The 46409-nt window shown below is 59.6% G+C and carries 44 protein-coding genes; 29 read left to right on the forward strand and 15 right to left on the reverse strand.

Annotation, left to right across the window (positions count from 1 at the left end):
* A partial coding sequence (locus ACIQ39_RS03125; protein ID WP_396433155.1) for a DEAD/DEAH box helicase occupies positions 1-938 on the reverse strand: 938 nt, incomplete at its 3' end.
* 501 nt (positions 939-1439) lie between these two features.
* Between ACIQ39_RS03125 and ACIQ39_RS03130 the strand changes: the two genes are divergently transcribed.
* From ACIQ39_RS03130 to ettA, 21 genes are all read left to right on the forward strand, one after another.
* A complete protein-coding gene (locus tag ACIQ39_RS03130; protein ID WP_396433156.1) occupies positions 1440-2351 on the forward strand; it encodes a Bug family tripartite tricarboxylate transporter substrate binding protein in 912 nt (303 codons plus the stop codon).
* Between the two features lie 194 nt (positions 2352-2545).
* The gene (locus tag ACIQ39_RS03135; RefSeq protein WP_396433157.1) at positions 2546-2857 is read left to right on the forward strand and encodes a type I restriction endonuclease; all 312 of its coding nucleotides are present in this window, start codon (positions 2546-2548) and stop codon (positions 2855-2857) included.
* Between the two features lies 1 nt (position 2858).
* Complete coding sequence (hsdR, locus tag ACIQ39_RS03140) at positions 2859-5318, forward strand: EcoAI/FtnUII family type I restriction enzme subunit R (RefSeq protein WP_396433158.1); 2460 nt, start codon at positions 2859-2861, stop codon at positions 5316-5318.
* 8 nt (positions 5319-5326) lie between these two features.
* Complete coding sequence (locus ACIQ39_RS03145) at positions 5327-7249, forward strand: N-6 DNA methylase (RefSeq protein WP_396433159.1); 1923 nt, start codon at positions 5327-5329, stop codon at positions 7247-7249.
* Between the two features lie 26 nt (positions 7250-7275).
* Positions 7276-8313: a YhcG family protein gene (locus ACIQ39_RS03150; RefSeq protein WP_396433198.1), complete on the forward strand. Its 1038-nt coding sequence runs from the start codon at positions 7276-7278 to the stop codon at positions 8311-8313.
* Complete coding sequence (locus ACIQ39_RS03155) at positions 8313-10322, forward strand: restriction endonuclease subunit S (protein WP_396433160.1); 2010 nt, start codon at positions 8313-8315, stop codon at positions 10320-10322. The genes ACIQ39_RS03150 and ACIQ39_RS03155 overlap by 1 nt, the downstream gene beginning before the upstream one ends.
* Position 10323: 1 nt before the next feature.
* The gene (locus ACIQ39_RS03160; protein ID WP_396433161.1) at positions 10324-12051 is read left to right on the forward strand and encodes an AAA family ATPase; all 1728 of its coding nucleotides are present in this window, start codon (positions 10324-10326) and stop codon (positions 12049-12051) included.
* Complete coding sequence (locus ACIQ39_RS03165; RefSeq protein WP_396433162.1) at positions 12048-12905, forward strand: hypothetical protein; 858 nt, start codon at positions 12048-12050, stop codon at positions 12903-12905. The genes ACIQ39_RS03160 and ACIQ39_RS03165 overlap by 4 nt, the downstream gene beginning before the upstream one ends.
* Positions 12906-13769, forward strand: a complete 864-nt coding sequence (locus ACIQ39_RS03170; protein WP_396433163.1) for a GIY-YIG nuclease family protein — start codon at positions 12906-12908, stop codon at positions 13767-13769.
* On the forward strand, positions 13766-15649 hold the full coding sequence (locus ACIQ39_RS03175; RefSeq protein WP_396433164.1) for an ATP-binding protein: 1884 nt from the start codon (positions 13766-13768) through the stop codon (positions 15647-15649). Before ACIQ39_RS03170 ends, ACIQ39_RS03175 begins: the two co-directional genes overlap by 4 nt.
* Positions 15646-16035, forward strand: coding sequence for a GIY-YIG nuclease family protein (locus tag ACIQ39_RS03180; RefSeq protein WP_396433165.1), 390 nt, complete (start codon positions 15646-15648; stop codon positions 16033-16035). The genes ACIQ39_RS03175 and ACIQ39_RS03180 overlap by 4 nt, the downstream gene beginning before the upstream one ends.
* Positions 16032-16829, forward strand: a complete 798-nt coding sequence (locus ACIQ39_RS03185) for a hypothetical protein (RefSeq protein ID WP_396433166.1) — start codon at positions 16032-16034, stop codon at positions 16827-16829. Before ACIQ39_RS03180 ends, ACIQ39_RS03185 begins: the two co-directional genes overlap by 4 nt.
* Positions 16830-16939: 110 nt before the next feature.
* The gene (locus tag ACIQ39_RS03190; protein ID WP_396433167.1) at positions 16940-17503 is read left to right on the forward strand and encodes a DUF4357 domain-containing protein; all 564 of its coding nucleotides are present in this window, start codon (positions 16940-16942) and stop codon (positions 17501-17503) included.
* Positions 17500-17775 carry a hypothetical protein gene (locus ACIQ39_RS03195; protein ID WP_396433168.1) on the forward strand — a complete coding sequence of 92 codons (276 nt, stop codon included), beginning with the start codon at positions 17500-17502 and terminating at the stop codon, positions 17773-17775. Before ACIQ39_RS03190 ends, ACIQ39_RS03195 begins: the two co-directional genes overlap by 4 nt.
* A 50-nt stretch (positions 17776-17825) precedes the next feature.
* Positions 17826-19244 (forward strand): ATP-binding protein, encoded by a 1419-nt coding sequence (locus tag ACIQ39_RS03200; RefSeq protein ID WP_396433169.1) that lies wholly within the window; start codon positions 17826-17828, stop codon positions 19242-19244.
* 161 nt (positions 19245-19405) lie between these two features.
* The gene (locus ACIQ39_RS03205; protein WP_396433170.1) at positions 19406-19825 is read left to right on the forward strand and encodes a helix-turn-helix domain-containing protein; all 420 of its coding nucleotides are present in this window, start codon (positions 19406-19408) and stop codon (positions 19823-19825) included.
* Positions 19822-20622, forward strand: coding sequence for a DUF3037 domain-containing protein (locus ACIQ39_RS03210; RefSeq protein WP_396433171.1), 801 nt, complete (start codon positions 19822-19824; stop codon positions 20620-20622). Before ACIQ39_RS03205 ends, ACIQ39_RS03210 begins: the two co-directional genes overlap by 4 nt.
* A 164-nt stretch (positions 20623-20786) precedes the next feature.
* Positions 20787-21020 (forward strand): AbrB/MazE/SpoVT family DNA-binding domain-containing protein, encoded by a 234-nt coding sequence (locus ACIQ39_RS03215; protein ID WP_396433172.1) that lies wholly within the window; start codon positions 20787-20789, stop codon positions 21018-21020.
* Between the two features lie 56 nt (positions 21021-21076).
* Positions 21077-22582 (forward strand): N-6 DNA methylase, encoded by a 1506-nt coding sequence (locus tag ACIQ39_RS03220; protein WP_396433173.1) that lies wholly within the window; start codon positions 21077-21079, stop codon positions 22580-22582.
* Positions 22583-22590: 8 nt separating this feature from the next.
* Entirely contained in the window at positions 22591-23553 is a 963-nt protein-coding gene (locus tag ACIQ39_RS03225; RefSeq protein WP_396433174.1) for a 3'-5' exonuclease, read from the forward strand.
* 137 nt (positions 23554-23690) lie between these two features.
* Positions 23691-25352: an energy-dependent translational throttle protein EttA gene (gene ettA, locus ACIQ39_RS03230; RefSeq protein ID WP_396433175.1), complete on the forward strand. Its 1662-nt coding sequence runs from the start codon at positions 23691-23693 to the stop codon at positions 25350-25352.
* A gap of 166 nt (positions 25353-25518) precedes the next feature.
* Here the strand turns inward: ettA and ACIQ39_RS03235 are convergent, their stop codons facing one another.
* The 9 genes from ACIQ39_RS03235 to ACIQ39_RS03275 all read right to left on the reverse strand — a co-directional run bounded on the left by ACIQ39_RS03235 (position 25519) and on the right by ACIQ39_RS03275 (position 34544).
* Positions 25519-26553, reverse strand: coding sequence for an NAD(P)/FAD-dependent oxidoreductase (locus ACIQ39_RS03235; RefSeq protein WP_396433176.1), 1035 nt, complete (start codon positions 26551-26553; stop codon positions 25519-25521).
* Between the two features lie 97 nt (positions 26554-26650).
* A complete protein-coding gene (gene fdxA / locus ACIQ39_RS03240; RefSeq protein WP_396433177.1) occupies positions 26651-26980 on the reverse strand; it encodes a ferredoxin FdxA in 330 nt (109 codons plus the stop codon).
* 154 nt (positions 26981-27134) lie between these two features.
* Complete coding sequence (locus ACIQ39_RS03245; protein ID WP_396433178.1) at positions 27135-28448, reverse strand: sulfate adenylyltransferase subunit 1; 1314 nt, start codon at positions 28446-28448, stop codon at positions 27135-27137.
* Positions 28449-28638: 190 nt separating this feature from the next.
* Positions 28639-29568, reverse strand: a complete 930-nt coding sequence (cysD, locus tag ACIQ39_RS03250; RefSeq protein ID WP_396433179.1) for a sulfate adenylyltransferase subunit CysD — start codon at positions 29566-29568, stop codon at positions 28639-28641.
* An 86-nt stretch (positions 29569-29654) separates the two neighbouring features.
* Positions 29655-30455: a phosphoadenylyl-sulfate reductase gene (locus ACIQ39_RS03255; protein WP_396433180.1), complete on the reverse strand. Its 801-nt coding sequence runs from the start codon at positions 30453-30455 to the stop codon at positions 29655-29657.
* Entirely contained in the window at positions 30452-30829 is a 378-nt protein-coding gene (locus ACIQ39_RS03260; protein ID WP_396433181.1) for a DUF934 domain-containing protein, read from the reverse strand. Before ACIQ39_RS03260 ends, ACIQ39_RS03255 begins: the two co-directional genes overlap by 4 nt.
* A gap of 20 nt (positions 30830-30849) precedes the next feature.
* Positions 30850-32703: a nitrite/sulfite reductase gene (locus tag ACIQ39_RS03265; protein ID WP_396433182.1), complete on the reverse strand. Its 1854-nt coding sequence runs from the start codon at positions 32701-32703 to the stop codon at positions 30850-30852.
* Positions 32704-32728: 25 nt separating this feature from the next.
* Entirely contained in the window at positions 32729-33520 is a 792-nt protein-coding gene (locus ACIQ39_RS03270; protein WP_396433183.1) for a sulfite exporter TauE/SafE family protein, read from the reverse strand.
* Between the two features lie 136 nt (positions 33521-33656).
* A complete protein-coding gene (locus ACIQ39_RS03275; RefSeq protein ID WP_396433184.1) occupies positions 33657-34544 on the reverse strand; it encodes a DMT family transporter in 888 nt (295 codons plus the stop codon).
* A 165-nt stretch (positions 34545-34709) separates the two neighbouring features.
* Here ACIQ39_RS03275 and ACIQ39_RS03280 point away from each other — a divergent pair, with 165 nt between their 5' ends.
* Positions 34710-35912: an ABC transporter substrate-binding protein gene (locus tag ACIQ39_RS03280; protein ID WP_396433185.1), complete on the forward strand. Its 1203-nt coding sequence runs from the start codon at positions 34710-34712 to the stop codon at positions 35910-35912.
* Positions 35913-35934: 22 nt separating this feature from the next.
* Here the strand turns inward: ACIQ39_RS03280 and ACIQ39_RS03285 are convergent, their stop codons facing one another.
* From ACIQ39_RS03285 to ACIQ39_RS03295, 3 genes are all read right to left on the reverse strand, one after another.
* Positions 35935-37539, reverse strand: a complete 1605-nt coding sequence (locus ACIQ39_RS03285) for an FMN-binding glutamate synthase family protein (RefSeq protein ID WP_396433186.1) — start codon at positions 37537-37539, stop codon at positions 35935-35937.
* Positions 37540-37750: 211 nt separating this feature from the next.
* Entirely contained in the window at positions 37751-38920 is a 1170-nt protein-coding gene (mnmC, locus tag ACIQ39_RS03290; protein ID WP_396433187.1) for an FAD-dependent 5-carboxymethylaminomethyl-2-thiouridine(34) oxidoreductase MnmC, read from the reverse strand.
* A 174-nt stretch (positions 38921-39094) separates the two neighbouring features.
* Positions 39095-39370 (reverse strand): oxidative damage protection protein, encoded by a 276-nt coding sequence (locus ACIQ39_RS03295; protein ID WP_396433188.1) that lies wholly within the window; start codon positions 39368-39370, stop codon positions 39095-39097.
* Between the two features lie 214 nt (positions 39371-39584).
* Here ACIQ39_RS03295 and ACIQ39_RS03300 point away from each other — a divergent pair, with 214 nt between their 5' ends.
* Together ACIQ39_RS03300 and ACIQ39_RS03305 are read left to right on the forward strand one after the other, a co-directional pair.
* Positions 39585-40361: a ferredoxin--NADP reductase gene (locus ACIQ39_RS03300; RefSeq protein WP_396433189.1), complete on the forward strand. Its 777-nt coding sequence runs from the start codon at positions 39585-39587 to the stop codon at positions 40359-40361.
* An 83-nt stretch (positions 40362-40444) separates the two neighbouring features.
* Positions 40445-40948: a disulfide bond formation protein B gene (locus tag ACIQ39_RS03305; RefSeq protein WP_396433190.1), complete on the forward strand. Its 504-nt coding sequence runs from the start codon at positions 40445-40447 to the stop codon at positions 40946-40948.
* Here the strand turns inward: ACIQ39_RS03305 and ACIQ39_RS03310 are convergent.
* The gene (locus tag ACIQ39_RS03310; protein ID WP_396433191.1) at positions 40936-41409 is read right to left on the reverse strand and encodes an Lrp/AsnC family transcriptional regulator; all 474 of its coding nucleotides are present in this window, start codon (positions 41407-41409) and stop codon (positions 40936-40938) included. The two genes, ACIQ39_RS03305 and ACIQ39_RS03310, sit on opposite strands and share 13 nt — an antisense overlap.
* A 114-nt stretch (positions 41410-41523) precedes the next feature.
* Between ACIQ39_RS03310 and ACIQ39_RS03315 the strand changes: the two genes are divergently transcribed.
* From ACIQ39_RS03315 to ACIQ39_RS03330, 4 genes are all read left to right on the forward strand, one after another.
* Positions 41524-42213 (forward strand): aspartate/glutamate racemase family protein, encoded by a 690-nt coding sequence (locus ACIQ39_RS03315; protein WP_396433192.1) that lies wholly within the window; start codon positions 41524-41526, stop codon positions 42211-42213.
* A gap of 13 nt (positions 42214-42226) precedes the next feature.
* Positions 42227-43087 carry a class II glutamine amidotransferase gene (locus ACIQ39_RS03320; RefSeq protein WP_396433193.1) on the forward strand — a complete coding sequence of 287 codons (861 nt, stop codon included), beginning with the start codon at positions 42227-42229 and terminating at the stop codon, positions 43085-43087.
* 337 nt (positions 43088-43424) lie between these two features.
* Complete coding sequence (locus ACIQ39_RS03325) at positions 43425-44477, forward strand: Rieske 2Fe-2S domain-containing protein (protein ID WP_396433194.1); 1053 nt, start codon at positions 43425-43427, stop codon at positions 44475-44477.
* A complete protein-coding gene (locus tag ACIQ39_RS03330) occupies positions 44474-44782 on the forward strand; it encodes a 2Fe-2S iron-sulfur cluster-binding protein (RefSeq protein ID WP_396433195.1) in 309 nt (102 codons plus the stop codon). Before ACIQ39_RS03325 ends, ACIQ39_RS03330 begins: the two co-directional genes overlap by 4 nt.
* 81 nt (positions 44783-44863) lie before the next feature.
* On the opposite strand, the gene ACIQ39_RS03335 is transcribed toward ACIQ39_RS03330, so the two are convergent.
* Positions 44864-45775 (reverse strand): LysR substrate-binding domain-containing protein, encoded by a 912-nt coding sequence (locus ACIQ39_RS03335; protein WP_396433196.1) that lies wholly within the window; start codon positions 45773-45775, stop codon positions 44864-44866.
* A gap of 278 nt (positions 45776-46053) precedes the next feature.
* Here ACIQ39_RS03335 and ACIQ39_RS03340 point away from each other — a divergent pair.
* On the forward strand, positions 46054-46409 hold a 356-nt coding region (locus ACIQ39_RS03340; RefSeq protein ID WP_396433197.1), incomplete at its 3' end, for an amidohydrolase family protein.

Here is a 46409-nt window from a genome sequence, read left to right on the forward strand (position 1 = left end):
ATGTCGATGCCGCGCGCTGCAATGTCGGTGGCGACCAGGGCGCGGATGTCACCGATTTTGAACCCAGCCAAAGCCTGGGTGCGGGCGGTTTGGCTCTTGTTGCCGTGCAGGGCCATGGCTTTCACGCCGTTTTTGGTCAAAAAGTCAGCCACATTGTTGGCGCCAAACTTGGTGCGGGTGAACACCAGCACCTGGCTCAAGTCGTGCTTTTGGATGATGTGCAGCAGCACGTCTTTTTTCTTGCCGCGGCCCACCGGGTGGATCACCTGCGTGATGCGCTGCACCGTGGTGTTGCTGGGCGTGACTTGGATGCTTTGCGGGTTCTTGAGCAAGTTGGCCGCGAGCTCGCGGATCTCGTCGCTGAAGGTGGCCGAGAACAACAAGCTTTGCTTGTCTTTGGGCACCAGGGCCAGCACTTTTTTCACGTCGTGGATGAAGCCCATGTCCAGCATGCGGTCGGCCTCGTCGAGCACCAAAATTTCGATGGTCGACAGGTCCAGGAAGCCCTGGCCCTGCAAGTCCAGCAAGCGGCCGGGTGTGGCCACCAAGATGTCCACACCGCGTTTGATTTTGTTGATTTGCGGGTTCATGCCCACACCGCCAAAAATCACCGTGGAGTCGAGCTTCAAATATTTGCCGTAATCGCGCACCGACTCTTCGACCTGAGCGGCCAATTCGCGGGTGGGCGTGAGCACCAAAGCGCGGATGGCTTTGCCGCCAAAACGGTTTTGGCCAGGCTCACTCAGGCTCAGCTTGTGCAGCATGGGCAGGGTGAAGGCGGCGGTTTTGCCGGTGCCGGTTTGTGCCCCGGCCAACAAGTCTTGGCCGGCCAAAACGGCGGGAATGGCCTGGGCCTGGATGGGGGTGGGGGTGTCGTAGCCGAGCTCGCGCACAGCTTGCATGAGGGCCGGAGCCAGGTTCAATTCTTCAAAGTTCATTTTCTGAGCGCCATGTCCGGCGCTGGGTGTCGACTCAATCAATGCTGTTGGCAGTGACCAGTGTGGGTCGACAGGTCTTAAGGTGAGCATGGAAACCGCAGGCGCTTGTTTTGAGCGTTGCCCGGGTCAGGCCCCAGCAGGAGTGCTGATGCTGGGGCAACTGGAGGCCTCAGCGGTTTGCATTGTCGCACAAAGCCAGTCGGGCTCTTGATTTTGTTGTTTTCGATTGATCAAACCGCAAGTCACTGTCTTGCCCTGCATGGGTTCAAACCCCCATTCAAAGCCACAGCGTTCGCTTCTAAACTCAAGGTGTTCAGTGACAACTTCTTTGTATCTTTATATTGAATCGATTTGATATTCACAACTAGAGTTCCAACTTCATCACACTTTCACATCAGCATGAGCAAGCCCCACACACCCAAGCCCCGTCGTCAATTTTTGCAAGTTGCCACAGCCCTCGCGAGTGTCGGTTTGGCAGGCCTTGCTGGAGTCAGCCCGGCCATGGCCCAGGCCCCAAAGTGGCCCGCCAAGCCCATCAAAATCGTGGTGGCCTTTCCCCCCGGTGGCCTGACCGATGCCTATGCCCGCAACTTTGGGGACTTCCTCAGTGGCCGTTTGGGTGTGCCGGTGGTCATTGAAAACAGGCCCGGTGCGGGCGCCATCATTGGCATCGATGCCGTTGCCAAGTCCCCCGCCGACGGCTACACCTTCGTCATGAGCACATCGGGCACCTTTTGGCAAAACCGCGTGTTGTACGCCAAGTTGCCCTACAACCTGGACAAAGACCTGACCCCGGTCACCGTGTTCCCGTCTGGCCCGCTGGTGGTGGGCATCCACGACAAGATTCCGGCCAAAAACATGGCCGAGTTTGTGGCCTGGGCCAAAAAGAACAACACTTCTATGGGCACCTATGCCCCGGGCTCTTACCCGCACATGGTGGCCGACCAGACCAACCGCCAGCAGGGCACCAGCATCCAGTCGGTGCACTACCGGGGTGAGGCGCCCATGTGGCTGGACGTGGCCTCGGGGCAATTGCAAATCGCCGTGGGCAGTTATCAGGCCTTCAACACCGTGTCCACCCGGGGCGTGCGCGCCATTGGTGTGACGGGCAGCTACCGCTCGCCCAAGCTGCCCGATGTGCCCACGCTCACTGAACAAGGCAACACCGATAAGCTGGTCACGCTCGAAGGCGGCTTGCCCCTGGTGGCCCCGGCAGGCACGCCTGAGGCCATCCTCAAACGCATGGCCGACGAGGCCGTGGCTTGGTCCAACACCGACAAAGCCGCCAAGCTGCGCGAAACCTTTGCCATCCCCAACAAACCCAAAAACCTGGCCGACACCCGCAAAGACTGGGAGGCCGAAGTGCCCGTCTGGATCAAACTGGCGGTGGACTTGGGGATCAAGCTTGACTGAGCCTTGGCGCTGGCCAGCGTGGGGCGTTGCATTTTGTAGGAGCGCACCCCCGTGCGCGAAGACTTGCACACCGATGACCTGAGCCCCAACCATGGCGGTACAAAGCCCCGGCATTTTTAAAAATGCCGGGGCTTTGTGCCAGTTGGCCCCTAGAATGCATTCCATAGTTCTAAAAATAAAATCCATTTGACGGAATGACTCCCGAAGCCAAAGCCCGCCTTCAGATTGACCAACTCTTGCAAGCCGCTGGCTGGCAAGTTTGCAACATCGACCAAGTCAATCTGCATGCAGCGCAGGGCGTGGCCATCCGCGAGTTTCCGCTCAACACCGGCCACGGCTTTGCCGACTACCTGCTGTATGTGAACGGCAAAGCCTGCGGCGTGATCGAGGCCAAAAAAGAAGGGGCCACGCTCAAGGGCGTGGAGGTTCAATCAAAAACGCTTCCAGTCTTTGACAAGAAAATGCCTTCCTTCGCCTGCCCCTTAAGCACTGACTGCGCCGCCTGATATGGACAAAAAATCTCTCAGCGAACGAGACATTTGCACCAAATACATCACGCCTGCCATCTTGCAGGCGGGTTGGCAGCAGCACGAGTTTCGCGAAGAGGTTCCACTCACGCTTGGCCGCGTGGTGGTGCGGGGCACGTTGGCCGCGCGAATCAAAAATCCAACGGCCAAAGGCGGCCCTAAGCGTCCCGACTTTGTGCTTTATGCACGGCCTAATGTGCCTATCGCGGTCGTAGAAGTTAAAAAATCCATTTTTTCGGTCGGTCACGGCATGCAGCAGGCCTTGGTTTACGCCGAAATGCTGGATGTCCCCTTTGCCATCAGCAGCAACGGTAAAGGCTTTCTGTTGCACGACCGCACGGGCATCACGCACCCCGTGGAGCGCGCTCTGGAACTGCACAGCTTCCCACCCCTTTCAGAGCTCTGGCCCATTTATCAACAATGGAAAGGGTTGGAGTCGCCTGCAGCCGTCAAGCTGTTGGAGCAGCCTTTTTACACCGACGGCAGCGGCCGAGAGCCCTACTACTACCAGCGGGTCGCCATCAACCGCGCGGTTGAAGCCGTAGCGAAAGGCCAGCAACGCATCTTGTTGGTCATGGCCACGGGTACGGGTAAAACCTATACAGCGTTCCAAATCATTTGGCGGCTTTGGAAAGCCAAGGCCAAAAAACGCATTTTGTTTTTGGCCGACCGCAACATCTTGGTTGACCAAACCATGCAACAAGACTTCGCCCCCTTCGGCGAGCTCATGCACAAGGTCACCAACCGTGAGGTCAAAAAGAACTACGAAATCTACCTGGCCTTGTATCAGGCCGTCACCGGTAAAGAAGAGTGGAAACAAATCTATCGGCAATTTCCCGCTGATTTTTTTGACCTGGTGGTGATTGACGAATGCCACCGGGGCAGCGCCGTGGATGACTCTGCCTGGCGTGAAGTGCTGGACTATTTCAGCCAAGCCACGCACTTGGGGCTGACCGCAACCCCCAAAGAAAAAGTGACGGTTGACAAGAAAACCGGGTTGCGTGTGATTGATGCACCAGAGTTCAACATCAAGTACTTTGGCGAGGCCATCTACACCTATTCACTCAAACAAGGCATCGAAGACGGTTTTTTGGCACCCTACAAAGTCATCCGCATTGTCACTGATGTGGACGCCGTGGGCTACACGCCCGAGAAAGGCAAGGTCGACAAATTGGGTCAGGTGGTGGAACAGCGCCAATACAACACCAAAGACTTCGACCGAAAAATGGTGCTCGAAAAGCGCACCCAGCTGGTGGCCAGCAGGGTATGGGAATACCTCAAGGCCACCAATCCCATGGCCAAAACCATCGTTTTCTGTGACGACCAAGACCACGCCGAGCGCATGCGCCAAGAGTTGGTCAAACTCATCCCCGCTGCCGCCCATAACCGCCGCTACGTCATGCGCATCACGGGTGACGACACCGAAGGCAAGGCACAAATCTCGTACTTCATCGACAACGACGAGCCCTATCCGGTCATCGCCACCACCTCCAAGTTGCTCTCTACCGGGGTGGATGCGAAAACCTGCAAGTTGATCGTGCTGGACCAAAACATCAATTCGATGACCGAGTTCAAGCAAATCATTGGCCGTGGCACCCGCCTGCGTGAGGACTACCAAAAGCTGTACTTCACCATCATGGATTTCAAAGGTGCCACCCGGCTCTTTGCCGACCCCGATTTTGATGGTGACCCTGTGGTCGTGTACGAGCCCAGGGTAGACGACCCAGTGGTCCCCCCCGAAGTAGTTGAGCCACCACGCACCGGCGAACCCGATCCACCGCCATTTGGACCTGGCGGAGAAGGAGCAGGGGGAGGCGAGGGCGAGGGCGAGGGCGAGGGCCGCATTAAATACGTCATCAACGATGTGGACGTCCGCCTAGCGGTGGAGCGTGCTCAGTACCTAGATGCCGATGGCAAGCTGATCACCGAAAGTTTCCGCGTCCTGCTCAAAGACGACATACGCAAATCACTGCAAGCCCAGTTCGGCACTTTGAACGACTTTTTACGCCGCTGGAACACGGCCGAGCGCAAACAAGCTGTGCTGCAAGAGCTGGCCGACCAAGGCGTATCGCTGGACATCTTGCAGCAAGCCGTGGCCAACGGCACGGAGTTGGATGCTTTTGACTTGGTGGCGCACGTTGCCTTCGATCAAAAACCACTCACCCGCCGCGAACGCGCCAATCGGGTCAAAAAGCGCAATGTTTTTGGCCAATACGGTGACCAGGCACGCGCAGTCCTCGAAACCTTGCTGGAAAAGTTTGCCGACCACGGCGTTCAAGACATCGAAGATGCCAAAGTGCTGGAGCTGCCGCCCTTTGACCAGTTTGGCACCAAAACCCAAATTCGCCGTGGCATATTTGGAGGCGTAGAGAATTACGCCCATGCCGTGCAAGCGTTAGAGCGCGCCCTGTACGACTCCCCAGAACAAAAATCAGCCTAAGTGAATCCATGAACCTCAGCAGCACCATCAAGTCCATCCAGGACATCATGCGCAAAGACGACGGGGTCGACGGCGACGCCCAGCGCCTGGGCCAGCTCACCTGGATGCTGTTCCTCAAAGTCTTTGACCAGCGCGAAGAAGAGTGGGAAGACAACGCCACCGAGTCAAATACCCACTATCACTCGCCTATTCCAGAAAAATATCGCTGGCGCAATTGGGCCGGCTACGCTGCAGATGCCCAGGGCAAGTTGCAACCCAAAATCGCCCCCAAAGACCTGATTCTCTTTGTTAACAACGAGCTCTTTCCAGCGCTAAAGGACCAGATTGATGCCAGCCTAAGCCCCCAGCACAAGGTGATTCGTGAAGTATTTAGTGACGCCAACAACTACATGAAGTCGGGCCCGCAAATGCTGGCCGTCATTGAGAAGCTGGAAGAGGCCATCAACTTTCACGACTTCACCACCCGCGCCAACTTGGGCGACGTTTACGAGCAAATGCTTAACGACCTGCGTGGTGCCGGAAATGCTGGCGAGTTTTATACCCCGCGCGCCATCACCGCTTTCATGGTCGACCGGGTGAACCCGCGCCTCAACGACCGGGAAACGGTGATGGACCCAGCCTGCGGTACAGGCGGGTTTTTGACCGCCGCGATTGACCATTTCAGGCGCCAGCTCACAGAAAAGTCCAGTTCAGACGACAAGCGTGCCATAGAAAATCTGATTCGCGGGATTGAGAAAAAGCAGCTTCCACACCTGCTGTGCACCACCAACATGCTGCTGCACGGCATTGATGTGCCGAGCCAAATCGAACATAAAAACACATTGGTCGTTGGCTGGAACGAATGGCGGGCCGATCAGCGCGTGCACTGCATCATTACCAACCCACCCTTTGGTGGCTATGAGGATAACAGCGTGGGTGCCGGCTATCACCACCCCACTAAAGAAACTGCAGACCTGTTCATGCAATTGATAGTCAAGTTGCTCAGGGAGCATGGGCGCGCCGCAGTGGTGTTGCCGGATGGCTTCTTGTTTGGCGACGGCATCAAAGCCGATATCAAAAAGCGGCTAATGCAAAACTGCAACTTGCACACCATCATTCGCCTGCCCAAAGGTGTTTTCGCGCCCTACACCACCATCAAAACCAACCTGCTGTTTTTCACAAAAGGCCACACGGTGGATGACGGCACCGAGCACTTCCACACCGACACCATCTGGTTCTATGAGCACCCCTACCCGCAGGGCTACAAGAGCTATTCCAAAACCAAACCCATACGCCTGGAAGAATTTCAAGCCGAGCAAGCCTGGTGGGGCAACGAGGCCAACGACTTTGCCGACCGGATCGAAAACGAGCAGGCTTGGAAGGTGGACTTCAAAGCCAAACGCCTGCAAGCTGAGGCTGCCGCCCAGCCCCACTGGGCCAAGGCCGAACAACTGCGCAATGAGGCGGGCGACGCCCGCCGCCAAGCCAAGTATTTGAGTGACTCATTGGTCGGGCGGCGCAATGACGAAGACCTGGTGTCTCTGCTGCGAGTGCAAATGAATGAGCTGCAAGCCGATATGGACCGTGGCCAGACCACCGGACGAGGCTACACGCTGGTGTTGACAGGTGAGTTGCAAGCCGCCATTGACCAGGCCACGCAAGAAGAGATCATCACCAGCCTGACCACTTCGGTAGAGCGCCTGCGCAGTGAAGCCGATACGCTGGATTTGCATGCACGCGACGCCCAAGCCGCTGGCGACCGGCTGTACTGGCCCATCTACAACCTCGACCTCAAAAACCCCAGAGCCCCCCAAGAAGAAACCCACGACCCCGACGTATTGCTGGAGAAATACAAAAAGCTTTTGGGCGAAATTGAAGAAACCCAAAACCAGCTCAAGAGCGAGCTGGCCGGTGCGCTGGCGCACCACTTCACCCCAGAGGCGTCAGAGTGACAGCCGTGGCACCCCCCTCTGCGCCCATGGGCTCGCCGCCACCACAGCTGGTGCGCGACATTCGCCAACTCATCGACAGCAGCCGTGCCCAGCTGGCCACCACCGTCAACAGCGCGCTCACCTTGCTGTACTGGCACATCGGCCGGCGCATCCAGGTCGAAGTGCTGCAGGGCCAACGCGCCGAATATGGCGAACAAATTGTGGCCACTCTGGCGCGGCAACTGGAGGCCGACTATGGGCGCGGCTTCTCCAGCAAAAACCTGCGCCACATGCTGCGCTTTGCCAGCAGTTTTGAAGCTGAAAACATTGTCTCCGCAGTGAGTAGACAATTAAGTTGGACCCACCTGCGCAGCCTGATCTACATCGAAGATCCGCTCAAGCGCGACTTCTACCTGCAAATGTGCCAAGCTGAGCGTTGGAGTACCCGCGTTCTGCAAGAGCGGCTGGACTCCATGTTGTTTGAGCGCACCGCCTTGTCACGTAAACCGGCCGATCTGCTGACCACCGAGCTGGCCGCTCTGCGCGAAACCGGCCAGCTCAGCCCCGCATTGCTCTTGAAAGACCCCTATGTGCTCGACTTTCTGGGCATGCAAGACCGCTACCTAGAGAAAGACCTTGAAGACGCCATCCTGCGCGAGCTGGAGCACTTTTTATTGGAGCTGGGCGCAGGCTTTACCTTTGTGGCGCGACAAAAGCGCATACAGATTGACAACGACGACTTCTACATTGACCTGCTGTTTTACAACCGCCGCCTCAAGCGCTTGGTGGCCATTGACTTAAAGCTGGGCGACTTCAAAGCCGCCGACAAAGGCCAAATGGAGCTCTACCTGCGCTGGCTGGCCAAGCACGAGCAAGAAAGCGGCGAAGCCTCACCCCTGGGCATTATTTTGTGCAGTGGCAAAAAGCAAGAACAGATTGAACTGCTGGAGTTGAGCGCCAGCGGCATCCACGTGGCCGAATACCTGACCGAACTGCCACCCAAAGCCGTGCTGCAACAAAAACTGCACGAGGCCATCGCCCTGTCGCGCGAACGCTTGGACAACCGAAGCGGGGAGCCAAGCTGATGGACGCGCAACGATTTTTAGCGGAATTTGGACACATTGCGAATGCGCCGGGGGGGGTGAACAAGCTGCGAGAGTTGATTCGTGCCCTCGCGGTTCAAGGCAAGCTTGTGCAGCAGGACGCCAACGACGAGTCCGCCGCGACGTGGCTTTCTCACTTAAAAGTCACGAAATCGAGGTTGCTGCAGCAAAAGAAAATTACGAAATACATTGTCTTTGCAGATATTCCCGCGCACGAGTACCCTTATTCGCTACCGCCTGGTTGGGCGTTCGCACGTCTTGGCGCAATAACAAACAAGATTGGATCAGGTAGTACACCGCGTGGTGGTCGCGAGGTCTACGTTCGAGAGGGCGTGCCGTTCCTTCGCTCTCAGAACGTATGGAACGACGGCATTTTGTTGGATGGAGTGGCATTCATTACATCGAATGTGCATGCAAATATGGAAGGTTCTGCGGTCGAAGGTAATGACATTCTTTTGAACATCACTGGCGCCTCATTGGGGCGGTGCGCCTTGTTCCCGGCAGACTTTGGTGATGCCAACGTCAGTCAGCACGTCACCATCATTCGACCAACAGATTCAGCCATTGGGGCCTACTTGCATATGTGTATGTTGTCCCCGTACATACAGGCCATGATATGGGCTCGCCAAGTTGGCATGGCGCGAGAAGGTCTAAGCAAGAAGGTCCTCGAACAATTCGAAGTTCCATTGCCGCCGGTCAATGAGCAATCCCGCATCGTAGCCAAAGTCGACGAACTGATGGCCCTATGCGACAGACTGGAAGCCCAGCAACAACAGCGCCGCAGCCTGCAAAACAAACTACGCCAATCCACGCTGCAAGCCGTTGCCGCAGCCACCAGCCCGCACGAACTGCAAACCACCTGGGCGCGCCTGGCCGATAACTTCGATCAACTTTTTGAATCGTCAGAGGATGTGACTGGGTTCAAGGGATTGATTCTTGATTTAGCCATGTCTGGGCAACTTCTAAATATTGAAGAGCGAAGTACTTCTTCGGCAACTGAGCTACTTGAAACTATTTCGGCGGCGCGTGTTGCTTGGTCAAAGGAGTGCGAGGGGCAGGAACAAAAAGAAGCTTTGAACATGTTGAAGAAGCTTCGTACCCAACAGGTTGCCTCAATCGATGGGGTTCTGCCTGATCATTGGGTGTGGGCGACTTTGCTCCAAGTCTCACAAGCCGTTGTGGACTGTCACAACAAAACGGCCCCTTATGTCGGCACTGGTATTCACTTGATTCGAACCACCGACATTCGAAACGGCAAGATGGAGCTGGCGAATACCCGAAAGATATCGGAAGAGACCTATGCGTATTGGTCAAGAAGATTGCCGCCACGGGCAGGGGACATCTTTTTTACACGCGAGGCTCCAATGGGCGAGGCCGCAATAGTTCCAGAGGGCCAGCAGGTTTGTCTCGGTCAACGCTCCATGTTGATCCGTTTGTTTCCGGATCTATTCAGCAATCGTTTTTTGTTGTTTGTCATTCAAAGTCCGAGTTTTCAGTCGCGAATGGTTGAAGCCGCGATTGGGATGACAGTCAAGCACCTTCGAGTTGGTGGTGTTGAGCAATTGCTGGTGCCAGTGCCGCCAAAGAGCGAACAAGATCGTATCGTTGCCATCGTTGATCAGCTGTTCCAAATGTGTGACCACTTGGCCGACCAGTTGTCGAAGAAAAAAACCGTTGCTGCGCATCTTGCGCAGAGCGCTGTTGCCGTCATCACCGGTATCGACATTGATTCTGAAGAGGAGGAACCCTTGAAAGCCCCGCAAACCGAATTGATCGCCCCGCTTCGCTTGGGCCAAGCCCCTGACATCAAAACGCAGGCTCCGCTGGCCACCATCTTGGCGCACCACAGTGGCGAGTTAGCCGCTAAAGACTTGTGGCAGCGCTTTGGCGGTGATATAGAGGTGTTTTATGCACAGCTTAAAAAAGAAGTGGAGCAGGGCTGGATTCAGCAGCCGACAGTTGCCGTGATGCGCGAAAAGGCAGTGGGCTGATATGCAACTGCAGCGCCTTCAGATCAGCAACTTCCGCAACCTGCGGGGGCTGGAAATCAACTTTGCCACGCAACTGGAGCCGTCGGCAGGCAGCGCGCCAGATGCACCGCCAATGCGCATTCGCAGCCATGCGCTGATTGGGCAAAACGGCTCGGGCAAATCCAACCTGATCGAGGCGTTGATCATCATTTTTCGCAACATCGACCTGGGGTTGCCTGCCGAGTTTGACTACGAGCTGGACTACAACATTCGTGGCCACCAGATCCAGATCAAAGCCCATTTGGCCGAGCAGAGCACGCCGGTGGTGTGGGTGGATGGTGACAAGAAGGCGCAAAACTACCTGACTGAAAACGACCCACCCAAAAAACAGCCACGCGACGAACGGCCACGCGACGAAAGGCGCGGCCCGCGCTTGTTGCCATCGCACGTGTTTGCCTATTACTCAGGCCGAAATGAACGCATGGAGGCCCTGTTTCGCGATCACGAGCACCGATTTATTCGACTTATGGAAAGCACTGACGACTCGGGTCGCAAGCAAAGGGAAGAGACTAAGATCCTGCGCCAGTTTGGCGACGACCGTCTGCGCCGTTTGTTTTACTGCCGTGGTGGTCACAGCCAGTTGGTGCTGCTGGCTTGTTTGCTGTCAGACGACCCGGTGTTCAAGAAAGTGTTGGACAACCTGAACATCGTGTCGCTGGAGTCTGCGCTGTTCGTGCTGAAGCAGCCCTACCGTCTGCGCGACTTGAAAGACGATGACATTTTGGAAGGTGACCCGCGTTTTTGGTTTGCTCGGGGTACATTTGTGAGCGAGTTTTTGGACAAACTGTGGCAAGTGGCCTGGGCCCCGATACAGAACGTAGAGTCCAAAGTGGTGGATTTTCGCGGGCGGCGCGAGCAGCAAAAGCAGCTTTTCTTGTATGTTCCCAACAAAGAAAAGCTCAAAGAGCTTGGCGATTTGGTAGGGACCGCCAGTAGCTTTTTTCGTTACGCAGAGGCGGCCTATATTGGCGACCTGATTGACGAGGTGCGCATCACCGTGAAAAAGCGCGACGCGCATGGCGGCAATGTGAGCTTTACGCAATTGTCCGAAGGCGAGTTGCAAATACTCACGGTGCTGGGCTTGATGCGCATCACCAGCGATGACCATTGCCTGTTTTTGCTGGACGAGCCCGATACACACCTGAACCCGATTTGGAAGCTGCGCTACTTTGATGACATCGAAAACGTGCTGGCACCGCGCAAGGGGTCGATGGTGCAAGGCGAATCACAAATTTTGCTGACCACCCACGATCCGATGATGGTGGGCAGCCTGAAACGTGAGCAGGTGCATATTTTGCGTCGTGAAGGCAATCAAACTTTGGTGGGCTCGCCAGATGTGCATCCGCAAGGCATGGGCGTGACCGGGCTGCTCAAGAGTGAGTTGTTTGGTCTTTCGTCCACACTGGATTTTGAGACCGAACGCCGCCTGTTCAGGCGCAATGCCTTGTATGCAATGGATGTGCGCACATCAGCCGAGGATGAAGAAATGCGCCGTCTGAGCTCTGAGCTCGCTGACCTTGGTTTTTCCAACGCCGACTTCAAAGACCCGTTTTATGCCATGTTCGTGCGCAAGATGGCCAAGCACACGCGGTTTCACAAACCAGTGCTTACCCAACAAGAGCAGGTGGAGCAAGACGCGATTGCCGACGAGCTGGTTAAAGAAATTTTGCGAGAGGAAGGAAAGCTGTGATTTACATCGATTTGGAAAATCGATTGCCAACCGACGCCGATATTCCGAACTGGAAACCATGGACTGAGGCTGAGTGGGCCAAGTGGCAGGCTGAATCCGAAAGCTTGTTGAAAGAGTTGGCTGCCCTACATGCAGCGGGAAAACGTGACGAGAGAAATAAGTTGATTGACGAAAAGAAGGCGCATTGGGGCAAACTCAAAGATTGGCTTATGGCTTTGTCAGCAGGTAAATGCTGGTTTTCAGAAGCGAAGGAGATTTTTTCGCATTACGACGTCGAGCACTTTCGTCCCAAGAAAGAGGCAAAAGCGGAAGGGTCTGCGCCACGGGACGGTTACTGGTGGCTGGCGTTTGACTACCGGAATTACCGATTGTGTGGCAATGTTGGTAACCGCATGAAAGGCGGCTGGTTTCCGTTGCAAGAGGGTTCGCCATCTTCACGCTATGAGCATCGCTGTGAAGAGGCAGAGTCGGCCTATTTGCTCGACCCCATTGACATTGACGATGTAAAACTTTTGGCTTTCGATGAAGAGGGCAAAGCCTGCCCGGCACCTGGCGCTTCCGATTGGGACAAGTTGCGCGTCAAAGAGACGGTGAAACGATTGAAGTTAAATGAGCATGAAGCGCTGACAGAGGCGCGCCGAAAGGTTTGGGTGAAGGTGTCAGCCTTGATCAATCAATACCAGTCGAACAAGGCACGGTGTGCTGCAGGCGGAAATGAGGTGGCCAGAGAAAAAGCAAAGAGCGCCTTAAAGCAAGTCCGCGAGCTGACACGCCCAACGGCTGAGCTGTCGTCTGTAGCGAAGTGGTGTGTACTACTCAATCAAGACCATCAGCTTGCACATGCAGTAATTTGAATGACCCCTTTCTCCCTCCGCATCTTCGTCGCCGACGGCGACCCCGATGGTCTGCGCATCGTGGATCGCACCAACTGGAACGGCAAGGCGCTGGTGTTTCCGCGTGCGGCCTGGGCGCAGCCCAGCGTGGCCAACCGGCCCGAGCTGCAGCAAACGGGCGTGTACCTGCTGCTGGGGCCGCGTGAAGACGGCGAGGGTGACCGGCTTTACGTTGGCGAGGGCGACCCGATCAAGCCGCGCTTGGCCACGCACCACAGCGGCAAAGACCAAAAGGATTTCTGGACGCGGGCGATCTGTTTCGTCTCCATGGGGCAGGCGCTTAACAAAGCGCATGTGCAGTTTTTAGAGGCCAACTTGATTCGCCTGGCCAAGCAGGCCAAGCGCGTGCCTTTGGACAACGCCAACCAGCCCACCGAGCCCACCCTCAGCGAAGCCGACCGCGCCGACATGCAGGTGTTTTTGCAGCACATGCTGGGCATGCTGCCGGTGCTGGGTGTGCATGCGTTCGAGCAGCCTCCCCAGGCCCCCGCCGTCAGCGCGCCCGGGCTGATGTGCAAGGGCAAAGGCCTGTTGGCCCGTGGCTATGAATCCACCCAGGGTTTTGTGGTCAAGGCGGGTTCGCAGGCGGCAGTGCAAGCGGTGCCTTCGGTTCCGCCCGGCACGTTGGCCATGCGCCAGCAATTGCAGGATTTGGGTGTGATGGTTGAGCAGGGCAACACCTACGCATTCACGCAGGACTATGCCTTCAGTTCACCCAGCACAGCGGCCAGCGTGGTGCTGGGCCGCAGTGCCAACGGGCGGCTAGAGTGGAAGGACGCCCAGGGGCGGTCGCTCAAGTCCTTGCAGGAGAATGAGTCAGCATGAGACAACTTGACCTTTTCTCCGCCCTGCAATCCAGCACCGAAGGCATCGACACCGAATTCAAGTCGGCGCGCGGTGGCATGCCCGGCAGTTTCTGGGAGTCGTATGCCGCCATGGCTAACACCCAGGGCGGCACCATTGTGTTGGGCGTGGCCGAAAAGGCGTCTGGCCTGGTGTGGGAGGGTGTGCCCGATGCTGCGCAGTTGCGCACGGTGCTGTGGAGCCAGTTGAATGACCGCCACAAGATCAGCGCCAATTTGCTGCGCGACGACGATGTGCGCACGGTAGAAGACGAGGGCAGGCAGTTTGTGGTTGTGAACGTGCCGCGTGCTTCGCGCCTGCAGCGCCCGGTGTTTGTGGGGCCCAACCCCATGACGGGCACTTACCGCCGTGCCGAAGAGGGCGACTACCGCTGTTCGGACGACGAGGTGCGCCGCATGCTGGCCGATCAGTCCGACACGCCAGCCGATTCCCAAATCGTGGCGCATTTTGGCCTGCCGGACTTTGACCCCGACACGGTCAAGCAATACCGCAACCGCTTTGCATCCCGTGCGCCAGACCACCCTTGGTTGCTGCTGGACGATGCGCCGCTGCTGACCAAGCTGAGCGCCTTGCGCCGCGACCGCGCCACGGGCTTGGAGGGGGCCACCGTGGCGGGCTTGCTGATGTTTGGCCGCTTTGAGGCGCTGCGCGATGCCTTGCCCGGCTTTCATGTGGATTACCGCGAGCGCCTGTCTGACGACCCCGCCGTGCGCTGGACCGACCGCGTGGTGCCCGATGGCACCTGGGAAAACAACCTGTTCCAGTTTTATCTGCGGGTCATGCAGCGTTTGTCGGGCGACTTGAAGATGCCTTTTCAGCTGGACCGAGAGCTTTACCGCAAAGACGATACCGCTGTGCACGAGGCTTTGCGCGAGGCAGTGGTGAACGCGTTGGTGCACGCCGACCACCGAGGCCAAGGTGGCGTGGTGATTGAGCGTTACCCGGACCGGATCGAGTTGTCTAACCCCGGCTCCTTGCTTGTTTCGCGAGAGCAGCTTTTAAAAGGCGGCGTGAGCGAGTGCCGTAACAAAAGCCTGCAGCTGATGTTTCAGCTCATGGGGGGTGGCGACAAGGCGGGCTCGGGCATGGACAAAATCCGGGCGGGCTGGCGTGCGCAGCATTGGCGTTCGCCCCGGCTCGAAGAGTCTTTGCAACCCGACCGCGTGAAGCTGGTGCTGCCCATGGTCAGCTTGATTCCGGGCGAGGTGGACTTGGCCTTGCGCCAGCGCTTTGGCGACCGGTTTGCCAAGCTAGACAAAACGGCGGTGCAGGCGGTGGTGACCGCCCAGGTAGAGGGCAGCGTGACCAATGCCCGCATGCAGGAAATCACTGGTGAGCATTCCAAAGACATCACGGGCGTGCTGCAAACCCTGGTGCGCGATGGCCTGCTGACCCAGCAAAACCAGCGCCGCTGGGCCAGTTACCGCGTGGCGGGGGACTCCCCCCAATTGGGCGAGGACTCCCGTCATTTGGCGGGGGACTCCCCCCAAAGCTCCCCCCAATTGCTACCGGACTCCCCCCAATTCGGCGGGGACTCCCCCCAATTCGACCGGTTGGCTGGTTTGTCAGCCGAGGTATTGGCGCTTTTGCCAATGGCAGAACCTGCCCGGAAAAACAAAAAACTGCCGGTGCCCCAACTGAAAATTGTTATCAGGCAACTGTGTGCCGGTCGATGGTTATCGACGTCTGAGCTCGCAGCACTGGTGGATCGAGACGCGGATAAGCTGCAAACCCGTTTCTTGACAGCCATGGTGAAAGATGGTGTGTTGGAACTTCGATACCCTGACGTGCGCAATCGTCCGGATCAGGCGTATCGCACGGTTGCCAATCCATTGGCATGATGCCCACTCCCTTATCGCTCCGCATCTTCGTCGCCGACGGCGACCCCGATGGCCTGCGCACCGTGGATCGCACCAACTGGAACGGCAAGGCTTTGGTGTTTCCGCGTGCGGCCTGGGCGCAGCCCAGCGTGGCCAACCGGGCCGAGCTGCAGCACACCGGCGTGTACCTGCTGCTGGGGCCGCGTGAAGACGGCGAGGGTGACCGGCTCTACATTGGCGAGGGCGATCCGATCAAGCCGCGCCTGGCCACGCACCACAGCGGCACTGTCCAAAAAGACTTCTGGACACGGGCGATCTGTTTTGTCTCCATGGGGCAGGCGCTCAACAAGGCGCATGTGCAGTTTTTAGCGGCCAATCAGTGCTGCGGTAACACTGGATTTATATGAATACCTGGCGAACCCTAGCTTGTGTTCTGCTTTTTTCGTCATCCCATGCCATGGCAAATGGACAGTGGCTGTCCATAGACATGGAAATCTCTGACAAGCTGAGGCTTGGAGTCACCCACCCCTTCGACGCCGCCCATCTTGTTTTTGACGATGGCATTCAAATCATCAACATAAATGACAAGCCGACAGCAAAATCCACCGGTGCTTATCTGTTTGAAGCTGGCCTGGCCGATCAGCTGATCTCTTTTGAATCCAAATCAGAAACAAGTGACAACCAGATCTTTGAAGCGATCGTTGGCAGCGGCAACCAACCAGTCGCAAATATTCAGTTCATGACAAGTGTTGTTGATTTAAAAGACAAGACTCTGGGTACGCACGCCATGTTGATCGCTGCCGGCATCAGCCTTGCCCGGATCAAGACGAGTCCAACATTTTCCGATGGGGCCAAATGCTTGCTTTTGGAATCACAAAATTTTCAAGCCGCAGCGTTTTACTTCTCGCGCCAGCGATTTTCTCCCTTCAAGAACATTGAAGCGTTTGAAGCTCATCGCAAAGCAGACTTGAAGCAAAAAATAACAGGCATAGAGCGTGACGAATGGCAAGGGCATCCGTGGATGAAAATAAGCGCCCTAGGTTATAAAAATCGCCCCTACTCGACATCTGCAGTCCTGCACAAAGGTCGTGTTTATTTGGCCGAGTTCCATGACAAAGGACACAGCAACAAAATGTCAAAAAGCTGCATTGCCTACAACCGCATAGCCATCGAAAATCTCAGAAGTTTCTTTAATAATTAATTAAGTCAAAGTCCGCTCACCAACACAATGGACACATTTGAGCAAGCCAACTTTTGGAATGCCAAGGCGAATTTTTTGGGGTGATGGGGCAAGCGCATGATGAACTTGAGGTGCTCGCCACAGCCATTGATTTAGACCCCAATTTTTTAGAAAACTACTTGATCCGCCTACCCAAGCAGGTCAAGAGCGTGCCGCTGGATGTAGAGAATAAAAAGAACGAGACCGAACCCACCCTCAGCGAAGCCGACCGCGCCGACATGCAGGTGTTTCTGGCGCACATGCTGGGCATGCTGCCGGTGCTGGGTGTGCATGCGTTCGTGCAGCCTCCCCATGCCCCCGCCGTCAGCGCGCCAGAGCTGACGTGCAAGGGCAAAGGCCTGTTGGCCCGTGGCTATGAATCCACCCAGGGTTTTGTGGTCAAGGCGGGTTCGCAGGCGGCAGTGCAAGCGGTGCCTTCGGTTCCGCCCGGGACGCTGGCTATGCGCCAGCAATTGCAGGATTTGGGTGTGCTGGTTGAGCAGGGCAACACCTACGCATTCACGCAGGACTATGCCTTCAGTTCACCCAGCACAGCGGCCAGCGTGGTGCTGGGCCGCAGTGCCAACGGGCGGCTAGAGTGGAAGGACGCCCAGGGGCGGTCGCTCAAAGCGTTGCAGGAGAATGAGTCAGCATGAGCCAACTGGACCTTTTCTCCGCCCTGCAATCCAGCACCGAAGGCATCGGCATCGAATTCATGTCGGCACGCGGTGTCATGCCCGGCAGTTTTTGGGCGTCGTATGCCGCCATGGCCAACATCCAGGGCGGCACCATCGTCTTGGGCGTGGTCGATGCCGCGCAGTTGCGCACGGGGGAAGACGAGGGCAGGCAGTTTGTGGTGGTGGACGTGCCGCTTAGACTTATCACACGTGAATCCGGAAATTTTGAAAAACCCTATATAAATCAATAACTTGCTATCACATGACTGTAAAACACTGGATTCCTGAAGCCCTGAGGGGCTTGGCCGAGAGTTTGCGACCGGTGCCGCATGAGATCAATGAAATTGATTGGAAGGCGCGTTTGTCAGTCAACAGCGCACGACTGGCCGAGCACTTGATGGCTTTTGCCAATCACCCCGGTGGCGGCACCTTGGTATTTGGGGTGGATGATGATGGCGTTGTGAATGGCATCTCGGCTGATGAAGTGGCCGTTGTGGTGAGCACCCTCACCAATCTTGGGCGGGATGCTGTAGAGCCGCCTTTGGCGCTGGATCATGCAGCTGTAGCGTTTGGTGGCGGGAGTGTGTTGTTGATTCGTGTGTCAGAGCAGGCGGTCAAGCCGGTGCATCGCAGGGGCAAGTCGATCGAAGAAACGTGGATTCGCTCTGGCGGCACTACACGCAAGGCTTCGCGTCAAGAGCTTGGGGTGCTGATGTTGCACAGCTCGGCGCCGCAGTGGGAAGACCTTCGCGCTTCGCCCTTGCTGTCGCTTGCTGATGTGCAAAGCATGTTGGACTTGGAGGCGATTGCCAAGCTGCTACAGCGCCCGCTGCCAGAGGACTCGCAAGACCTGGCCCGTTGGCTCATTGACGAGAACATGGTTTTGCCTGAGGGACGGGGGTTTTATGTGACGAACTTTGGTGCAATTGCTGCGGCACGCAAACTGGGTGACTTTCCGCCGCTGGATCGCAAGGGGATTCGCCTTGTTCGCTACCGAGGCACGAACAAGGTCAACACGATTGACGAGCTATCGGATCAGCGTGGTTATGCGGTGGGTTTTGAGGGTTTGGTGGCGCACTTGAAACGAGTTCTGCCGCATTCCGAGGTAATACATCAGTCGCTGCGAACAGAGGTTTCGCTGTACCCCGAGATTGCGCTGCGCGAGTTGATTGCCAATGCACTGATTCATCAAGATTTTTCGGTCAGTGGCGCAGGGCCTATGGTTGAAATTTTTGATGACCGCATTGAAGTCACTAACCCTGGCACGCTGTTGCCAAGCAAGAAGCCTGACCGCTTGATTGGTACGACACCCGAGTCGCGCAATGAAAAGTTGGCGTCGTCATTCCGCAGGTTTCGCATTTGCGAAGAGCGGGGCACGGGTTTTCAAAAAGTGATCAGCGCTATCGAGTTTTTTGGCTTGCCGCCTTTACTTTGGGTCTCGCATGAAAATGCTTTCCGCGTGACCATTGGGGCACCAAAGAAGTTTTCAGACATAGCCATGCCGCAGCGCATTGAGGCCTGTTATCAGCATGCGGTTTTGCAGTACCTCTCTAGCCAGTCTTTGACGAACACCACATTGAGAGAGCGGTTCAAGCTGCACGATAAACACCGCAACCAAATCACCAATTTGATCAGTGACGCGGTGGATGCGGGACGAATCAAGCGCAAGGATGTGGGCAGTGGGAAGAAGTTTGCAGAATATGTGCCTTACTGGGTTTGAGCTGCGCACCATGAATACAAGCCCTTTCTATCTTTGCACCTTTGTCGCTAACGACGATCACAACGGCCAGAGCATCGTCGACAAGTCCAATTGGATCGGCAAGGTGCTGGTGTGCCCGTGTGCGCTTCAGCTTCAGGCCGAGGTTTAATTCTCTGAGCCCCATGTCCCAACTCGACCTCTTCACTGCCCTGCAGTCCAGCACCGAAGGCCTTGACACCGAATTCAAGTCGGCACGCGGTGGCATGCCCGGCAGTTTTTGGGCGTCGTATGCCGCCATGACCAACACCCAGGGCGGCACCATCGTGTTGGGCGTGGCCGAAAAGGCGTCTGGTCTGGTGTGTGAGGGCGTGCCCGATGCCGCGCAGTTGCGCACGGTGTTGTGGAACCAGCTGAATGACCGGCACAAGATCAGCGCCAACCTGCTGCGCGACGACGATGTGCGCACGGTGGAAGACGAGGGCAGGCCGTTTGTTGTGGTGTATTTGCCGCGTGCCTCGCGGCTGCAGCGCCCGGTGTTTGTGGGGCCCAACCCCAAGCGCCGGTTGTCGTTTCGTGCCCGGCTTGAAAGAGGTTTTCAATGAAACACGTCGCTCGTTATTCCATCATTCGCTTTCTGCCCTATGCAGAAACGGAGGAGTTCGCCAACGTGGGCATCGTGATCCATGCGCCTACGGCTCGCTATTTCGACTTTCAGTTGTCCAACAAATGGCGTCGTCTGAGTGGCTTTTTTGACAAACTGGATCGTCGTGTCTTTGCGCAGGGCGAAGCAGCTTTTGCCGAAGAATTGACCCGCACCCGTGACATGGCGGCCAACAGTTCACAGCCGTGGATATTTGATGATTTGGTGCGACCACGCGAGGCCTTGTTTCGGTTCTCCGCCGTGCGTGCCGTGATGACGGAGTCTCCCCAGGCTAAGCTGCAAGAGTTGTTCGATCACTATGTTGATCACGACTTTGCAACGCCCGAATACCAAGAAAAACTGATTGAGAAGGCGGTTCGCGGCGTGCTGCGGCGTGAGGGCTTGGGCGACCGATTCCAAAGCGCCAAACTTGGTGTGGATGGCCTGCAATTCAAGGTGCCGTTTGCCGAGCTGGATGCGGATGGCAAGGCCTTTCGGGTGATCAAGCCTATGCACTTGGCCTATGAAGACCCTCTGCGCATACTGGACCATGGCAACCAATGGCTGGGCCGCTTGCGTCATTTGGAGCGTGTGAACGCCATGCCCAAGTCCATGCTCTTGGCTGTGACGCAACCGCCTGTTGAGACTGACCGCTTTGGTGCGTTTGAGGAAGTTCGCTGCGATCTGGTCAACATGGGGGCAGTGTTTGCTGCGTCCAATGACGAAGACGCCTTGCTGCGCTTTGCTCAGGCGGCATAAACCCGGTTCTGTGTCTTTCTACTCCTGTCATTTGAGACCCGAACTCCTGTCATTTGCAGGGACGGCACGACTCAAAGCCCAGGCCTGCCCAATCGGCCAGATCAGGCGTATCGCTTGGTTGTTAAACGCGAACCATGAATTTTCACTGAGCCCAGGAGATCCCCATGCTGACCAAACTCAATACAAAAAACCAGATCACGCTGCCCAAAATTCTGATGCAAGGCGTAGAGCCGACCGACTACTTTGATGTCCAAGCCAAAGACGGACAGATTGTTTTGACGCCTGTGCGCTTTGTGGCGGCTAACGCGGTCCGTGCCAAACTGGCCGAACTGGGCATCACAAAGATTGACACGACCGCTGCAGTCCATTGGGCGAGGGCACAAGCGCCAGCCATCTGATTCCATTCGCTATTCGCGAATAGCGAATGAACAATTTATATTTTTGATTTCCTTGAATGAACACCACCACCCACACCCTTGTCCAGAAGCTCTGGAACTATTGCAGCGTGCTGCGCGACGATGGCATGAGCTATGGCGACTATGTGGAGCAGCTGACCTATTTGCTGTTCCTCAAGATGGCCGACGAGCGCAGCCAGCCGCCCTACAAGCAGACCAGCATCGTGCCCGCTGCCTATGCCTGGCCCACGCTGCTGGTGCGCGATGGCGATGATTTGTTTGACCATTACCGCCACGCGCTCGAAAAGCTGGGGCAAGAAAAAGGCACGCTGGGTTTGATTTTTGCCAAGGCGCAAAACAAGTTTCAAGACCCGGCCAAGCTGCGCCGCGTGATTGTGGACTTGATCGACGCCGAGACCTGGACGGTGCTGGGCGCGGACGTGAAGGGCGATGCCTACGAAGGCCTGCTGGAGAAAAACGCGCAAGACACCAAGAGCGGGGCGGGCCAATACTTCACGCCGCGTGCGCTGATTGCGGCCATGGTCGAGTGCATAGACCCCAAGCCGACCGAGCGCGTGTGCGACCCGGCTTGCGGCACGGGCGGCTTTTTGTTCAGCGCGCACCAGCATGTGGTGGACCACCACCCCAACTTGACCAAGGACGAGAAAAAGCACTTGAAAGAAAGCGCCTTTGTGGGCTTTGAGCTGGTGCAGGCCACCGCCCGGGTGTGCGCCATGAACATGCTGCTGCACGGCATTGGTTCTGAAAAGTCGGTGCCGGTGCGTGTGGGCGATGCGCTGGGCGCAGACCCGGGTGAGCGCTTTGAGGTGGTGCTGGCCAACCCGCCGTTTGGCAAAAAGAGCAGCACCGTGATCGTGGGCGAAGACGGCCGCGTGAGCAGCGAAAAAGACACCATCGAGCGCGACGACTTTTGGGCCACCACCAGCAACAAGCAGCTCAATTTTGTGCAGCACATCAAAACCCTGCTGGCCATCCATGGCCGCGCGGCGGTGGTGTTGCCCGACAACGTGCTGTTTGAAGGCGGCGCGGGCGAGACCATCCGCAAAAAGCTGCTGCACGAGTGCGACTTGCACACCTTGCTGCGCCTGCCCACCGGCCTGTTTTATGCGCAAGGCGTCAAGGCCAACGTGCTGTTCTTCGATAAAAAGCCAGCGTCTGAAACCCCGTGGACGAAAAAACTCTGGATTTACGACCTGCGCACCAACCGGCATTTCACGCTCAAAACCAACCCGCTGCGCCGGGCCGACTTGGACGAGTTTGTGGCGCTGTACAAAGTGGGCCAACGCCACGAGCGGGCCGAGACTTGGAGCGCAGACAACCCCGATGGCCGTTGGCGTGCTTATGGCTACGACGAGCTGATCGCCCGCGACAAAACCAGCCTGGACATCTTTTGGCTCAAGGACGAGAGCCTGGCCGACAGCGACAACCTGCCCGCGCCCGCCGTGATTGCGCAAGAGATCGTCGAAGACCTGCAAGCGGCTTTGGCGCAGTTCAAGCTGATTGCGGGCGATTTGGGGGCCGAAGTGCCTGAAGAGGCGGTTTAATACGGGCTATGAGCAACACCCGACAAATGAGTTTTTTCGACGCGCCTGTCGACTCGCCCACCGACCCCGAAGCCATGGCCCAAGCGCTGGCGCAGCACCCCGACTATCGGGTGCTGCGCCGTTTGGTGCCGCGCAGCGATTACGGACCAGTGAACGCTTCAGTGAACGGACAGACCACCCAGCGCGTGATCGTGCTGGACACCGAGACCACCGGTCTCGACAGCAAAAGCGAAAAAGTGATCGAGCTGGCCATGTTGTCGGTGCTGGTCGACACCGCCACCGGTTTGCCCGTGGGGCCGGTCACGGTGTACGAGTCGTTTGAAGACCCGGGCAGGCCGATTCCGGCCCAGATCACCGAGATCACCGGCATTGACGACAGCATGGTGCAAGGGCAGCGCATCGACGATGCAGCGGTGAACGCGCTGGTGCAGCAGGCCGATTTGGTGGTGGCGCACAACGCCGGTTTTGACCGGCCGTTTGTCGAGGCGCGCTTGCCGGTGTTTGCGGGCAAGGCCTGGGGCTGCTCTTTTCTTGGCATCGACTGGAAAAAAGAGGGCAGCGGCTCGGCCAAGTTGGAGTTTTTGGCCTCTGAGCGCGGCTGGTTTTACGACGCGCACCGGGCGCAGGTCGACTGCCATGCTTTGCTGCAGGTGCTGGCCGCGCCGCTGGCCGATGGGCAGACGGGTTTGGCCCGCCTGTTGGCGGGGGCAGACCAGACGCGCTACAAGCTGCGCGCCACGGGTGCGCCGTTTGAGGCCAAAGACAAACTCAAGGCCCGGGGCTACCGCTGGGACGGCGAGGGCCGAGTGTGGTGGTGCAGTTTGGCCTCTGATGCGCTGCTCAACGCCGAATGCGCCTGGTTGCGGGCTGAGGTTTATGGCCAGCGCAGTGCCCGCGTGCAAGTCGAAGCGATGGACAGCCGGGTGCAGTATTCCAGCCGTTCGGGTGTGGTGTCGGAGCGGGCACTCTGATTTTTCAGTCGCTTCAGCGGCCAGCAGGGATAATGCCGGGTTGTACCCAGCGCCATTGCAAATTTTTGCCCGTGGCGTGGCGCAGTTGACGCCCTCGGTTTGACCGGTTGGGTGCCCTTTTTTACTCAGGTTTACACATGGCTCAATACGTATTTTCGATGAACCGGGTGGGCAAGATCGTGCCGCCTAAGCGTCACATCCTCAAAGACATTTCGCTGTCTTTCTTCCCAGGTGCCAAGATTGGTGTGCTGGGCACCAACGGTTCGGGCAAGTCCACTTTGCTCAAGATCATGGCCGGCATCGACAAAGAGATCGAGGGTGAAGCCATTCCCATGGCGGGCCTCAAAATCGGTTATTTGCCGCAAGAGCCCATCATGGACGCCGAGCAGACCGTGCGTGAAGCCGTGGAGAGCGGCATGGGCGAGGTCAAGGCCGCGCAAGCCCGCCTCGAAGAGGTGTACGCCGCCTACGCCGAAGAGGACGCCGACTTTGACGCCCTGGCCGCCGAGCAGGCCCAACTCGAAGCCATCATTTCCACCGCGGGTGATGCCTCTGAGCACCAGTTGGAGATCGCCGCCGACGCGCTGCGCCTGCCCCCATGGGATGCGGTGATCGGCAAATTGTCTGGTGGCGAAAAGCGCCGTGTGGCCCTGTGCCGTTTGCTGCTCTCGCGCCCCGACATGTTGCTGCTGGACGAGCCCACCAACCACTTGGACGCTGAAAGCGTGGACTGGCTGGAGCTGTTTTTGCAGCGCTTTTCCGGCACCGTGGTGGCCATCACCCACGACCGCTACTTTTTGGACAACGCCGCCGAGTGGATTTTGGAACTCGACCGGGGCTCTGGCATTCCTTACAAGGGCAATTACTCCAGCTGGTTGGAGCAAAAAGACGCCCGTTTGGCCACCGAGCAGCGCACCGAAGACGCCCGCTCCAAGGCCATGAAGAAAGAACTGGAGTGGGCGCGTGCCAACCCCAAGGGCCGCCAAGCCAAGAGCAAGGCGCGTTTGGCCCGCTTTGAAGAGCTGAGCGACTACGACTACCAAAAGCGCAACGAGACCCAGGAAATCTTCATCCCGGTGGCCGAGCGTTTGGGCAACGAAGTGTTCGAGTTCAAAAATGTCAGCAAGTCTTTTGGCGACCGTTTGCTGATCGACAACCTGAGCTTCCAAGTGCCTGCGGGTGCCATCGTCGGCATCATCGGCCCCAACGGTGCCGGTAAATCGACCCTGTTCAAGCTGATCGCGGGCAAAGAGCAGCCTGACAGCGGCGAGGTCAAGATCGGCCAGACCGTGCGCATGGCCTTTGTGGACCAGAACCGCGACGACCTGGACAACAACAAAACCGTGTGGGAAGACGTCTCGGGCGGCCTGGACATCATCAACGTCGGCAAGTTCCAGATGCCCAGCCGGGCGTACTGCGGGCGTTTCAACTTCAACGGCGGCGACCAGCAAAAGAAGGTCGGCATGCTGTCGGGCGGTGAGCGCGGCCGTTTGCACCTGGCCAAGACCCTGATCGAAGGCGGCAACGTGCTGCTGCTGGACGAGCCCTCCAACGACTTGGACGTGGAAACCCTGCGCGCCCTGGAAGATGCGCTGCTGGAGTTTGCCGGCTCCATCATGGTCATCAGCCACGACCGTTGGTTTTTGGACCGCATCGCCACCCACATCTTGGCCGCCGAGGGCGACAGCCAGTGGGTCTTTTTTGACGGCAACTACCAAGAGTACGAAGCCGACAAAAAACGCCGCTTGGGCGAAGAGGGTGCCAAGCCCAAGCGCGTGCGCTTCAAGGCTTTGAAGTGAAGCGAGCTTGAGCTTGAGCTTGTCAGTGTCAGTGCCAAACCCAAGGACCGATCTGCTTGGATGGCGCTGAGTGCTGGGTGCCAGCGGCTTTTGGCCCGGTGCAGCGGCAGATTGCACCTCAGTGGAGCGTCGCAAGCTGAAACGGGCAGCCCCTGCAAGCGCCCGCTCAAACCCCCAAACGCTGGTGCAACAGCTTGGATGTGGTCGTGTACTGCAAGAGGGTCTTTTCGTTTGGCCGCAGCAAGGCGGCGGCCCCAAAGGCGGCCAGGGTGGCTTCGTGGAAGCCGCACACAATCAGCTTCTTTTTGCCGGGGTAGGTGTTGATGTCACCCACCGCGAAGATGCCGGGTTCGGACGTGGCGAAGCTTTCGGTGTTGACCACCAATTGCTTGCGCTCCATGGCCAAGCCCCATTGCGCCACCGGCCCGAGTTTGGGCGACAAGCCCAGGCAGGTTTGCAGCACATCCAGGCGCAGCCATTGTGTTTCGCCTTGCGGGTTGAGCAGCGCCAGGGCCTGCAGGCGACCGGCCTCGACGCGCAGTCCTGTGGCTTGCCCGGCCACAAAGCGCATGCGGCCCGCCTCACATGCTTGGCGCATTTGCGCGATCAATTCGGGTGCGGCATTGAACTGGTCGCGTCGGTGCAGCAAGCTCACGCTGGCGGCGGCCTGTGGGCCTTGGCTGGCGTCCAGGCAGGTTTGCAAAGCGGCATCATTGTCACCGGCCACCACCAAGTGCTGGCCGACCCAGTGTGCGGGCGCGGGGTGCTGAGCAAACACCTGGCTGCCCTCAAAAGCCTGCAGCCCGTCCAGCACCATGCGGCGCGGCACAAAAGCGCCCACGCCAGCGGCAATGAACACGGTGGCGGTGAGGAAGCTTTGGCCTGAGTCGGTCGTCACGGCCCAGCCTTGGTCGGCTTGGCGCTCGATCTGGTTGACCTGTTGGCCCAGGTGCAGCGTGGGCTTGAAAGGGGCCACTTGCTGTTGCAGCCGCTGCACCAGCTCTTGGCCGGTGCACAGCGGGATGCCCGGGATGTCGTAAAGCGGTTTGTCCGCGTACAACTGGGCGCATTGGCCACCGACATGGGGCAGGGCATCGAGCACGTGGCAGTGAATGCCCTGCAGTCCCAGTTGAAACACCTGAAACAGGCCCACAGGGCCTGCGCCAATGACCAGCGCTTCGGTGTCGATGGGGTGGCTCATGGGGCGGCGTGTGGGGTAGGTGGGCTCAAAAAAAAGGCCGAAATGTTCGGCCAGGCAAAGCGGGCGCTCGGGTCCGCTGTCGGGCGCAAACCGAGGGTCAGCGGATCAGCTCGGACAGTTTGCTGGTTTTGTCTTTCCATGCGTCGGCATCGGGCATGGGGGTTTTGCGCTTGGTGATGCTTTTCCAGCCGGGCAGCAGGGCCAGCTCGGCGTTGAGTTGGGTCATGTGCTGTTGGTCGGCGGGCAGGTCTTCTTCGGCGTAGATGGCGTTGACCGGGCACTCGGGGATGCACACGGCGCAGTCGATGCACTCATCGGGGTCTATGGTGAGGAAGTTGGGGCCTTCGCGGAAGCAGTCGACGGGGCAAACGTCCACGCAGTCGGTGTATTTGCACTGGATGCAGGATTCTGAAACAACGTGGGTCATGGTGAGCTTGGGATTGGATGCAGCGCTTGTGTGTCGCGCAAGACATTGGATTTTAAAGGGAATCGTTTGACCCCAGTGCACGCTGGACGAGCACGCGGGTCGGCAGGTCAGCGCCCGTGGCGAGCACAGGGGCCTGTGCCAACAGGGGGAAGCTTCAGAGGACCATCACGGCCCCGGCTGTTTTGTGGCTGGCCGTGTCCACCAGCACCATCGCGCCCAAGGCGCGCGATTGGGCAAAGGGCAGGGTCAGCAGCGGCTCTTGCAGGGCCAGGGTGACATGGCCGATCGCGTTGGAGGGCAGTTCGGTGGCTTCTTCTTCGGCCAGGGTGTTGATGTTCAGGCGGTGCACCACGCGCTGCACCTTGGCCTTGACCCAGCGGTGACCATGCAGCGCCCAGTAAACCCGGCCGGCCACCAAGGGCTCGTCGTCCATCCAAGCGATGGTGGTGCTCAGCTGGCGCTGGGCTTGGGGTGCGTTGTGCTCTGACACCAGCCAGTCGCCGCGCGACACATCCACCTCGCGGTCCAGCACGATGCCTGCGCTGTGCCCGGCGGCTTGGTTTTGCGGCTGGCGCGTGGCGCTTTGCACCTGCGCCACCACGGCCGTTTGGCCGCTGGGGAAAACCTGCACGGTTTGGCCCGGGGCGATGCTGCCAGTGGCCACCCGGCCCCAAAACACGCGGCGGCCTTGGCCGGTCACGCCGGAGTCGTGGCATTTTTCAACCCACTGCACCGGAAAGCTGAAGGCCGCCTCGGTCTCGGCGGGCGTCGAGGGCAGGTTTTCAAGCATGCGCAAAAGGCTGGCACCGGTGTAGCCGCACCAGGCCGCTTGGGCCTGGCCGTTACCGTCACCGTCACCGCTGTCTTGGGCGTGGCTGTCCACCACGTTCCAGCCCTTGAGGGCCGAGATGGGCACCATGGCGGTGATGCGGATGCCCGCTTCTTGCGCGAATTGGTGCAAGGCGCCCGAGATGTGCTTGAAGGCCAGCGTCGGGTTGGCCACGGCGTCGAGCTTGTTGATGGCGAACACGATGGCGGGCACGCGCAACAGGTTCACCAGCAACGCATGGCGGCGGGTTTGTGGCAGCAGCTGCAAATCCGGCTGGGCCCAGTCGAGCTTGATCGCGTCCACCAGCACCACGGCGGCGTCGGCACTGGACGCGGCGGTGACCATGTTGCGGGTGTACTGCTCGTGGCCGGGCGCGTCGCCGATGATGAACTTGCGCGTTTGGGTGCTGAAGTAGCGGTAGGCCACGTCGATGGTGATGCCTTGCTCGCGCTCGGCGCTCAAGCCGTCGGTGAGCAGGGCCAGGTCGGTTTCACCTGAGCGCTGCACGCCCGCCAGGTGGTCTTGCAGCACGGCCTTGGTGTCCACCAGCAGGCGGCCAATCAGCGTGCTTTTGCCGTCGTCGACCGAGCCGCAGGTGATGAATTTGAGGGCGCTGGTGTGGGGATGCTCAGGTTTCATAAGGGGCTGCTTTGTGGGTGTTGGGTGTGCCGTGGCCTGTCATCGCAAGGCACGAAGCGCTGCATGCGGGTTGGCGTATGGCGCTGGTGGGGGGCTGGTGGTGGGGCGCTGATGGTGGGGGGCTGATGGTGGGGGGTGGATGGCCAGGCTGCGCTCGCCATGACGGGGGCATGAGGCGGGCGTGCGCTGCTCAAAAATAGCCATCCTTCTTGCGCTTTTCCATCGACGCCTCAGAGGTCTTGTCGTCCATGCGCGTGGCGCCGCGCTCGCTCACATCGGCGGCCAGGGTTTCGATCACGATTTGCTCGGGCGTGGCGGCGGTGCTGGCCACCGGGCAGGTGCAGGTGATGTCGCCCACGGTGCGAAAACGCACGTCGCGCAGCAGCACGGTTTCGCCGTCTTGGGGCGGCGTGAGGGGCGTCACCGGCACCAACAGGCCTCGGCGCTCCACCACTTCGCGCGGGTGTGAGTAGTAAAGGGAAGGCAGGGCGATGCGTTCGCGGGCGATGTACTGCCACACGTCCAGCTCGGTCCAGTTGCTGATGGGGAAGACCCGAAAGTGCTCACCCGGCTGCAGCCGGGTGTTGAACAGCGTCCACAGCTCGGGGCGCTGGGCCTTGGGTTGCCACTGGCCAAAGCTGTCGCGGTGCGAAAAAATGCGCTCTTTGGCGCGGGCCTTTTCCTCGTCGCGGCGCGCACCGCCAATGAGGGCATCAAAGCGGAACTCTTCGATGGCTTCGAGCAGCGTGACCGACTGGTGCACATTGCGGCTCTCGCCCGGGTGGGCCAGGCGCACCGTGCCGCGACGCATGGAGTCTTGCACGCTGCGCACGATGAGTTTGGCCCCCAGCTCTTGGGCGCGTGCGTCGCGAAAGTCGGTCACTTCGGGGAAGTTGTGGCCGGTGTCGATCATCAAGAGCGGGTAGGGCAGGCGGCCCGCGCCGAAAGCCTTTTCGGCGCAGCGCAGCATGACCAAGGAGTCTTTGCCGCCCGAGAACAGCAAAGTGGGGCGCTCAAAAGCCGCCGCCACTTCGCGCAGGATGAAGATGGTTTCTTCCTCCAACGCGTCCAGGTGGGCCTTGCTCAGGGCGTGTGATTCGGTGGTTGTGGTGGCGGTCATGTGGGTTTCTCGTTTTTGCAGGAGCGGTTTCTGAGCGCGAAAAGCTTGTCGAATGGACCGCGGTCAGAGACCGCGCCTAAGGGGTTTCAGGCTTTGACGTGCAAGCCGCATTCCTTGGCCGTTTCGTCCTCCCACCACCAGCGACCGGCGCGAAAGGGCTCGCCCAGGCTGATGGCGCGGGTACACGGCGCGCAGCCGATGCTGGGGAAAAAACGGTCGTGCAGCGGGTTGTAGTCGACCTGGTGTTCAGCAATGAAGTGCCACACGTCGCCCCAAGTCCAGCGTGCCAAGGGGTTGAATTTGTAAAGGCCGGTGGTGGGGCTGGGCTTGGTGGGGTCAGAGCCGGGGCCCACGTCGCTGTCGTCCCGCAGCGGCACTTCGGCGCGGGCGTTGGACTGTTCTTGGCGCAGGCCGGTGATCCAGGCCTTTTGGCCCTGCAAGGCGCGGGCCAGGGGCTCCATTTTGCGGATACCGCAGCAAGTTTTGCGCAGCTCTATGCTTTGGTACATCGCGTCCTGTCCATGCTGGCGCACGAACTGGATCACCGATTCGTGCACCGGGCGAAACACCTGGATGGGCGCACGCGAATCCGCTTGCGTGCGCTCTAGCAAGGCCAAGGTCTCGGTGTGCAGTGCGCCCGTTTCCAGCACGAAGACAGGAATGTCCAAGTTCAGGCTGTTGATGAGGTGCGTGATCACCACGTCTTCGGCACCCAGGCTGGAAGCTTGGGTGACGGGGGCGAACGCCGACGCAGCCCCTTGCAGCAGTGCCTGAGTCTCGGCAAGCTTGGCGGCAAAGTCAGGGCTGGCCTTGGCGTTTTGTTCCGTGGCTTTGGCGGGCGCTCTGATGGACGCTCTGTGCGCAGAGTTCAAAGAAGAAGCGCTCATGCTGCCTCGGCAAAGTGCGGTTGGGTGCCCACGGCAGAGCCTTGGTAAAAGCCCCTGAAGCGCTCGAACTGGCGCTGCGCCGCCGAGGCGTCCACGCCTGCTTTGAGCACGGCCACGTCAAAGCCGGTGCGCTGCATCTGCACCAATTGGTCGATCAGCACCTCGCCGGTGGCGCGCAATTCGCCCGCAAACCCCAAGCGGCGGCGCAGCAAAAAAGCTTGGCTGTAGGCGCGGCCGTCGGTGAATTTGGGGAAGTGCAAGTCGATGCGCGTCACGCCGTGCAGCTTGAGCGTGCGGGGGTCCACATCGTTGGCCAGCGTGAGCACGGCGGGCGAGGCCAGGGTTTGGTGTTCTGAAGCAGACAGGATGTTCATGGCGGGTTTCTTCTGAGCGTTCAGGCGGTTTGGGCATCGGCTTGGGTATCGGCAGTGGCATCGGTGGCAACACCGTTAGCGGCATGGCGTGCGGCGTTGGCTGCGGCCTTGAACGGGTCTTGGCCGACACGGCGCAGGGTGTCGATGAAATACTCGTGGCGACCTTGCGTGGCTTGGCGCAAGGCTTTGTAGGTGTCCAAAATCGCCTCGATCACTTCGGGCACTTCAAACGAAGAGAACGCGGGGCCGACCACTTTGCCAGGGCCAGTCGGCCCTGACAGCGCTTTGCCGTCCGAGCCGCCCAGCGTGACCTGGTACCACTCCTTGCCGTCTTTGTCGACGCCCAAAATGCCGATGTGGCCCGAATGGTGGTGGCCACAAGAGTTGATGCAGCCGCTGATGTGAAAGTCGATGGGCCCCAGGTCGTTCAGCTCGTCCAGGTCTTGGTAGCGCTCGGTGATGGCACAGGCCAAAGGCAGCGAGCGGGCATTGGCCAGCGCGCAGTAGTCGCCGCCGGGGCAGGCGATCATGTCGGTCAGCAAACCGATGTTGGCTTGGGCCAAGCCCAGCGCTTTGGCTTCAAGCCAGAGCGCGTGCAGCTGGTCCAGGCGCACCCAGGGCAGCACCAGGTTTTGGCTGTGCGAGACACGCGCTTCACCGGCCGAGAACTTGGCCACCAAGGCGGCAGCGGCATCCAGCTGGTCGGCGCTGGCGTCGCCCGGTGCTTGGCCTGGGCGCTTGAAGGACAGGGTCACGGCGCGCAAAGCGGGGTTTTGGTGCGGCTGGACGTTTTGCGCCAACCAGCGGGCAAAGGCCGGGGTTTTGGCAGCCTCGATGCTGACGTCGGCCTCGGCTTTGATGGCCCAAGCCTTGGCCTGCTGCGCGTCTGGCGGCAAGTGCAGTTCAGGCGCGGCAAAGCAGGCGGCCACGCGCTCGAACTCGGCCTGTGGGATGGTGTGCAGGCCGCCGTCTTGGGTGAGGATTTGCTGGTATTCGGCCTCGACCTCGTCAACATAGCGCTGGCCTTCGGCCTTGACCAAAATCTTGATGCGGGCCTTGTACAGGTTGTCGCGGCGGCCCCAGCGGTTGTAGACCCGCACCACGGCCTCTAAGTAATTCATGATCTGGTGCCAAGGCAGGAACGCGCGGATCTGCGTGCCCACCACCGGCGTGCGGCCCATGCCGCCGCCCACTTGCACCTTGAAGCCCACTTCACCGGTGGCGTTTTTGACCAACTGCAGGCCCACGTCGTGCCAGCCAATGGCGGCGCGGTCTTCCAAAGCGCCGGTGATGGCGATCTTGAATTTGCGCGGCAAAAACGCGAACTCGGGGTGCAGCGTGCTCCACTGGCGGATCAGCTCGGCATAGGGCCGGGGGTCGACCACCTCGTCCACCGCCACACCGGCCAGCGCGTCGGTGGTGGTGTTGCGGATGCAGTTGCCGCTGGTCTGTATGCCGTGCAGGTTCACGCTGGCCAGCAGGTCCATCACATCGGCCGAGCGGTCCAGCGGAATCCAGTTGAACTGCACGTTTTGGCGGGTGGTGAAGTGCCCGAAATTGGTGCTCAGTTTCGGGGCCAGACCGGCAATTTTGTCTTGTGTGGCTTGGGCCTCGGCCAACAGCGCAGCATCGGGGGTGTCGTAGTCGCGGGCAATTTGGCCCAGCACTTTCAACTGGGGTGCCGAAATTTCGCCATAGGGCACGGCCACCCGCAGCATGGGCGCGTAGCGCTGCACATACCAGCCGTTTTGCAGGCGCAGGGGTTTGAACTCATCGCCGGTCAATTGCCCGGCTTGAAAGCGCTCCAGTTGGTCGCGGTGCTGGGCCGCGCGGGCGCGCACAAATTGTTTGTCAAATTCGGTGTAGGTGTACATGGGGCAAGCTCAGTTCACAAAATTTTCAGATCAAAACCAGCTTGGTGCCCGCCCAGCCCAGCAGCACGGCCAGCAAGGAGCGGATCACGCGGTCCGGCGTGTGGTGGGTCAGGCGTGCGCCCAACCAGATGCCCGGCAAAGAGCCCGCCAGCAACTTGGCCAGCAAGGCCCAATCGACCGAGCCCAGCGAGGCGTGGCCGAGCCCGGCCACCAAGGTCAAGGGCACGGCATAAGCGATGTCGGCAGCAACGATGCGCTGCAGCGGCAGCAAGGGGTAAAGCAGCATCAAGGCCATCACGCCGATGGCCCCTGCGCCCACCGAGGTGAGGGTGACCAGCACCCCGATCAGGGCGCCAAACAAGATGGGCAGGCCAAAGTGGCGCGGCGTGCTGGCCTGGGTTTCGTTGGCCGGGCTCAGCTGGCGCGGCAGTTGTTGGCCGCGCACCGCCTTGTAGAACATGGCCACCGCCGTCAGCAGCAGGGCCACGCCCAAGCTGGTGGTCATCAAGTCTTGCACGGCCTGGTCGGCTGGCCCCTGCCCATGCAAAAAGCCCAAGGTGAGCAAGCAGGCCGGGATGCTGCCCGCACTGAGCAGGCCCACCACACGCCAAGGCACGATGCGCTGGCGCGCAAAACTCAGGGTGCCGCCCATTTTGGTGAAGGCGGCAAACAACAAGTCGGTGCCCACCGCCATGTAGGGTTTGACGCCAAAGAAAAAAATCAGGATGGGCGTCATCAAGGAGCCGCCGCCCACCCCCGTCAGGCCCACGATGGTGCCCACAAAGAATCCTGCGAAAACATATGCCAAATCAACCATGGGGGCGACTCTAAGCTGGCCTTATGCTTTAACAAACGATTTATTTGTTGGGTATATATGCTTTCGGATTATAAGGAATGGCTTGAGAGCCACCGCGGCCGTCCTTTTGTCAAGCGGCCCCCGCGGAGTCCCCAACTCAGCGGCTGAAGTACTTGAAAGTCCGAAATGGATGAAAGCCCGTCAACAAGGCCGAGGCCAACAAGATGAGCAGCACGCCAGGCAGCAAACCGGCGGTGAGTGGTTCGCCTAAAAACACAGCGCCCCAGGTGACGCCAAACAGGGGAATCAAAAAGGCCGAGGACGTGGCCGCGCTGGCCGGAATCTCGCGCATCAGGCGCATGCTGATCCAGTAAGTGAAGCCCGAGGTGACCGCGCCCAGCACCAGCAAGGCCAGCAGCGCGGGCAGGCCCACCGCTTGGCTGGGCGCGGTGAGCGCGGCCCCAGGCATGAGCACCACGGCACTGGTCAGGTGCACCACGGCGGAGGCGGGCAGCGCTTGGTGGGCCAAGGTGGCGCGTTTCATGTAGATGGCACCAAAGCCATAACAGGCCGCAGCCACCACGCAGGCGATGGCCGCCAGCACCACATTCAGCCCCGGATTCACAGGCCCTAAACCCAGCAGCAGCGTCACGCCCAACAGGCCGACCACGCAGCCGATGAGTTTGCTGGGGGTGAAGCGTTCTTGGGCCAGCAAGACCCCGGCCAATACCCCAAACATGGGCGATGTGGCGTTGAGCACCGCCGAATACCCGGCCGGCAAAACCAAGCCGGCCCAGTTGTACAAAACAAAGGGCACCACCAAGGTCAAGACGCCCAAGCCCGTGAGCGAGCGCCAGTGCGCGCGGGCGGGCCAGGCTTGGCGGGTCCAGCCCATGATGGCGCTGAGCACCAGCGCGGCCAGTGCGCAACGCAGGCAGGCCATGGCCACGGGGCCAAAGGCCGGTGCGGCCACACGGATGAGCGGAAACGAGCCCCCCCAAACGGCCGACAAGAGGACAAGTTGGGTGAATTGGCGTCCGTTCATGGCGTGACCATTATCGGTGGCGTTCGCTTGCGACCGGCCCACAGGTCTGCAGGGGCTGTGGTTTTTTACCCCGCCATGATGAAGCTTTTCATGTGTCGCCAAAGAGACAGGTTGGTGGGTGGCTGTTACAGTCGGTTTTTGTCACTTTGAAGCTAGGACCCGACGATGAAACGCCTGATTGCCACCGGTTTGCTGAGCGCAGCATTCACTTTTGCTTTGGCCCAGACCCCGACCCCGATCAAAATTGGCGAAATCAACAGCTATTCGGCCATCCCGCAGTTCACCATCCCTTACAAACAAGGCTGGCAGTTGGCGGTGGAGGAGGTCAATGCCAAAGGCGGCCTGTTGGGCCGCCAGGTTGTGGTGATTGACCGCGACGATGCGGGCAAGCCCGATGAGGCATTGCGCCACGCGATCGAGTTGACCTCCAAAGAAAAGGTGGACATTTTGGCGGGTGGTTTTTTGTCCAACGTGGGTTTGGCACTGGCCGACCATGCCGACAAAAACAAACGCCTGTTCATCGCCAGTGAGCCCTTGACCGACGCCATCGTCTGGGAAAAAGGCAACCGCTACACCTTCCGCCTGCGCGCCAGCACTTACATGCAGGCGGCCATGTTGGTCGAAGAGGCCGCCAAGATGCCTGCCAAGCGCTGGGCCACGATCGCGCCCAACTACGAATACGGCCAAAGCGCGGTGGCCAACTTCAAGGCCTTGTTGCTGGCCAAACGCCCCGATGTGGTGTTTGTGAGTGAGCAGTGGCCAGCCTTGGGCAAGATCGACCCGGGCAGCACGCTGACAGCCACCATGGCGGCCAAACCCGAGGCGATTTTCAATGTGACTTTTGGTGCCGACCTGGCCCGCCTGGTGCGCGAGGGCAACCAGCGCAAGGTGTTCCCCAAAACACCGGTGGTGTCCATGCTCTCGGGTGAGCCCGAGTATTTGGATGTGCTGAAAGACGAGACCCCCAAGGGCTGGACCGTGACCGGCTACCCCTGGGACCAAATCGACACGCCCGAGCACAAAAGCTTTGCCACCGCTTACACCAAGAAGTTCAACGAAAACCCCAAACTGGGCTCGGTGGTGGGTTATGCCACCATGCAATCGATTTTTGCAGGCATCCTCAAAGCGGGCAGCGTGGACAACGAAAAACTGGTCCTGGCCATGCGGGGCCTGAAGTTCAGCACCCCTTTTGGTCCGGCCGAGTACCGCGCCATTGACCAGCAGTCCACCATGGGCGCCTACGTCGGCCAACTCGACCAGCGCGACGGCAAGGGCACCATGGTGCAGTGGCGCTATGCAGATGGCAAAAACCATTTGCCCAGCGACGCTTATGTCAAGGCGCGCCGCCCGGCAGATGCCATGAAGTGAGCGCTCGGCTCCGATGGGCGCTTCAAGCCGAAACCGCCCCCCAATGCTGGGCCTGACTGGCCGCCCAATACTCCGCAAACGGGCTGGGCCAAGGCGTGTGGGCGGTCGCAGCCCCCAAGAGCTGGCCGGGTGTCAGCGTGTCGATGTGCGAGGCCAAGCTGCGGGCCTGCCCATCGGCGTTGCGCAGCATCAGGTGGTGGGCTGTGATGTCACCCGGTTTTTGCAGACCTGCCGCGCCCACCAAGTCGGCCAGCGCGTGCAGGGTGTTGGCATGAAAGTAGTACACCCGTTGGGCTTTGTCGGTGACCACCACGGCACGTTGGCGCACCGGGTCTTGTGTGGCCACGCCGGTGGGGCAGTGGTCGGTGTGGCAGCTGCGCGACTGTATGCAGCCGAGCGAAAACATGAAACCCCGCGCCGAGTTGCACCAGTCGGCCCCCAAGGCCAAGCAGCGCGCGATGTCAAAAGCCGAAATCACCTTGCCCGAAGCCCCGATGCGCACGCGCTCGCGCAGGCCCACCCCCACCAAGCTGTTGTGCACCAGCCTCAAACCATCGCGCAGCGGCATGCCCACATGGTCGGCAAATTCGATGGGCGCGGCACCCGTGCCGCCCTCTGAGCCATCGACCACGATGAAGTCGGGTGTGTGTCCGGTTTCCAGCATGGCTTTGACCACCGAAAACCATTCGGCCGGATGGCCCACGCACAGCTTGATGCCCACCGGCTTGCCGCCCGAGAGTTCGCGCAAGCGGGTGATGAACAGCAGCAGCTCCACCGGGGAGCTGAAGGCCGAATGCTTGGCCGGGGAGACGCAGTCTTGGCCCATGGGCACGCCGCGCGCTTGGGCAATTTCGGGGCTCACCTTGGCCCGGGGCAGGACCCCACCGTGGCCCGGTTTGGCGCCTTGCGAGAGTTTGAGTTCAATCATCTTGACCTGCGGTGATTGGGCTTGTGCGGCAAAGCGCTCAGGGTCAAAGCGGCCGTCGGGTGTGCGGCAACCAAAGTAGCCCGAGCCGATTTGCCAGATCAGATCGCCGCCGGGCTCGCGGTGGTGTGTGGAGATGCTGCCCTCGCCCGTGTCGTGCGCAAAGCCGCCTTGTGCCGCGCCTTTGTTCAGGGCCTTGATGGCGTTGGGAGACAAGGCCCCAAAGCTCATGCCCGATATGTTGAGCAGCGACAAGTCATAGGGCTGTTGGCACTGCTGCGCACCCACCGTGGTGCGAAAGTTGGCCGGGTCCAGTTGGGTGGGCTGCATCGAGTGGGTGATCCACTCGGTTTGTGGGGCGTACATGTCCATGATGCTGCCAAAGCCGCGCTTGTCGTTTTGCACCTTGGAGCGGGCATAAACCATGGCGCGTTGGTTGCGTGAAAAGGGCAGCTTTTCTTCGTCGTCTTCTAAAAAATACTGGCGCAATTCAGGTCGGATGTACTCCAGCCCATAACGGATGCGACCCGTCAGCGGGTAATTTCGCCGCACGGCTTGTTTGGTCTGTGCAAAGTCCTTCCAACCCAACACAAACAACACCCCAAAAAAAGCGCTACCCCAGGCAGAAAAAGGCCACACCACCAAGGCGGCTGGAACCGTGGCCAGCCAAGGCATGTAGCGCGACAAAGAGGAACGGGCCATGTGAACTCCTGTCAAAGTGCCCGCTCAAGAGTGCTGCGCGGACCTGTTTAAAAAGACAAAGCCAGAGCATATTGATTGATTTTGATTATTTTGTAAATAGTACTAGTAATGGCAAAAATCTTTGTTTAAAGCATTTAAAACATTAAATTCGTTTAAATCTATCGTTGGCCCGCCAGCAGGCACCGGAGTTTGTCGCAGCAAACTGCATGGTTCAGGCGGGCGCAAAACGCTCTGCGCTCAAGTGCCGGGTCAAATCCGGCGGCAAGGGCAGGGGCTCTTGGTTCAGCCAAGCGGCGGTGAGTTCGCCGCACAGCACCGACAAGCTGATGCCGCGAGCGCCCATGCCCGTGCTCAGGCACAGGCCGGGCAGTCGCTGGGGCTCGAGCGGGCCCACCGCTGGCAAGCGGTTGGGCAAGGTGCAGCGCAATCCGGCCCAGCCCAACACATGCTCGGGGTCGAAGTGTTTGGCCATGGCTTGCCCCAAAGCGGGCAACAGCGTGGCCAAGCGCTCTTGGTTGGCCGCATGGTCTTGCTCGCGCACAGCGGTTTGGGTGCAATCGCGCTCAAAGGTGGCGCCGATGAACCAAGCCAGTGGCCCCTCGGGCGAGGGCACGCCGCTGATGAAACTGCCGTGGCCATTGACCGGAAATGGCGGCAAGCACTGGCGCTGGGCCGCGCTCAAGTGCGCCATGTGGCCAAAGCTGATTTGCCCGCGCAAGGGTTGAAGAGGCAGTTTCACCTCGGGCAGGGCTTGCAGCAAAGCCAAGCTGTCATAGGCGCTGGCGAGCACCAGCCAAGGGGCCTGGCCCAAGCTGCGGCCTTGGGCGTCGGTGACCGCCCAATGCCCAGCGCGCCGTTCAATGCCGCGCACGGGCTGTCCCCAGCGCACCTCGACGCCGGGCGTTTGCAGTTGGGCGGCCACCAGTTGACGAGGCCGAACCCAGCCCGCTTGCCCGTGCCAAAGCGCGGGCGTGCCAGTGGGCAGACCGGCTGCCTTGATCTGCGCTGCACTGGCCGCTTGGCTGCTGAGGCTGGGGGCAAGGGGGGAGCCGCTTGGCGGCAGGGCGGGCAGGCGGCGTTTGCCAGCGATGTTGTGTTCCAAGACCCCCGTCAAAGCCCAATCGGTGCCGCTTTGCAGCAGCGCTTGGGCGCGTTGCAGCGTGGCCTGCACCCCGGCATGCGTGATGCGAGACAGCACATTGTTGTCGGGTGAAACATGGGGTGCGGCCAGACCCGCAGGCAGACCCGAGGCACCGGCACCCGGTCCATCCGCTTGGTCCAGCACCGTGACGGCCCAGCCCCGCTTTGCCAGGCTGTAGGCCACCGCCGAGCCCGACAAACCCGCACCCACCACCAAGACTTGGCGCAAACCGTCAGCCACGGCTGGGGTTGGCGTTGGCACACACGGCGCTGGGTGCCCGGCTGGCTGTTTCGGCGCTCAGCCACAGCGTGCTGCCCTGCAGGCGCAAGGCGGGTCTTGCACGGCTCAAGGCTGAAAGTGAACGCAAACGCACACGAAAAAGCAAACGCAAATGCAAACGCAAATGCAAAACGTTCAGGTGGCTGCTGGCGGCACGTAGCCTTGGGCGGCGTCGGCACCATCGCCAAAGAAATGATTTTCCATTTGCCGCGCCAGGTACTGGCGGGCGCGCAGGTCGGCCAGGTTCAGGCGGTTCTCGTTGACCAGCATGGTCTGGTGTTTGAGCCAATCGCCCCAGGCCTGCTTGCTCACGCCTTCCCAAATGCGTTTGCCCAAGTCGCCGGGGTAGGGTGGAAAATCAAGTCCCTCTGCTTCTTTGCCGAGTTTGATGCATTGAACGGTGCGTGCCATGGTGTTGTCTTGCCTTGATCTGTCTTAAGAAGCGCTGGTCATACGGATATAGAATTTCTGTATTTCCAGCTGAGTGCGCTTCACACGAGAATGCGGTTTTCATGCGCTTGGCGTGTGGTCTTGCAGGCTGTAAATGTAGCAAGCTTTCAGCAGCCCCCAAGGCCATTGGGTCTCTTTTCTCTCACCCGACACCCCCCTACCGAATCCATACCCCATGAGTGCATTTCTTGAAGAACGCGTGTTGAGCGTCCACCACTGGACCGACCGCCTGTTCAGCTTCACCACCACGCGCGACCAAGCCCTGCGCTTTTCGAACGGCCACTTCACCATGATTGGCCTGCGTGGCGAGAACGGCAAACCGCTGTTGCGCGCCTACTCGATCGCCAGCGCCAACTACGAAGAGCACCTGGAGTTTTTGAGCATCAAGGTGCCCGACGGCCCCTTGACCTCCAAGCTGCAGCACATCCAGGTGGGGGACAGCATCACCGTGGGCCGCAAACCCACGGGCACTTTGCTGATCGACTACCTGTTGCCCGGCAAAAACCTGTACCTCATGGGCACTGGCACCGGATTGGCCCCGTTCATGAGCATCATCCGCGACCCCGAGACCTATGAGCGCTTTGAAAAAGTCATCCTGGTGCACGGCGTGCGCCAAGTCAAGGAGCTGGCCTACCACGACTACATCACGAAAGAGCTGCCCGCTCACGAGTTTTTGGGCGAGATGGTCAGCCAGCAGCTGCTCTACTACCCCACGGTGACCCGCGAGCCCTACAAAAACCAGGGCCGCGTGACCGAGCTCATGGAAAACGGCAAGCTGTTTGCCGACTTGGGCCTGTCCAAGCTCAAGCCTGAAACCGACCGGGTCATGATTTGCGGCAGCCCCGCCATGCTGAAAGACCTCAAGCGCATCTGCGAAGACAGTGGCCTGAAAGAAGGCAACACCAGCACCCCGGGTGCCTTTGTCATCGAGCGGGCGTTTGCCGAGGCCTAAGGCCCGCAAGGCTTTGCGCAACTTTTCACCCACACCTGCGCCAACGCGGGGGCACAATGCCCTCTTGTTTTTGAAGAATCGCCATGAAATTGTCCGCCATTCCCCCCCAACGCTGGATGTTGTTGATCGCCTTGTCGGGCATCGGCATGCTGGTGTTCGGCATGTATTTGCAGCATGTCGTGGGCCTGAACCCCTGCCCCATGTGCATCGTGCAGCGCTACGCGCTGATCGGCGTGGTGCTGCTGGCTTTGATCGGCTGGCGCTTGCGTGGCTGGGCTTTGGCTGCTGCAGGCGTGCTGCTCACGCTGTCGGCCGGTTTTGGTGCTTTCACGGCGGCCCGCCAAAGTTGGCTGCAGTGGTACCCGCCCGAGGTGGTCAACTGCGGGCGCGACTTCTACGGCATGGTCGAAAACTTCCCGCTTAACCGTGCCATTCCCATGATCTTCAAAGGCAGCGGTGATTGCAGCAAGATCGACTGGACCTTTTTAGGCGGCTCGATCGCCAATTGGTCCTTCGTCTGTTTTGTGCTGTTTGGCGTGTTGGGCTTGTGGCTGGCCCTGCAGTCCCGACCCGCTCAGGCCGCATAACTGAGTGGCACCGCTGTGGTGAATTTGAGTTCCTCCATGGCAAAGCTCGAACTCACATCGGACAGCGGCACCTGTTGGATGAGCCGCTTGTACACCTGGTCGTAGGCCGCAATGTCGGGCACCACCACTTTGAGCAGGTAGTCCACATCGCCGCTCATGCGGTGGGCTTCGACGATTTCGGCAATGCCTTGAACAGCGGCGCGAAAATTTTCCAGCCAAGGCATCGCGTGCTCGCGGGTGCGCACCGAGACGAAAACCGTCACGCCCAGGTTCACTTGTTGTCGGTCCACCAAGGCCACCTGGCGGGCCAAGACGCCCAGTTCTTTCAGGCGCTGGACCCGCCGCCAGCAGGGCGTGGCCGTCAGGTGCACGGCGGCGGCCAATTCGTTGATGGGCCAGTCTGCGCGCACTTGCAGCAGCTCAAGCATTTTTCGGTCAATCGCATCCAATTTCTGTTTCATCGCTGGATTGTAGAAAAAAATTCTAAAAAAACCGATGAAGACGGCCTGTTTGGCAATTTAATGCGGGCACAGCTGTGGCAAACTTTTGTTTTTGAAACAACACAGATGCAGTGCATGAAAAAAATCGGTCTGATCGGCGGCATGAGTTGGGAGTCCACCGCACTTTATTACCAGCACATCAACCGCGAGGTGGCGCGGCGGCAAGGCGGTCTGTATTCGGCACCCATGCAGGTGGTGAGCTTGAATTTCCAAGAAATCGCCGACTTGCAAAAACAAGGCGATTGGGACCGCATGACCGAGATCTTGCAAACGGCGGCTCGGCAGTTGACGCGCAGCGGGGCCGAGGCCTTGCTCATCTGTACCAACACCATGCACCGCATCGCGCCCCAAGTGCAAGCGGCCACGCCCGTGCCCTTGCTGCACATTGCCGATGCCACGGCCGACGCGGTGCTGGCTGCAGGTCTGCACCAAGTGGGCTTGCTGGGCACGCGTTTCACCATGGAGCAAGACTTTTTGCGCGCCCATTGGGCCGCCCGTGGCATCGCGTGCTTGGTGCCCGATGAGACGGGCCGTGCCGAGGTGCACCGCATCATCTTTGAGGAACTGTGCCGGGGCCAGGTGCTGGCGAGCTCGCGGCAAAAGTTGATCGAGCAGGTGCAAGCGCTGGCCGCGCGCGGCGCGCAAGGTGTGATTTTGGGTTGCACCGAGTTGACCATGAGCCTGCAGCCTTTGGACGGCGGTTTGCCTGGCTTTGACACCACGGCACTGCATGCCATGGCGGCCGTGGATTTTTGCCTGTCTTGAAGGAGCCGAGGGCATGTGTCAATTGATGGGCATGAGTTGCAACAACCGCGCCACCACCAGCTTTTCATTCACCGGTTTTTCGGCGCGCGGTGGATTGACCGCCGACCACGTGGATGGCTGGGGCATCGCGTTTTTCGATGGCCAAGGCTGCCGCGTTTTTCAAGACGACCAGCCCGCCAGCCAGTCGCCATTGGCCGACTATGTGCGGCAGCACCCGATCAGATCAAATGTGGTGGTAGCGCATGTCCGCAAAGCCACACAAGGGGATGTGCAAGCGGCCAACTGCCACCCCTTTCAGCGCGAGTGGCTGGGCCGCACTTGGGTGTTTGCTCACAACGGCGACCTGCGCGATGTCGAGTGCCCCAGCGGGTGCCAGGACATGCCTGTTGGCAGCACCGACAGCGAGCGGGCGTTTTGCATCCTCATGCACCGATTGCGTCAGCATTTCAAGGCTTGCCAGCAGCCCCCTTCTTGGACCGAGTTGGCCCCTGTCTTGGCGGACATCACCAACGAGTTGGCCGCGCACGGCAACTTGAACATGTTGCTCAGCGATGGCCAAGCTTTGTATGTGCATTGTTCCACCCATTTGCACCAACTGACGCGGCACCACCCCTTTCCCAAAGCGCATCTGGTGGACCGCGACATGAGCTTGGATTTGGGTCCCCTCAACGCCCCGGGCGATGTGATGACTTTGTTGGCCACCGAACCGCTGACCCTGGATGAGCCTTGGCAAGCTTTGGCCACGGGCGAGTTTCGGGTTTATGTGCAGGGCCAAGAGGTTTGGCGTCAACACAACCCGCAGGCGCGGGCTTTTCCGGTGGCTTGGCCCGATCCGAATTTGAAGAAGCCCCCAGTCGGGCTGCTTGTGCCCTGAGCCAAGCTCAGCGGCAAACACCAAGCCCTGATGTGCTTGTTATTCAAGCCAACACCAGCGCAAAGGCCAGGTTTGAGGCGCGCTCTTGTACACAGCCGGGCCGATGGCGGTGGTTTAATGCCTTTTTTGGATGCAGCACGCCATGACCTCATCAGCCCTTCTCGCGCCCTTTTCAGGCACCGATTCAGCGCTTGCAAAAGAAGGTGCCGCACCCACCGTGAAGGCCCAACAGCGCTTGCGAAAGCGGCTGTTGGCGGGGCACTTGCACGCTGGCAGCCGCCTTGCCCGCCACAAGCTGAGCCTGGTCTTGCAACACCCCAGATCGGATCCATGAGCCATGTTCATTCAAAACACCTGGTACGTGGCCTGTGCGTTGAGCGAACTGCAAGCGCTCGGTGAGCGGCCTTTGGGCCGCACCATTTGCAATCAAAAAATGGCTTTTTTCAAAGGCCCAGACGGCCAAGTGGCCGCTGTGGAAGATTTTTGCCCACACCGGGGCGCACCTTTGTCCTTGGGCAAGGTCTGCCAAGGGCGCTTGCAATGCGGTTACCACGGCTTGGAGATGGGCGTGGATGGCAAAACCGTGCACATGCCCGGCCAGCGCGTGCGCGGTTTCCCGGCCATCAAGGCGTATGCCGTGACCCTGCGTTATGGCTTTGTCTGGGTCTGGCCGGGTGACCAGGCCAAGGCCGATGTGGCCCAAATGCCGGTGTTCGCGTTTTTTGACAACCCGGCATGGGCCTACGGCGGCGGGCTGTACCACGTCAAGGCCGATTACCGATTGATGATCGACAACCTGATGGACTTGACGCACGAGACCTATGTGCACGCGGGCAGCATTGGCCAGCCCGAGATCGACGAGACGCCTTGCGAAACCCGGGTGGAGGGCGACCAGGTCATTTTGCAGCGCCACATGCCAGGCATTCAAGCCCCGCCGTTTTGGCAAATGGCCATGAGCGCCAACGGGCTGGACCCGCAGGCCAAGGTCGACCGCTGGCAAATTTGCCGCTTCACGCCACCCACCCACATCATGATCGACGTGGGCGTGGCCCTGGCGGGCAAAGGCGGCTTTGACGCCGCGCCCGAGCACAAGGCCTACAGCGTGGTGGTGGACTTCATCACGCCCGAGACCGAAACCTCGCATTGGTACCACTGGGGCATGGCGCGCCAGTTCAAGCCGCACGATGCCGAGCTGACCGACAAAATCCGCGCAGGCCAAGGCGGCATCTTCAACGAAGACATGCAGCTGCTGCAATTGCAGCAAGCCAACATCAGCCAGTGGCCTGAGCGCAAGCTGCTCATGCTCAACATCGATTCGGGCGGTGTGCAGTCGCGCCGCATCATCGACCGCTTGTTGGCCGAAGAAAACAACACAGGAGTCACCGCATGAGCACCGCAGACCTGAGCCAGACCCCGATCGCCGCCGATGGCACGTTTGAAGTGCAGCTGCAAAAAAGCGGCCAGACCCTGCCAGTGGGCAAAGACCAGTCCATTTTGAAGGTGCTGCAAGACGCGGGCCACGACGCGCCCTTTTCTTGTTCAGAAGGCATTTGTGGCACTTGCTTGACCCAAGTGCTGGCGGGCACGCCCGACCATTGGGACAGCTACCTCACCCCCGCAGAGCAAGCCAAAGGCGATGTCATCATGGTGTGTTGTTCACGCAGCCAAACGGCACGCTTGGTGTTGGACTTGTGAAGCACCTCAAGGCTTTTAGCCCGGTCCTGAGCCCGAACTGATGGGCCAAGGACGCTTGTGCCCTGGGCTGTCGCCCTCGGCTCAGTGGGGGGTGAGCCACTGCACCGCCAATTCGGTCAACAAAGCCAGTGCGGCCTGCTGGGTCAAAGTGCTGGGGCGTTGCGCGCTGATGGCGGTGGTCAACTGGATGTGCAGGGCCGGTTGCTTCAAGGTCCGCACCGCAAACGCCGAAGGCCGCACCGAGCGCATGACCGCGTTGCGCGGCAAGATGGCATAACCCGCGCCATCGGCCACCAAGTCCAGGATGGCGCTCACGCCGTCGATCTCCAGTGCAATGAGAGGGCGGCAGCCGATGGCCGCCATTTCAGACTCGACATGCATGCGGATCGCGTTGGGGCGGGTGGGAATCACCAGCGGCAAATGGGCCACGTCTTTCAAGGCGATGGGCGGCGGTGGCGGGTCTTCTTGCAAACCCGGCGGTCGCGCCTGCACCAACAGCAACTCTTCTTGCACCAAGGCTGTGTGCGCGATGCCTGGCAAGGGGCTGGGGTTGTAGAGCACGGCAATGTCCAAGCGGCCGTTTTGCAGGTTTTCTTGCATGGCGCTCGACAGGCCTTCGCTGATGGACAGCTGGGCCTCGGGCATCTTGGCGCGAAAAGCCCGGGTCAAAGGCACGGTGAGCACCCGCGCCACGCTGGGCGGCAGGCCCAGCGCCACGCGGCCCGACAGACCGCTGCGCACCCGGCCCAGTTCCTCCCGCGCCCGCTCCACTTGGTGCAAGATGCCTCGGCCATGCTCCAACAGCAGCAGCCCGGCTTGGGTGGGCGTGGCACCGCGCCCATTGCGCACCAGCAGGTTTTGCCGCAGCTCGACTTCGAGCAGGCGCACCTGGCGACTCAGCGCCGGTTGGGCGATGTTCAGGGCCTGGGCGGCCCGGGTGAAGCTGCCCATCTCGGCCACGCGCACAAAGTATTCCAGCTGTTTGAGGTCCATGGGCAGGCTGTAGGAGGGCTTTGGGTGCTTATGATTTTGTCATACCTAAGATTGGGTTATGCAAATTTGTTCTAGCTGCTAGATGGCCAAGTGTCTGTGTGAGGGCAGGGCGAGCCTGCACAATCGGGTCTTGGCAGGGGTCATGGCGAGCCAAGCGCGGCAAGCCAGTGCCTGCGCTGTGTCGGCGTCTGGATCGCCACGCTGCGCGCGCGACGACAGGCTTGAGCTCGGGGCCAAAACCGCCGACCTGCAAGACAGCCACCACTCAGGAGCCAAGCATGAGCCAAAGCAATCCCTTGATCATCGACGTGCACGGCCACTACACCACCGCCCCCAAGGCGCTGGAAGTCTGGCGCAACCGCCAGATTGCGGGCATCCAAGACCCGGCCGCCATGCCCAAAGTGTCTGAGCTCAAAATCAGCGACGACGAGTTGCGCGAAAGCATTGAGCTGAACCAATTGGCCAAGATGAAAGAGCGCGGCTCGGACATCACCCTCTTCAGTCCGCGCGCCAGCTTCATGGCGCACCACATTGGCGACTTCAACGTGTCATCCACCTGGGCGGCGATTTGCAACGAGTTGTGCTACCGCGTGGCGCAACTCTTCCCCGATCACTTTGTGCCGGCCGCCATGCT

Source organism: Limnohabitans sp. (genome assembly GCF_044361645.1).
Taxonomy (GTDB): Bacteria; Pseudomonadota; Gammaproteobacteria; order Burkholderiales; family Burkholderiaceae_C; genus Limnohabitans_A.

Excerpts from the sequence above, each read along its gene's own strand:
- ACIQ39_RS03305 (WP_396433190.1), top strand. The coding sequence starts at position 40,445 with ATGAAATTGTCCGCCATTCCCCCCCAACGCTGGATGTTGTTGATCGCC.
- ACIQ39_RS03215 (WP_396433172.1), top strand. The coding sequence starts at position 20,787 with ATGCTGACCAAACTCAATACAAAAAACCAGATCACGCTGCCCAAAATT.
- ACIQ39_RS03135 (WP_396433157.1), top strand. The coding sequence starts at position 2,546 with ATGACTCCCGAAGCCAAAGCCCGCCTTCAGATTGACCAACTCTTGCAA.
- ACIQ39_RS03145 (WP_396433159.1), top strand. The coding sequence starts at position 5,327 with ATGAACCTCAGCAGCACCATCAAGTCCATCCAGGACATCATGCGCAAA.
- hsdR (WP_396433158.1), top strand. The coding sequence starts at position 2,859 with ATGGACAAAAAATCTCTCAGCGAACGAGACATTTGCACCAAATACATC.
- ACIQ39_RS03205 (WP_396433170.1), top strand. The coding sequence starts at position 19,406 with ATGTCCCAACTCGACCTCTTCACTGCCCTGCAGTCCAGCACCGAAGGC.
- ACIQ39_RS03255 (WP_396433180.1), bottom strand. The coding sequence starts at position 30,455 with ATGAGCGCTTCTTCTTTGAACTCTGCGCACAGAGCGTCCATCAGAGCG.
- ACIQ39_RS03280 (WP_396433185.1), top strand. The coding sequence starts at position 34,710 with ATGAAACGCCTGATTGCCACCGGTTTGCTGAGCGCAGCATTCACTTTT.
- ACIQ39_RS03300 (WP_396433189.1), top strand. The coding sequence starts at position 39,585 with ATGAGTGCATTTCTTGAAGAACGCGTGTTGAGCGTCCACCACTGGACC.
- ACIQ39_RS03130 (WP_396433156.1), top strand. The coding sequence starts at position 1,440 with ATGGCCCAGGCCCCAAAGTGGCCCGCCAAGCCCATCAAAATCGTGGTG.
- ACIQ39_RS03335 (WP_396433196.1), bottom strand. The coding sequence starts at position 45,775 with ATGGACCTCAAACAGCTGGAATACTTTGTGCGCGTGGCCGAGATGGGC.
- ACIQ39_RS03220 (WP_396433173.1), top strand. The coding sequence starts at position 21,077 with ATGAACACCACCACCCACACCCTTGTCCAGAAGCTCTGGAACTATTGC.
- ettA (WP_396433175.1), top strand. The coding sequence starts at position 23,691 with ATGGCTCAATACGTATTTTCGATGAACCGGGTGGGCAAGATCGTGCCG.
- ACIQ39_RS03160 (WP_396433161.1), top strand. The coding sequence starts at position 10,324 with ATGCAACTGCAGCGCCTTCAGATCAGCAACTTCCGCAACCTGCGGGGG.
- ACIQ39_RS03210 (WP_396433171.1), top strand. The coding sequence starts at position 19,822 with ATGAAACACGTCGCTCGTTATTCCATCATTCGCTTTCTGCCCTATGCA.
- ACIQ39_RS03150 (WP_396433198.1), top strand. The coding sequence starts at position 7,276 with ATGGGCTCGCCGCCACCACAGCTGGTGCGCGACATTCGCCAACTCATC.
- ACIQ39_RS03185 (WP_396433166.1), top strand. The coding sequence starts at position 16,032 with ATGAATACCTGGCGAACCCTAGCTTGTGTTCTGCTTTTTTCGTCATCC.
- ACIQ39_RS03315 (WP_396433192.1), top strand. The coding sequence starts at position 41,524 with ATGAAAAAAATCGGTCTGATCGGCGGCATGAGTTGGGAGTCCACCGCA.
- ACIQ39_RS03260 (WP_396433181.1), bottom strand. The coding sequence starts at position 30,829 with ATGAACATCCTGTCTGCTTCAGAACACCAAACCCTGGCCTCGCCCGCC.
- ACIQ39_RS03295 (WP_396433188.1), bottom strand. The coding sequence starts at position 39,370 with ATGGCACGCACCGTTCAATGCATCAAACTCGGCAAAGAAGCAGAGGGA.
- ACIQ39_RS03270 (WP_396433183.1), bottom strand. The coding sequence starts at position 33,520 with ATGGTTGATTTGGCATATGTTTTCGCAGGATTCTTTGTGGGCACCATC.
- ACIQ39_RS03225 (WP_396433174.1), top strand. The coding sequence starts at position 22,591 with ATGAGCAACACCCGACAAATGAGTTTTTTCGACGCGCCTGTCGACTCG.
- cysD (WP_396433179.1), bottom strand. The coding sequence starts at position 29,568 with ATGACCGCCACCACAACCACCGAATCACACGCCCTGAGCAAGGCCCAC.
- ACIQ39_RS03330 (WP_396433195.1), top strand. The coding sequence starts at position 44,474 with ATGAGCACCGCAGACCTGAGCCAGACCCCGATCGCCGCCGATGGCACG.
- ACIQ39_RS03180 (WP_396433165.1), top strand. The coding sequence starts at position 15,646 with ATGATGCCCACTCCCTTATCGCTCCGCATCTTCGTCGCCGACGGCGAC.
- ACIQ39_RS03175 (WP_396433164.1), top strand. The coding sequence starts at position 13,766 with ATGAGACAACTTGACCTTTTCTCCGCCCTGCAATCCAGCACCGAAGGC.
- ACIQ39_RS03325 (WP_396433194.1), top strand. The coding sequence starts at position 43,425 with ATGTTCATTCAAAACACCTGGTACGTGGCCTGTGCGTTGAGCGAACTG.
- fdxA (WP_396433177.1), bottom strand. The coding sequence starts at position 26,980 with ATGACCCACGTTGTTTCAGAATCCTGCATCCAGTGCAAATACACCGAC.
- ACIQ39_RS03235 (WP_396433176.1), bottom strand. The coding sequence starts at position 26,553 with ATGAGCCACCCCATCGACACCGAAGCGCTGGTCATTGGCGCAGGCCCT.
- ACIQ39_RS03155 (WP_396433160.1), top strand. The coding sequence starts at position 8,313 with ATGGACGCGCAACGATTTTTAGCGGAATTTGGACACATTGCGAATGCG.
- ACIQ39_RS03320 (WP_396433193.1), top strand. The coding sequence starts at position 42,227 with ATGTGTCAATTGATGGGCATGAGTTGCAACAACCGCGCCACCACCAGC.
- ACIQ39_RS03275 (WP_396433184.1), bottom strand. The coding sequence starts at position 34,544 with ATGAACGGACGCCAATTCACCCAACTTGTCCTCTTGTCGGCCGTTTGG.
- ACIQ39_RS03245 (WP_396433178.1), bottom strand. The coding sequence starts at position 28,448 with ATGAAACCTGAGCATCCCCACACCAGCGCCCTCAAATTCATCACCTGC.
- ACIQ39_RS03310 (WP_396433191.1), bottom strand. The coding sequence starts at position 41,409 with ATGAAACAGAAATTGGATGCGATTGACCGAAAAATGCTTGAGCTGCTG.
- ACIQ39_RS03195 (WP_396433168.1), top strand. The coding sequence starts at position 17,500 with ATGAGCCAACTGGACCTTTTCTCCGCCCTGCAATCCAGCACCGAAGGC.
- ACIQ39_RS03170 (WP_396433163.1), top strand. The coding sequence starts at position 12,906 with ATGACCCCTTTCTCCCTCCGCATCTTCGTCGCCGACGGCGACCCCGAT.
- ACIQ39_RS03265 (WP_396433182.1), bottom strand. The coding sequence starts at position 32,703 with ATGTACACCTACACCGAATTTGACAAACAATTTGTGCGCGCCCGCGCG.
- ACIQ39_RS03285 (WP_396433186.1), bottom strand. The coding sequence starts at position 37,539 with ATGGCCCGTTCCTCTTTGTCGCGCTACATGCCTTGGCTGGCCACGGTT.